This is a genomic window from Variovorax sp. GW460-12-1-14-LB1 (assembly GCF_059423605.1).
In genome coordinates this window covers 1-54,222 of the sequence record NZ_JBWKYF010000037.1, presented here as the reverse complement: position 1 = coordinate 54,222, position 54,222 = coordinate 1, and the positions used below count along the sequence as shown (strand labels likewise).

At 67.6% G+C, this 54,222-nt stretch carries 57 protein-coding genes (1 of these 57 only partly in view); 17 read left to right on the top strand and 40 right to left on the bottom strand.

All coding sequences use genetic code 11. The features are described 5' to 3' along the window. The 6 genes in view from rlmH to AC07Y4_RS19255 are tightly spaced (at most 43 nt apart) and all read right to left on the bottom strand, a layout consistent with a single transcriptional unit that may run on beyond the window. A protein-coding gene (gene rlmH / locus AC07Y4_RS19280; RefSeq protein ID WP_070060813.1) for a 23S rRNA (pseudouridine(1915)-N(3))-methyltransferase RlmH crosses the window boundary here: on the bottom strand, positions 1-99 show its 5' end (the start). The gene continues 369 nt to the left of window position 1, outside the view; only the first 99 of its 468 coding nucleotides appear in the window; its start codon is at positions 97-99; its stop codon lies off the left edge, out of view. Next, positions 96-791, bottom strand: coding sequence for a ribosome silencing factor (gene rsfS, locus AC07Y4_RS19275; RefSeq protein ID WP_062470113.1), 696 nt, complete (start codon positions 789-791; stop codon positions 96-98). The genes rlmH and rsfS overlap by 4 nt, the downstream gene beginning before the upstream one ends. Beyond that, entirely contained in the window at positions 791-1,423 is a 633-nt protein-coding gene (gene nadD, locus AC07Y4_RS19270) for a nicotinate (nicotinamide) nucleotide adenylyltransferase (RefSeq protein ID WP_487846860.1), read from the bottom strand. Before nadD ends, rsfS begins: the two co-directional genes overlap by 1 nt. After that, positions 1,420-2,340, bottom strand: coding sequence for an oxygen-dependent coproporphyrinogen oxidase (hemF, locus tag AC07Y4_RS19265; protein ID WP_487846859.1), 921 nt, complete (start codon positions 2,338-2,340; stop codon positions 1,420-1,422). Before hemF ends, nadD begins: the two co-directional genes overlap by 4 nt. Next, a complete protein-coding gene (gene purD / locus AC07Y4_RS19260) occupies positions 2,340-3,638 on the bottom strand; it encodes a phosphoribosylamine--glycine ligase (protein WP_487846858.1) in 1,299 nt (432 codons plus the stop codon). The genes hemF and purD overlap by 1 nt, the downstream gene beginning before the upstream one ends. A gap of 43 nt (positions 3,639-3,681) precedes the next feature. Beyond that, positions 3,682-4,407, bottom strand: coding sequence for a YebC/PmpR family DNA-binding transcriptional regulator (locus tag AC07Y4_RS19255; protein ID WP_487846857.1), 726 nt, complete (start codon positions 4,405-4,407; stop codon positions 3,682-3,684). A 118-nt stretch (positions 4,408-4,525) separates the two neighbouring features. Between AC07Y4_RS19255 and AC07Y4_RS19250 the strand changes: the two genes are divergently transcribed. From AC07Y4_RS19250 to AC07Y4_RS19235, 4 genes are read left to right on the top strand one after another with little or no spacing between them, the layout of a single operon-like run. Continuing rightward, the gene (locus tag AC07Y4_RS19250; RefSeq protein ID WP_062470103.1) at positions 4,526-5,317 is read left to right on the top strand and encodes a class I SAM-dependent methyltransferase; all 792 of its coding nucleotides are present in this window, start codon (positions 4,526-4,528) and stop codon (positions 5,315-5,317) included. Positions 5,318-5,319: 2 nt separating this feature from the next. Next, positions 5,320-6,360: a chorismate transformation FkbO/Hyg5 family protein gene (locus AC07Y4_RS19245; RefSeq protein ID WP_487847330.1), complete on the top strand. Its 1,041-nt coding sequence runs from the start codon at positions 5,320-5,322 to the stop codon at positions 6,358-6,360. A 36-nt stretch (positions 6,361-6,396) separates the two neighbouring features. Then, on the top strand, positions 6,397-7,194 hold the full coding sequence (locus AC07Y4_RS19240; protein ID WP_487846856.1) for a lysophospholipid acyltransferase family protein: 798 nt from the start codon (positions 6,397-6,399) through the stop codon (positions 7,192-7,194). Beyond that, the gene (locus tag AC07Y4_RS19235) at positions 7,158-7,937 is read left to right on the top strand and encodes a glycosyltransferase family 2 protein (RefSeq protein ID WP_099789530.1); all 780 of its coding nucleotides are present in this window, start codon (positions 7,158-7,160) and stop codon (positions 7,935-7,937) included. The genes AC07Y4_RS19240 and AC07Y4_RS19235 overlap by 37 nt, the downstream gene beginning before the upstream one ends. A 239-nt stretch (positions 7,938-8,176) precedes the next feature. Here the strand turns inward: AC07Y4_RS19235 and AC07Y4_RS19230 are convergent, their stop codons facing one another. From AC07Y4_RS19230 to AC07Y4_RS19180, 11 genes are all read right to left on the bottom strand, one after another. Continuing rightward, on the bottom strand, positions 8,177-9,565 hold the full coding sequence (locus tag AC07Y4_RS19230) for an efflux transporter outer membrane subunit (protein WP_487846855.1): 1,389 nt from the start codon (positions 9,563-9,565) through the stop codon (positions 8,177-8,179). Beyond that, on the bottom strand, positions 9,558-11,540 hold the full coding sequence (macB, locus tag AC07Y4_RS19225; protein WP_487846854.1) for a macrolide ABC transporter ATP-binding protein/permease MacB: 1,983 nt from the start codon (positions 11,538-11,540) through the stop codon (positions 9,558-9,560). The genes AC07Y4_RS19230 and macB overlap by 8 nt, the downstream gene beginning before the upstream one ends. Beyond that, complete coding sequence (macA, locus tag AC07Y4_RS19220; protein ID WP_487846853.1) at positions 11,537-12,697, bottom strand: macrolide transporter subunit MacA; 1,161 nt, start codon at positions 12,695-12,697, stop codon at positions 11,537-11,539. Before macA ends, macB begins: the two co-directional genes overlap by 4 nt. Positions 12,698-12,897: 200 nt before the next feature. Then, positions 12,898-13,401, bottom strand: coding sequence for a disulfide bond formation protein B (locus AC07Y4_RS19215; protein ID WP_062470083.1), 504 nt, complete (start codon positions 13,399-13,401; stop codon positions 12,898-12,900). Beyond that, complete coding sequence (locus AC07Y4_RS19210) at positions 13,398-14,495, bottom strand: sulfate/molybdate ABC transporter ATP-binding protein (RefSeq protein WP_062470081.1); 1,098 nt, start codon at positions 14,493-14,495, stop codon at positions 13,398-13,400. The genes AC07Y4_RS19215 and AC07Y4_RS19210 overlap by 4 nt, the downstream gene beginning before the upstream one ends. 20 nt (positions 14,496-14,515) lie before the next feature. Next, on the bottom strand, positions 14,516-15,418 hold the full coding sequence (cysW, locus tag AC07Y4_RS19205) for a sulfate ABC transporter permease subunit CysW (RefSeq protein WP_062470078.1): 903 nt from the start codon (positions 15,416-15,418) through the stop codon (positions 14,516-14,518). A gap of 1 nt (position 15,419) precedes the next feature. Further along, complete coding sequence (gene cysT, locus AC07Y4_RS19200) at positions 15,420-16,307, bottom strand: sulfate ABC transporter permease subunit CysT (protein WP_056580402.1); 888 nt, start codon at positions 16,305-16,307, stop codon at positions 15,420-15,422. Further along, positions 16,308-17,324 carry a sulfate ABC transporter substrate-binding protein gene (locus AC07Y4_RS19195; RefSeq protein WP_062470072.1) on the bottom strand — a complete coding sequence of 339 codons (1,017 nt, stop codon included), beginning with the start codon at positions 17,322-17,324 and terminating at the stop codon, positions 16,308-16,310. Beyond that, positions 17,321-17,896 carry an RBBP9/YdeN family alpha/beta hydrolase gene (locus AC07Y4_RS19190; RefSeq protein ID WP_056580397.1) on the bottom strand — a complete coding sequence of 192 codons (576 nt, stop codon included), beginning with the start codon at positions 17,894-17,896 and terminating at the stop codon, positions 17,321-17,323. The genes AC07Y4_RS19195 and AC07Y4_RS19190 overlap by 4 nt, the downstream gene beginning before the upstream one ends. Positions 17,897-17,918: 22 nt before the next feature. After that, positions 17,919-18,560: a peroxiredoxin gene (locus tag AC07Y4_RS19185; RefSeq protein WP_487846852.1), complete on the bottom strand. Its 642-nt coding sequence runs from the start codon at positions 18,558-18,560 to the stop codon at positions 17,919-17,921. Between the two features lie 148 nt (positions 18,561-18,708). After that, complete coding sequence (locus AC07Y4_RS19180) at positions 18,709-19,623, bottom strand: LysR family transcriptional regulator (RefSeq protein ID WP_495274919.1); 915 nt, start codon at positions 19,621-19,623, stop codon at positions 18,709-18,711. A gap of 135 nt (positions 19,624-19,758) precedes the next feature. Between AC07Y4_RS19180 and AC07Y4_RS19175 the strand changes: the two genes are divergently transcribed. Continuing rightward, complete coding sequence (locus AC07Y4_RS19175) at positions 19,759-20,406, top strand: FMN-dependent NADH-azoreductase (RefSeq protein ID WP_487846851.1); 648 nt, start codon at positions 19,759-19,761, stop codon at positions 20,404-20,406. A gap of 164 nt (positions 20,407-20,570) precedes the next feature. Here AC07Y4_RS19175 and AC07Y4_RS19170 read toward each other — a convergent pair whose 3' ends face one another. Further along, the gene (locus AC07Y4_RS19170) at positions 20,571-21,524 is read right to left on the bottom strand and encodes a GlxA family transcriptional regulator (RefSeq protein ID WP_095747618.1); all 954 of its coding nucleotides are present in this window, start codon (positions 21,522-21,524) and stop codon (positions 20,571-20,573) included. A gap of 222 nt (positions 21,525-21,746) precedes the next feature. Here AC07Y4_RS19170 and AC07Y4_RS19165 point away from each other — a divergent pair, with 222 nt between their 5' ends. Genes AC07Y4_RS19165 through AC07Y4_RS19155 form a run of 3 tightly spaced genes read left to right on the top strand, consistent with a single transcriptional unit; the run spans position 21,747 to position 23,666 of the window. Next, the gene (locus AC07Y4_RS19165; RefSeq protein WP_487846850.1) at positions 21,747-22,742 is read left to right on the top strand and encodes an SLAC1 anion channel family protein; all 996 of its coding nucleotides are present in this window, start codon (positions 21,747-21,749) and stop codon (positions 22,740-22,742) included. Further along, a complete protein-coding gene (locus AC07Y4_RS19160; protein ID WP_487846849.1) occupies positions 22,720-23,343 on the top strand; it encodes a DUF3501 family protein in 624 nt (207 codons plus the stop codon). The genes AC07Y4_RS19165 and AC07Y4_RS19160 overlap by 23 nt, the downstream gene beginning before the upstream one ends. Next, on the top strand, positions 23,328-23,666 hold the full coding sequence (locus AC07Y4_RS19155; protein ID WP_487846848.1) for a DMT family transporter: 339 nt from the start codon (positions 23,328-23,330) through the stop codon (positions 23,664-23,666). Before AC07Y4_RS19160 ends, AC07Y4_RS19155 begins: the two co-directional genes overlap by 16 nt. A gap of 122 nt (positions 23,667-23,788) precedes the next feature. Here the strand turns inward: AC07Y4_RS19155 and AC07Y4_RS19150 are convergent, their stop codons facing one another. The 4 genes from AC07Y4_RS19150 to AC07Y4_RS19135 are packed head-to-tail and all read right to left on the bottom strand — an operon-like array spanning position 23,789 to position 26,716. Next, positions 23,789-24,346, bottom strand: a complete 558-nt coding sequence (locus AC07Y4_RS19150; protein ID WP_062470062.1) for an NADPH-dependent FMN reductase — start codon at positions 24,344-24,346, stop codon at positions 23,789-23,791. 48 nt (positions 24,347-24,394) lie between these two features. Continuing rightward, positions 24,395-25,129: an amino acid ABC transporter permease gene (locus AC07Y4_RS19145; RefSeq protein ID WP_487846847.1), complete on the bottom strand. Its 735-nt coding sequence runs from the start codon at positions 25,127-25,129 to the stop codon at positions 24,395-24,397. Further along, entirely contained in the window at positions 25,126-25,842 is a 717-nt protein-coding gene (locus AC07Y4_RS19140; protein WP_307635729.1) for an amino acid ABC transporter permease, read from the bottom strand. The genes AC07Y4_RS19145 and AC07Y4_RS19140 overlap by 4 nt, the downstream gene beginning before the upstream one ends. A gap of 31 nt (positions 25,843-25,873) precedes the next feature. Further along, a complete protein-coding gene (locus AC07Y4_RS19135) occupies positions 25,874-26,716 on the bottom strand; it encodes a transporter substrate-binding domain-containing protein (RefSeq protein ID WP_487846846.1) in 843 nt (280 codons plus the stop codon). A 226-nt stretch (positions 26,717-26,942) separates the two neighbouring features. Here AC07Y4_RS19135 and AC07Y4_RS19130 point away from each other — a divergent pair, with 226 nt between their 5' ends. The 5 genes from AC07Y4_RS19130 (at position 26,943) to yjjJ (ending at position 32,276) form a co-directional block, all read left to right on the top strand. Then, positions 26,943-27,926: an aliphatic sulfonate ABC transporter substrate-binding protein gene (locus AC07Y4_RS19130; RefSeq protein ID WP_487846845.1), complete on the top strand. Its 984-nt coding sequence runs from the start codon at positions 26,943-26,945 to the stop codon at positions 27,924-27,926. Positions 27,927-27,945: 19 nt separating this feature from the next. Beyond that, entirely contained in the window at positions 27,946-29,172 is a 1,227-nt protein-coding gene (gene solA, locus AC07Y4_RS19125; protein WP_487846844.1) for an N-methyl-L-tryptophan oxidase, read from the top strand. Positions 29,173-29,237: 65 nt separating this feature from the next. After that, complete coding sequence (gene panE, locus AC07Y4_RS19120; protein WP_487846843.1) at positions 29,238-30,170, top strand: 2-dehydropantoate 2-reductase; 933 nt, start codon at positions 29,238-29,240, stop codon at positions 30,168-30,170. A gap of 14 nt (positions 30,171-30,184) precedes the next feature. Next, the gene (locus tag AC07Y4_RS19115; RefSeq protein WP_487846842.1) at positions 30,185-30,862 is read left to right on the top strand and encodes an aspartate/glutamate racemase family protein; all 678 of its coding nucleotides are present in this window, start codon (positions 30,185-30,187) and stop codon (positions 30,860-30,862) included. A gap of 85 nt (positions 30,863-30,947) precedes the next feature. Further along, positions 30,948-32,276, top strand: coding sequence for a type II toxin-antitoxin system HipA family toxin YjjJ (yjjJ, locus tag AC07Y4_RS19110; RefSeq protein WP_487846841.1), 1,329 nt, complete (start codon positions 30,948-30,950; stop codon positions 32,274-32,276). A 7-nt stretch (positions 32,277-32,283) separates the two neighbouring features. Here the strand turns inward: yjjJ and AC07Y4_RS19105 are convergent, their stop codons facing one another. Then, positions 32,284-33,645: an NAD(P)/FAD-dependent oxidoreductase gene (locus tag AC07Y4_RS19105; RefSeq protein WP_307635724.1), complete on the bottom strand. Its 1,362-nt coding sequence runs from the start codon at positions 33,643-33,645 to the stop codon at positions 32,284-32,286. A gap of 132 nt (positions 33,646-33,777) precedes the next feature. On the opposite strand from AC07Y4_RS19105, the gene AC07Y4_RS19100 reads away from it, so the two are divergent. Beyond that, positions 33,778-34,746 carry an alpha/beta hydrolase family protein gene (locus AC07Y4_RS19100; protein ID WP_487846840.1) on the top strand — a complete coding sequence of 323 codons (969 nt, stop codon included), beginning with the start codon at positions 33,778-33,780 and terminating at the stop codon, positions 34,744-34,746. A gap of 6 nt (positions 34,747-34,752) precedes the next feature. On the opposite strand, the gene AC07Y4_RS19095 is transcribed toward AC07Y4_RS19100, so the two are convergent. From AC07Y4_RS19095 to AC07Y4_RS19020, 16 genes are all read right to left on the bottom strand, one after another. After that, complete coding sequence (locus tag AC07Y4_RS19095; protein ID WP_495274922.1) at positions 34,753-36,588, bottom strand: family 2A encapsulin nanocompartment cargo protein cysteine desulfurase; 1,836 nt, start codon at positions 36,586-36,588, stop codon at positions 34,753-34,755. Positions 36,589-36,654: 66 nt separating this feature from the next. Next, positions 36,655-37,587 (bottom strand): family 2A encapsulin nanocompartment shell protein, encoded by a 933-nt coding sequence (locus AC07Y4_RS19090; protein ID WP_042579703.1) that lies wholly within the window; start codon positions 37,585-37,587, stop codon positions 36,655-36,657. A 64-nt stretch (positions 37,588-37,651) separates the two neighbouring features. Further along, on the bottom strand, positions 37,652-37,921 hold the full coding sequence (locus AC07Y4_RS19085) for a helix-turn-helix domain-containing protein (RefSeq protein WP_062470032.1): 270 nt from the start codon (positions 37,919-37,921) through the stop codon (positions 37,652-37,654). Then, positions 37,918-38,838 carry a serine O-acetyltransferase EpsC gene (gene epsC / locus AC07Y4_RS19080; RefSeq protein WP_062470029.1) on the bottom strand — a complete coding sequence of 307 codons (921 nt, stop codon included), beginning with the start codon at positions 38,836-38,838 and terminating at the stop codon, positions 37,918-37,920. Before epsC ends, AC07Y4_RS19085 begins: the two co-directional genes overlap by 4 nt. A 37-nt stretch (positions 38,839-38,875) precedes the next feature. Beyond that, positions 38,876-39,358, bottom strand: a complete 483-nt coding sequence (locus AC07Y4_RS19075) for a rhodanese-like domain-containing protein (RefSeq protein WP_487846839.1) — start codon at positions 39,356-39,358, stop codon at positions 38,876-38,878. A 466-nt stretch (positions 39,359-39,824) separates the two neighbouring features. Further along, entirely contained in the window at positions 39,825-40,040 is a 216-nt protein-coding gene (locus tag AC07Y4_RS19070; protein ID WP_007829250.1) for a TOBE domain-containing protein, read from the bottom strand. A gap of 52 nt (positions 40,041-40,092) precedes the next feature. After that, positions 40,093-40,689 carry a malonic semialdehyde reductase gene (locus tag AC07Y4_RS19065; protein WP_447744472.1) on the bottom strand — a complete coding sequence of 199 codons (597 nt, stop codon included), beginning with the start codon at positions 40,687-40,689 and terminating at the stop codon, positions 40,093-40,095. Between the two features lie 16 nt (positions 40,690-40,705). Then, positions 40,706-41,995, bottom strand: coding sequence for an O-acetylhomoserine aminocarboxypropyltransferase/cysteine synthase family protein (locus tag AC07Y4_RS19060; protein ID WP_495274918.1), 1,290 nt, complete (start codon positions 41,993-41,995; stop codon positions 40,706-40,708). A 36-nt stretch (positions 41,996-42,031) separates the two neighbouring features. Beyond that, positions 42,032-42,862: an ATP-binding cassette domain-containing protein gene (locus AC07Y4_RS19055; protein WP_095745458.1), complete on the bottom strand. Its 831-nt coding sequence runs from the start codon at positions 42,860-42,862 to the stop codon at positions 42,032-42,034. Positions 42,863-42,866: 4 nt separating this feature from the next. Continuing rightward, positions 42,867-43,826, bottom strand: coding sequence for an aliphatic sulfonate ABC transporter substrate-binding protein (locus tag AC07Y4_RS19050; protein WP_062470018.1), 960 nt, complete (start codon positions 43,824-43,826; stop codon positions 42,867-42,869). A gap of 11 nt (positions 43,827-43,837) precedes the next feature. Beyond that, on the bottom strand, positions 43,838-44,689 hold the full coding sequence (ssuC, locus tag AC07Y4_RS19045) for an aliphatic sulfonate ABC transporter permease SsuC (protein WP_487846838.1): 852 nt from the start codon (positions 44,687-44,689) through the stop codon (positions 43,838-43,840). Between the two features lie 8 nt (positions 44,690-44,697). Continuing rightward, entirely contained in the window at positions 44,698-45,867 is a 1,170-nt protein-coding gene (gene ssuD, locus AC07Y4_RS19040) for an FMNH2-dependent alkanesulfonate monooxygenase (RefSeq protein WP_487846837.1), read from the bottom strand. 149 nt (positions 45,868-46,016) lie between these two features. After that, positions 46,017-46,976, bottom strand: a complete 960-nt coding sequence (locus AC07Y4_RS19035) for a sulfonate ABC transporter substrate-binding protein (protein WP_095745461.1) — start codon at positions 46,974-46,976, stop codon at positions 46,017-46,019. Between the two features lie 23 nt (positions 46,977-46,999). Continuing rightward, a complete protein-coding gene (locus AC07Y4_RS19030; RefSeq protein ID WP_487846836.1) occupies positions 47,000-48,037 on the bottom strand; it encodes a sulfonate ABC transporter substrate-binding protein in 1,038 nt (345 codons plus the stop codon). A gap of 122 nt (positions 48,038-48,159) precedes the next feature. Further along, the gene (gene ssuE, locus AC07Y4_RS19025) at positions 48,160-48,744 is read right to left on the bottom strand and encodes an NADPH-dependent FMN reductase (RefSeq protein ID WP_070060842.1); all 585 of its coding nucleotides are present in this window, start codon (positions 48,742-48,744) and stop codon (positions 48,160-48,162) included. A gap of 99 nt (positions 48,745-48,843) precedes the next feature. Continuing rightward, positions 48,844-49,893, bottom strand: coding sequence for a sulfate ABC transporter substrate-binding protein (locus AC07Y4_RS19020; RefSeq protein WP_070060843.1), 1,050 nt, complete (start codon positions 49,891-49,893; stop codon positions 48,844-48,846). Between the two features lie 138 nt (positions 49,894-50,031). On the opposite strand from AC07Y4_RS19020, the gene AC07Y4_RS19015 reads away from it, so the two are divergent. From AC07Y4_RS19015 to AC07Y4_RS19005, 3 genes are read left to right on the top strand one after another with little or no spacing between them, the layout of a single operon-like run. After that, positions 50,032-50,307 carry an oxidative damage protection protein gene (locus AC07Y4_RS19015; protein WP_013541095.1) on the top strand — a complete coding sequence of 92 codons (276 nt, stop codon included), beginning with the start codon at positions 50,032-50,034 and terminating at the stop codon, positions 50,305-50,307. A gap of 7 nt (positions 50,308-50,314) precedes the next feature. Further along, positions 50,315-52,120 carry an FAD-dependent 5-carboxymethylaminomethyl-2-thiouridine(34) oxidoreductase MnmC1 gene (mnmC1, locus tag AC07Y4_RS19010; protein WP_487846835.1) on the top strand — a complete coding sequence of 602 codons (1,806 nt, stop codon included), beginning with the start codon at positions 50,315-50,317 and terminating at the stop codon, positions 52,118-52,120. A 60-nt stretch (positions 52,121-52,180) separates the two neighbouring features. Beyond that, the gene (locus AC07Y4_RS19005) at positions 52,181-53,092 is read left to right on the top strand and encodes a transglutaminase family protein (RefSeq protein ID WP_223301327.1); all 912 of its coding nucleotides are present in this window, start codon (positions 52,181-52,183) and stop codon (positions 53,090-53,092) included. 29 nt (positions 53,093-53,121) lie between these two features. Here the strand turns inward: AC07Y4_RS19005 and AC07Y4_RS19000 are convergent, their stop codons facing one another. Next, on the bottom strand, positions 53,122-54,204 hold the full coding sequence (locus AC07Y4_RS19000) for a glycerophosphodiester phosphodiesterase (protein WP_495274921.1): 1,083 nt from the start codon (positions 54,202-54,204) through the stop codon (positions 53,122-53,124). Between the last annotated feature and the right edge of the window lie 18 nt (positions 54,205-54,222).

The window sequence follows — 54,222 nt, the reverse complement described above, 5'->3', positions numbered from 1 at the left end:
GAGCTTGAGCTCGGGCGGGAAGCGCTTGGCGTAGTCGTCCCAGGCAGTCTGCGCCCAGTCGGGCATGCGCTGCCCGACGGCGACCACCAGCAGCTTCATGCGCGGCGGGCTGGCGCCTTCTTGGCCGGCGCCTTCTTCGCAGCGGTCTTCTTGGCGGCCGGCTTGCCGACGACCTTCACCGGCACGCGTGCGGTGCCCGTGGCGGACTTCTTCGCGGGCGCCTTCTTGGCGGCGGTCTTGCCCGCGGTCTTCGATGCAGCCTTCTTCGCCGGGGCCTTGGCGGCCTTGGCTTCCTGCTCGGCCGCGCGGATCGCGGTCTTGGCGGCACTCGAACGGCGCAGGCTCGGCGTCTTGGCGGCGGCCGTCTTCTTCTCTTCGGCGCCCTTGACGACGGACGAGGCGGTGGCCAGCGCGGGCTTGGTGGCGCCGAGCTTGGCGCGCACCGGCTTGTCGCCCCAGATCTCTTCGAGGTGGTAGTACTGGCGGATGGCGGGCTGCATGATGTGCGCCACGGCCGCGCCGCAGTCCACGATGATCCACTCGCCGTTTTCCTCGCCCTCGGTGCGCGGCTTGGCAAAGCCGGCTTCGCGCACGGCGTCGCGCACGCTCGATGCGAGCGCCTTGGTCTGGCGGTTGGAGGTGCCCGACGCCACGATCACGCGCTCGAACAGCGGCGAGAGGTGCTCCGTGTCGAATACCTGGATGTCCTGCGCCTTGACGTCTTCGAGACCATCGATGATGGCTCGCTGGAGTTTTTGGATGTCTTTTTTGGCGGCGGCTTCAGTGGTCATCAGGCAGAGCGGTAGAGGTGGTGTTGGTCAATATAGCGTGCAACCGTGGGCGGAACCAGCGAGGAAATGTCCACACCCGACGCCACACGCCGCCGGATATCGGTGGCGCTGGTGTCCATGGCGGCAGGCAGTTCAAGCGCCTCGAAACGCGCGCCAGCCGGGAGGCCGGGCAGCTGTTTCGGATCAAAACGAGTGACGTCACCCGTCGATAGTGCGCGATACGCTACAGAAACGATAGCAATGCCGAGTATATCCTGCCAGCAGTGCCAGGTCGGCAAGGCCGCCGCCTGGTCCGCGCCCATCACCAGCACGAGCTGTGCGCCGGGCTGCTCTTTCTGCAATTCATGCAGCGTGTCGAGCGTGTAGGTCGGGCCGTCGCGCAGCACTTCGCGGCTGTCGATGACGACCTTGCCTTGCAAGTTGCCGAAGGCCAGCCGCGCCATCGCCAGGCGATCTTCCTTCGGCGTGAGCGTGCGGCTCTTGTGCCAGGCCTGCCCCGTGGGAATGACGTGCAACTCCGTCAGATCGAGTTGTGCCAATGCAGCTTCGGCCAGGGCGACGTGCGCGTTGTGCGGCGGGTCGAAGGCCCCGCCGAAGACGCCGATGCGCAAAGCGGAACCGGTGGGGCTCACACCCAGTCCCGGCGCACGATGAAGTCGCTGTACAGCGCGGCTTCGGGGCTGCCCGCTTCGGGCTGTTGCCGGTAGGCCCAGCTCGCGAGCGGCGGCATCGACAGCAGGATCGATTCGGTGCGCCCGCCCGACTGCAGGCCGAAGTGCGTGCCGCGGTCCCACACGAGGTTGAACTCGACGTAGCGCCCGCGCCGGTACAGCTGGAACTCGCGCTCGCGCTCACCGTACGGCATGCTGCGGCGGCGCTCGACGATCGGCAGGTAGGCCTGCAGGAAGGCATCGCCGACCGAACGGATCAGCGCAAAGCCGTTCTCGATGCCGCCCTCGGCGAAGTCGTCGAAGAAGATGCCGCCGATGCCGCGCTGCTCGTTGCGGTGCTTCAAAAAGAAATACTCGTCGCACCAGGTCTTGAAGCGCGGGTACTTGTCGGCGCCGAAGGGGGCGAGCGCGTCGCGGCACACGGTGTGGAAGTGCACCGCGTCGTCTTCGAAGCCGTAGCACGGCGTGAGGTCCATGCCGCCGCCGAACCAGCACACGGGATCACCGCCGCCCGCGGGCTGCGCGGCCAGCATGCGCACGTTCATGTGGACGATCGGCACGTAGGGATTGCGCGGGTGGAACACCAGCGACACGCCCATGGCCTCGAACGGTGCGCCCGAGAGCTCGGGGCGGTTCTGCGTGGCCGAGGGCGGCAGCTTGGCGCCGCGCACCTGCGAGAAGCCGACGCCGGCGCGTTCGAACAGCGCACCGCCTTCGAGGATGCAGGTCAGGCCGTTGCCCTGCAGCGGCTCACCGGGCTCTTTCTGCCAGGCGTCGCGCACCGCACTGCCGCCATCCGCCGCCTCGACCGCCGAGATGATCGATTGCTGCAGTCCGCGCAGGTAGTCGCCGACCGCCTTCGGCTGGGTGGCTGGCATCAGGCGTGGGGCGTGTTGCGCGCGTTCACGGCGCGGTAGCCGATGTCCTTGCGGTACTGCACACCGTCGAACTGCACGCGCGCCGCGACCTCGTAGGCGCGCTGCTGCGCCTGCTTGACGCTGTCGGCCAGCACGGTCACGCAGAGGACGCGGCCGCCGCTGGTCTTGAGCTCACCGTTCTCCAGCGTGGTGCCCGCGTGGAACACCACGGCATCGGGCGCCTCGGCCGGGATGCCGCTGATGCGGTCGCCCTTGCGCGGCGACAGCGGGTAGCCGTGCGCGGCCATCACCACGCCCAGTGCCACGCGGCGGTCCCATTGCAGCTCGACCTGGTCGAGCGTGCCGTCGGTGGCGTGCCAGAACACCTCGAACAGGTCGGACTTCAGGCGCATCATGATCGGCTGCGTCTCGGGGTCGCCCATGCGGCAGTTGAATTCGAGCGTCTTGGGCTGGCCGGCCGCGTCGATCATGAGACCGGCATAGAGGAAGCCGGTGAACGGAATGCCGTCCTTTTCCATGCCGCGGATGGTCGGCAGGATGATCTCGCGCATCGCACGCGCATGCACCTCGGCCGTGACGACCGGTGCGGGCGAGTACGCGCCCATGCCGCCGGTGTTCGGGCCTTCGTCGCCATCGAGCAGGCGCTTGTGGTCCTGGCTGGTGGCCAGCGCGGCAACGTTCTTGCCGTCGCACATCACGATGAAGCTGGCTTCTTCGCCTTGCAGGAATTCTTCGATGACGACGCGTGCGCCGCCTTCGTTGTGCGACACGCCGAACTTGTTGTCGACCAGCATGAAGTCGACGGCCTCATGGGCTTCCTGCGCCGTCATGGCAACCACCACGCCCTTGCCGGCGGCCAGGCCGTCGGCCTTGACGACGATCGGTGCGCCCTTGGCGTCGATGTACGCATGAGCGGCAGCTGCGTCGGTGAAGGCCTCGTATTCGGCCGTCGGGATCTTGTGGCGCTTCATGAACGCCTTGGAGAACGCCTTGGAGCTTTCGAGCTGCGCAGCCGCCTGCGTCGGGCCAAAGATGCGCAGGCCGTGCGCGCGGAACTCGTCCACCACGCCGGCCGCCAGCGGCCCCTCGGGGCCGACCACAGTCAGCGCGATTTTCTCGGCCATCGCCCACTCGCGCAACGCGGCGGGTTCGGTGATGTCGATGCAGTCGTAGCGTTCGTCGCTCACGGTGCCGCCGTTGCCGGGCGCCACATAGACGCGGCTGACCCGGTTGCCCTGCGCCAGCCGCCACGCCAGTGCGTGCTCGCGGCCCCCTCCTCCAATCACCAGTACCTTCATTCGCGGGCTTTCGTTTGTCGCTGTGGATCCATCATTCATTCGTTCAGTCGGACAGTGCGGCGTTGTGATACACGTCCTGCACGTCGTCCAGGTCCTCGAGCACGTCGAGAAGCTTCTGCATCCTGGCGGCGTCTTCACCGGTCACGTCCACGGTGTTCTCGGCACGCATGGTGATTTCGGCGGCGTCGGGCTTCAGGCCCGCGGCTTCGAGTGCGTTTTTCACGGTCTCGAAGTCGCCGATGGCGGTGAGCACCTCGATGGCGCCGTCGTCGTCGGTGATCACGTCCTCGGCACCGGCCTCGAGGGCCACTTCCATGACCTTGTCCTCGCTGGTGCCGGGCGCGAAGATGATCTGGCCGCAGTGCTTGAACTGGAAGGCCACCGAGCCTTCGGTGCCCATGTTGCCGCCGTGCTTGGAGAAGGCGTGGCGCACTTCGGCCACGGTGCGCACGCGGTTGTCGGTCATGGTGTCGACGATGATCGCCGCGCCGCCGATGCCGTACCCTTCGTAACGAATTTCTTCGTAATTGACGCCTTCGAGGTTGCCCGTGGCCTTGTCGATGTTGCGCTTGACGGTGTCGATGGGCAGGTTGACCGCCTTGGCCTTTTCGACCGCCAGCCGCAGCCGGGGGTTGGCGCTGAGGTCTGCGCCGCCGGCGCGTGCCGCCACCGTGATTTCACGGATGGCGCGGGTCCAGAGCTTGCCCCGTTTCTCGTCCTGGCGGCCCTTGCGGTGCTGAATATTTGCCCACTTGCTATGTCCGGCCATGGCTTTCTCTCTCGCTGTCGTGTGTTTTCAAAGCAAGTGTGGAGTTTACTGTCCGGCGCACACAACGCTCCCCCGGCGCCCGGGATTTCGGCCCGGACCTTTTGGTGATAATTGTTCGATGACGCCATCGCCCATTGCCGGTACGGGAAATCCCGACGCCCTGCCGCCGCACGCCCCGCTGCCGCTGTACTACAACACCGAAGCGGAGCACCAGGCGTTCCTGCGGCGCATCTTCGACAGCACGGCCGCGGACTACGATCGCATCGAGGCCGTGCTGGCCTTCGGCACCGGCCCCTCGTACCGGCGCGATGCACTGAAGCAGGCCGGCCTCACGGCGGGCGCCCAGGTGCTCGACGTGGGCATCGGCACCGGGCTCGTCGCCCGCGAAGCCCTGAAGCTCATCGGCTCCACCGGCAAGCTCACCGGCGTCGACCCCAGCGTGGGCATGATGGGCCAGGTCCGGCTGCCCGGCGTCGAATTGATTCAAGGCGTCGCCGAGGCCCTGCCCCGGCCCGACGCCAGCTGCGATTTCGTGAGCATGGGTTACGCCATGCGCCACATCAGCGACGTGGCCGCCGCCTTTTCCGAGTTCCATCGCGTGCTGCGCCCCGGCGGGCGCGTGGTGGTGCTCGAGATCACCAAGCCCGAGGGCCGCATCGCCACCGCACTGCTCAAGGGCTACATGCGCGCCGTGGTGCCGCTGATCGCCCGCGTGGTCGGCCGCCGCAGCGACACCTCGGAGCTGTGGCGCTATTACTGGGACACGATCGAGGCCTGCATCCCGCCCGAGCGCGTCATGCAGGCCCTGGGCGCCGCCGGCTTCAGCGACGTGCGCCGGCATGCGAGCCTCGGGGTCTTCTCGGCCTACACCGGCCGCAAACCCGAATCCACCGCCGACGAGGTTCGTTGAACGTGCGCCCCCAGGACGACCGCCTTCATTCCCCCCTGCGCGTGGAGCGCCTCTCGCTGCCGGACAGCCTTGCGCTGGCCACGCACAGCCATGCGCCCTTCGCCGCGCTCGGTTACGGCACGCCGCACGGTGTCGCCTGGATGCCCACGGTCAACGCGCGCGTGCTGTCGCCGCAAGGCGCGATGGCCGATGTGTGGCACGCAGGTGACGGCACCCAGGTCCGGTCGGGCACCACCGGCATCGCGCGCTGGCGCACCGACGGGCACTGGCTGCTCGGCGCCATCGACCTCGATGAAGCCGTCGAAGGCCAGGGACTGACCGAGCTCGCGCAGCGCGCCTACCGCGACCTGTTCCGTACGCTCGAGCAGGCCGGCACGCCGCACCTGCAGCGCATCTGGAACTACCTGCCGCGCATCAACGCCGACGGCGGCGGTCTCGAGCGGTATCGTCAGTTCAATCTCGGCCGGCAAGAGGCTTTCTTCGAAGCCGGCCGCGCCGCCTTCGAGGGCGCCCCGGCCGCCTGCGCGCTGGGCATCCGCCAGGGCGCACTGTCGATCCGTTTTCTCGCGGGACGCGCCGCACCGCTGCCGGTCGAGAACCCGCGGCAGGTGTCGGCCTACCGCTATCCCGAAACCTACGGCCCGCGCTCGCCGACCTTCTCGCGCGCCGCGCTGGCGGACATCGGCGACGGCCAGGTCGCACTCTTCATCTCGGGCACGGCGAGCATCGTCGGGCACGAGACGGTGCACCACGGCGACGTGCGTGAGCAGGCCCGCGAAACGCTGCGCAACCTCGAGGCCGTGATCGCCTCCGCCCATGCGCAGACCACGGCGCGCTTCTCGCTCGATGCGCTCGACTGCGTGGTGTACGTGCGGCATCCGTCGGACACCGACGCCGTTCGCGAGGTGATCGAAGCCGCGCTCGGCGACCAGTCGCCGATGGCCCGCCATGCGGTGTACCTGGAAGCCGACATCTGCCGCAGCGATCTGCTGGTCGAGATCGAGGCCCACACGGTCGCCGCCGGCCGGCTGCAGGCCGCCTGAGCGGCCCGCCGTTCGCCTGCCCGACCGACACCACCCATGAACGTGCTGCGTCTTCTCACGTCGATCCCGCTCGCGCTGATGCTCTATGCGCTGCTGCTGTTCCTCGGCCTGATCTCGCTGGTCTGGAACTTCGTCGCCATGCTGCTGTATCCGGTGATGCCGGCCACGCCGGCGCGCGCGCTGGGCCGCATGACCATCGCCTTTGCCTACCGGATGTTCTGGTGGCTTGCCTCGGTCACCGGCATGATGCGCATCGACGCCTCGTGCCTGGACCCGATGCGCAACGAACCCGGCGTGATCTTCGTGGCCAACCACCCGACCATGCTTGACGCGCTGCTGCTGGTGGCGCGGCTGCCGCGCAGCGCCTGCATCATGAAGGCCGAGCTGATGGGCAACATCTTCCTTGGCGCCGGCGCCCGGCTGGCGCGCTACATCAGCAACAAGTCGGCCCGCACGATGGTGCGCCTGGCGGTCAACGACCTGCGCCAGGGCGGCCAGCTCGTGATCTTCCCGGAAGGCACGCGCACGGTGACGCCACCGCTGAACCCCTTCCGCCCCGGCACCACGCTGATCGCCAAGCTGGCGCAGGCGCCGATCCAGACCGTGTTCATCGACACCGACTCGCCCTACCTCGGCAAGGGCTGGCCGCTGTGGCGCGTGCCGCCGCTGCCCATCGTCTTCACGCTGCGGCTGGGCAAGCGCTTTGCGCCGACGCAGGACAGCGATGCGTTGCAGGTCGAGCTGGAACACTATTTCCGTCAACACATGGAGCAGCGCGCCACCGACGCGTCCCCCGAATGCCAGCAGACGCCTCGCGCACCCACCTTGTCCTGATTCCCAGCTACAACACGGGCGAGCGCCTGTTCTCGACGGTCGCGGCCGCGCGGGCCCAATGGAACCCGGTGTGGGTGGTGATCGATGGCAGCGACGACGGCACGGGCGAGCGGCTGCAGCAGATGGCTGCTGGCGATCCGGGGCTGCGCGTGTGGGTGCTGCCGCAGAACCAGGGCAAGGGCTCGGCGGTGCTGCACGGCTTGCGGGCCGCGAAAGAAGCGGGCTTCACGCACGCGCTCACGATGGATTCCGACGGGCAGCATCCGGCGGACCTGATCCCCTCTTTCATGAACGCCTCGCTGGCACGGCCCGAGACGATGGTGCTGGGCCGGCCGGTGTTCGACGCCAGCGCGCCGCTGCTGCGGGTGCGCGGGCGGCGGGTGTCGAACGGCTGGACGCAGCTCGAAACTCTGTTCGCGGGCGTGGGCGATTCGCTCTACGGCTTTCGCGTGTACCCGGTGGTCGACCTGATCGCGGTGATGGCGCGGCAACCGTGGATGCGGCGCTTCGACTTCGATACCGAGGCGGTCGTGCGACTGGCCTGGCGCGGGGTCAAGCCGGTGAACATCGATGCGCCTGTGAAGTACCTGACGGCGGAGGAAGGCGGGGTGTCGCACTTTCGCTATGGGCGGGACAACGTCTTGCTGACTTGGATGCACACGCGGTTGATGGTGGAGTTTGTCTTGCGGCTGCCTGGGTTGCTCTTTCGCAAATTGCGGGGGGCGCCGCCGTTTCAGGCCTAGCCTCTTTTTGAGGGGCGCCCGGCAGGCGGTACGGCGCGGTCGGCCCCACTGTGCCGGCCGCTTCGCGGCTGCCCTGCGGTGCTCGCGTTTCGCGGGGTCTCGCAGAACTCGCTGCGCTCAAACAGCTGCGAGCCCTGATCCGCGAAACGCTGCGCGCCTCGGCGGCACAGAGGGGCCGCCCACACCGCACCGCCTGCCGGGCACCTGCCGTGACGTGAAAGCTCCTTGTTTTCCTCCCGCTACTCGACGATCGTGCCTCCGCCCAGCGCCTTGTAGAGCGCCATCGTCGCGTTGAGCTGGTTCAGACGGTTCTGCGCGAGCGACACCTCCACGGCGCGTCGCTTGTCCTTGGCGTCGAGCACCGGCTGCAGCGCGGTAGCGCCGGCGCGGTAACGCACTTCCGACAAGGCCTCGGCGCGTTGCGCCTGTTGCAGCGCCAGGGCCAGCTTCACGCTTTCGTCTTGCAACTGCGTTCGTGACGACAGCGTGTTCTCGACCTCGGACAGCGCGGTGTACAGCGACTGGCGGAAACCGACGACCGCTTCTTCGTACCGCGTCTGCGATACGGCGACGGTCAGCCGCGCGGTGTTCCATTGCAGGAAAGGCAGCACCAAGCCGGCGCCCAGCGTGGCGATCGGGTTCTTCAGTACCTCGCCCAATGCATTGCTCCCCGCGCCCAGCGAACCCGTGAGGCTCAGCACCGGATAGAAACTGGTGCGCGTGGCATCGACGTTCGCCAGCGAGGACCGCAAGCGCTGCTCCGCGGCGCGCAGGTCGGGCCGGCGGCCCAGCAGGCTGGCGGGCAGTCCGGCATCGATCACGGGCAAGGCGGTGTCCGGCAGTTGTGAGGGCTCTTCCCTCGGGGTATCGGGCGGCATGTCGAACAGGATGGCCAGCGCGTTGCGCGCTTCGACGCGCTGTTGCAGCAGCTGCGTGTGGGCCGCCTCCTGGCTCGCGAGGTTCTGGCCGGCCTGCGCGACATCGAGGCCGGATACGGCACCTGCCGCGTACTTGGCGCGCACCAGCGCCTGGATGCGCCGTGCATCGGCCATGCCGGCTTCGCTCAGCGCGATGCGGTGGTTCAGGTAGCCGGTCTGCCAATACAGCCCGGCCGTGGTGCCCACCAGCGCCAGCGCCGTAGCCTCGCGGTCTGACTGGGTGGCCTGCAGCTCCCAGTCGGCAGCGCTGCGCAACGCCGACAGGCGACCCCACAGATCGATTTCGTAGCTCAGGTTCAGCGAGGAACTCGCACTCGATGCGCCCACGTCGCCTCGCTTCACGTCGAAGCTGCGGTTGGTGCCGAGTTGCCCCGTCACGCCCGGCGTGAGGTTCGTGTTCGCCAGGCCGGCCTGCAGCTGCGCCCGCTGCACGCGGATGCCGGCGGCGGCCAGGTTGTTGTTGGTGCGCAAGGCGCTGTCGATGAGGGTGTCGAGCCGCGCGTCCTGGAAGGCGGTCCACCAGCGGGCCTGCGGCACGGCCGCTGCGTTCTGCGGCAGGGGCTGTTGCTGCTGCCAGGCCTGCGGCACGCCGAGCGGTCGGTGTTCGCGCCGCTCCGGCGCGAACAACGTGCAGCCGCCGAGCGCCAGCGCGATGGCGAGTCCCGCCAGGGTCGGTCGGGCGCTACTCACGCGCCAGTGCCTCGATGGGGTCGAGCCGCGCGGCGTTGCGCGCCGGCAGGTACCCGAACAGCACGCCGATGAGCGACGCGCACAAAAAGGCCGACACCACGGCCCCCAGCGAAAAGATCATTTGCCATTGCTTCACGAACAGCGAGAACACAAAGCTGATGCCGTACGACAGCAGCACGCCGATGAAACCGCCGACCAGGCACACGAGCACGGCCTCGGTCAGGAACTGCTGCAGCACGTCGCTCTGGCGCGCGCCCACGGCCATGCGGATGCCGATCTCGCGGGTGCGCTCGGTCACCGACACCAGCATGATGTTCATCACGCCGATGCCGCCCACCACGAGCGAGATCACCGCGATCAGCGACAGCAGCAGCGTGAGCGACTGGCTCGTGCGCTCGGCCGTCTTCACGATGCTGTCCATGTTGAAGGTGAAGAAGTCCTTGCCGCCGTGGCGCAGCGTGAGCAGCCGCACGATGCTCTCTTCGGCCGCCTTGGTGGGCTGGTCGTCGCGGATGCGCACCGTGATGCTGTCGAAGTGCTGCTGGCCGAAGAGGCGGCTCGCGCCGGTGCTGTAGGGCAGCCAGATGTTGAGCGACTTGTTCTCGCCGAACATGCTCTTCTTTTCCTGCGCCACGCCGATCACGGTGCACGGCAGGCTGCCCACCAGGATGATCTTGCCGACCGGATCGGTGCCGTCGGGAAAGAGCTTGCGCCGCGTGTTCTGGTCGATCACCACCACCTGCGACTGGTGCCGCACGTCGTTGGCGTCGAAGTCCGTGCCGCTGGCCATCTGGATGTCGCGCACGCTGAAGAAGTTGTCGCTGACGCCGTTCACGTTGCCGTTGACGTCGGCGCTGCGGTAGCGCAGGCGCAGGCTGCGCATGGTGGTCGGCGTGACGCTGTGCACGAAGGGCTGCGCGGCGATGGCCTGCAGGTCGGCCGGCAACAGCGTGCGGATGCTCGCGGCCTTGTCGTCGCCGAAGTCGTGGCCCGGGTAGATGTCGAGCGTATTGGTGCCGATGGCCTTGATGTCGGCCAGCACGAAGCGCTTGGCGCCCTCCCCGATGGCCACGATCGACACCACCGAGGTGATGCCGATGATGATGCCCAGCATGGTCAGCGCCGTGCGCATGCGGTGCGCCATCATCGAGCGCCAGGCCATGCGGAAGGCTTCGGAGAAACGCGCCCAGCCGGTGCTGAAGCGAGCGATGCCCAGTGTGGGGCGCGTCATGGCGGGCGGCGCGGGGGTGTCGTCGCCGACCGCCTGCGCGGGTGCAGCCACGGTCGGCACGTTCGGCCGGTCGCCGACGATCACGCCGTCGGCGATCTCGATGATGCGTTCGGTGCAGCGCGCCACCTGCATGTCGTGCGTCACGATGATGATCGTGTGCCCCTGCGCATGCAGCTCGCGCAGGATGCCGATGACCTCCTGGCCGCTCTTGCTGTCGAGCGCGCCGGTGGGCTCGTCGGCCAGGATGACCTGGCCGCCGTTCATCAGTGCGCGCGCAATGCTCACGCGCTGCTGCTGGCCGCCCGAAAGCTGGCTCGGCCGGTGCTCGGTGCGGTCTTCCAGGCCCAGGCGCGCGAGCAGTTGCCGCGCCCGCGCGTCGCGCGCCGCGCCCTCGGTGCCGGCATAGACGGCGGGCACCTCGACGTTGCCGGTGGCCGTCAGGTGCTGCATGAGGTGGTAGCGCTGGAAGATGAAGCCGAAGTGCTCGCGCCGCAGCGCGGCGAGCGCGTCGCTGTCGAGCGTGCCGACGTCCTGGCCCGACACGGTGTAGGTGCCGGTGCTCGGCCGGTCGAGGCAGCCGAGGATGTTCATGAGCGTCGACTTGCCCGAGCCCGAGGCGCCGACGATGGCCAGCATTTCGCCATGGCCGATGTCCAGGTCGACATCTTTCAGCACCTGGACCTCCTGCTCGCCCGAGGGAAAGCTGCGGCCGATGCCGCGCAGGGTCAGCAGCGGCTGCGTCACTGGCGCGGCCTCCGGTTGCCGCTGTCATTGCCGTCGGTCTTCTCCAGCGCCGAGGCGTCGCCGGTGATGACGTTGTCGCCCTCCTTCAGGCCTTCGAGCACCTGCGCCTGGAAGTTGTTGCTGATGCCCACGCGCACCTGCCGCTTTTCCACGCGCTGGTCGGGCAGGAGCACGCGCACTTCGTGGCGGCCATCCTTGTCGCGCGTGCCGAGCGCGGTGAGCGGCACGGTCAGCGCCTGCTTGGCCTCGCCCAGCAGGATGGCGACCTGCGCCGTCATGTCGACGCGCAGCGTGCGCTCGGGGTTGGGCACGTCGAACAGCGCGTTGAAGAACACGGCGTTGTTGATCTTCTCGGGCGAGGGCTGCACCGCGCGCAGCATGCCGTGGTAGCGCGTGTCGGGGTCGCCCAGGATGGTGAAGTACACCGGCTGGCCGGCCTTCACGCGCACCACGTCGGCCTCGGACACCTGGGCCTTCACGGTCATGGTCGACAGGTCGGCCAGCTTCATCAGCGTGGGCACCTGGAACGAGGCCACCACGGTCTGGCCTTCGAGCGTGCTGATCGACACCACGTCGCCGTCGATGGGCGCGACGATGCGGGTGTACGACAGGTTGGTCTGCGCCGAGGCCAGGGCCAGCTTCTGCTGGCGGATCTGCGCGTCGAGCGAGACGGCGTCGGCGCGCAGCGCGCGCAGCTCGGTGTCGGCGCTTTCCAGGTCCTGGCGCGCGGCGGCGTCCTGCGCCAGCATCTCGCGCTGGCGCGCCCAGGTGAGCTCGGCCTGCTTCACGCGCACTTCCTTGGCGAGCTTCTGGGCCTGCAGGTTCTCCAGCTTGGCCTGCTCCTGTGCGAGCGTGTTCTGCGAGATGACGGGGTCGATCTCGGCCAGCCAGTCGCCCTTCTTCACCGTCTGGCCGAGCACCACCTTCAGCGACTTGAGCTGGCCGGACACCTGCGCGCCCACCTCGACCTGCTTGAGAGCCTGCAGCACGCCGGTGGCGAGCACCGCGTTCTCCAGGTCGCTGCGCTGCACGGTGGCGGTCAGGTAGTCGCTTTTCTTCGACGGGCTCAGCCAGAAGAAGGCCGCGATGGCCAGCACGACGAGCAAGGCCAGGCCGACAAGGAGCTTGCGCGATCGTCGCGAAGGAGTGGTGGGCATGCAGTGAAGAAGTGGGATGAAACGGGCGGCGAGGCCCGGGAAGGGATGCGGTTCATCCTAGCCCCGGTTGCTGAAGGCCTGCTAAAGCATGCGTTTTGGCGGGCTTTTTGCACGGGCCTGCGGCCCCGCCAATGAAAACGGCGTGGCCCGCTGCCCTCGAAGGACAGCAGGCCACGCCGCATGAACTACTGAAAAAGAACTCAGCGCGCGGTGCGCCGGCGCAAGAGCAAGGTGAGCAGCAACAGCGCCAGCACTGTGAACGCGATGAACGACCAGTTCGCCAGCGTCAGGCCGAACAGCGACCAGTCGATCTTGGAACAGTCGCCGCCGCCGCGGAAGATCATCGGCAGCGCGCGCTTGAGCGGGAAGGTCTCGATCATCCCGTACAGGTCACGTCCGCACGAGACGACTTCGGGCGGATACCACTGCAGCCAGCTCTGCTGCGCCGCCGTGTAGGCACCGCCCACCGCCGCCGCCAGCGCCAGCACCCCGCCCGTCACCTGCAGGCCGCGGCTGTTGAACAGCGCCGCCAGGCCGGTGAACAGCGCCACCAGCATCAGCGCATAGCGCTGCACGATGCACATCGGGCAGGGTTCGAGCCCGACCACGTGCTGCAGATACAGCCCGAAGGCCAGCATGAGGACACAGGCCAGGCAGATCAGCCCGAGCGCGCGGCGCGGCGCGCCGAAGTACCAATGGATCAAGGAGATACCCAATCTTCTTCTACGAACACCCTGGCCTTGCGGGGGTTGGCGACGACGGTGTCGCCTTCCTTCAAGCCCAGGTCGCGGAACTGTTGCGCAGGGAGTTGCGCTTCGATGATGGTTCCGGAGCCCGGATTATCTGGATTCGTTTCGGTGGGCTCAAGTTCCAGCCGCGCGATCGGTCCGACCACGATCGCACGCGACAGCGTGGCGACGATGCCCGTGGCACCCGACACGTAGCGTGTCACATCCAGGTCATGCGGACGCACGTAGGCCAGCGCCTTGGCGTCGCGCGCGCTGCTGTGCTCGGGCGAGTCGATCCGCATGCCGTCCAGTTGCACGGCACCGTTGTCGGCCCGGCCGTGGAACAGGTTCACGTCGCCCAGGAAGCCATAGACGAACGGGCTCGCGGGCTTGTCCCACACGTCCTGCGGCGAGCCGACCTGCTCGATGCGGCCCTTGTTGATGACCACCACGCGGTCGGCCACTTCGAGTGCTTCTTCCTGGTCGTGCGTGACGAAGATCGAGGTGACGTGCAGCTCGTCGTGCAGCCGGCGCAGCCAGCGGCGCAGCTCCTTGCGCACCTTGGCGTCGAGCGCGCCGAAGGGTTCGTCCAGCAGCAGCACCTTGGGCTCCACCGCCAGCGCGCGGGCCAGCGCGATGCGCTGGCGCTGGCCGCCGGACAGCTGCGACGGGTAGCGGTCGGCCAGCCAGTCGAGCTGCACCAGCTTGAGCAGGTCGGTCACCTTGGCCTTGATCTGCGCGTCGCTCGGGCGCTCCTTGCGCGGCTTCACGCGCAGGCCGAAGGCGACGTTCTCGAACACGGTCATGTGGCGGAACAGCGCGTAGTGCTGGAACACGAAGCCGACCTGGCGCTCGCGCACGTGCACGTCGGTCGTGTCTTCGCCCGAAAAATGGATGCTGCCGGTGTCGGCCGTTTCCAGGCCCGCGATGATGCGCAGCAGCGTGGTCTTGCCGCAGCCCGAGGGGCCGAGCAGCGCGACCAGTTCGCCCGACTCGACGTCGAGGTTCACGTTGTTCAGCGCGCGGAAGTCGCCGAACTGCTTGCTGATGTTGCGGATTTCGATGCTCATGGTCTTGTTCTCTCGTCTTCTCAGGCCGCCGAAGGCTCGGGGGGACGCTCGGGCGGCAGCTCGGCGATGGCTTTCATTTCGCGCTCATGGCGCCACTCGATGACCGACTTGATCACCAGGGTGACCAGCGCCAGGATCGCCAGCAGCGAGGCCACCGCGAAGGCGGCCACCGACTGGTATTCGTTGTAGAGCACTTCGACGTGCAGCGGCATCGTGTTGGTCTGGCCGCGGATGTGGCCCGACACCACCGACACCGCACCGAACTCGCCCATGGCGCGTGCGTTGCACAGGATCACGCCGTACAGCAGACCCCACTTGATGTTGGGCAAGGTCACGCGCCGGAAGGTCTGCCAGCCGGTCGCGCCGAGCACGATGGCGGCCTGTTCCTCGTCGGTGCCCTGCGCCTGCATCAGCGGAATGAGTTCGCGCGCGATGAAGGGAAAGGTCACGAACACGGTGGCCAGCACGATGCCGGGCACGGCGAAGATGATCTTGATGTCGTGCTCCGCCAGCCACGGGCCGAACCAGCCCTGCGCGCCGAACACCAGCACGTAGATCAGGCCCGCCACCACCGGCGACACCGCGAACGGCAGGTCGATCAGCGTCGTGAGAAAGGCCTTGCCGCGGAACTCGAACTTGGCGATGGCCCACGCTGCGGCCACGCCGAAGACGAGGTTCATCGGCACCGCGATGGCGGCGGTGATCAGCGTGAGGCGGATGGCGCTCCACGCATCGGGTTCCTTCAGCGCCTCGAGGTAGGCATTGAGGCCCTTGCGCAGCGCCTCGACCGCCACGGCCGCCAGCGGCAGCACGAGGAACAGGAACATGAACGCCAGGGCGATGCCGATCAGCGTCCAGCGGACCCAGGCCGACTCGGTGGTGCCGGCCTGTGCGCGGCGGATGATTTTCGAAGGTGCGCTCATGTCAGGCTCCTGCGCGCTTGCGTTGCCATGCCTGGAGGCCGTTGATGACCAGCAGCAGGATGAACGACAGCACGAGCATCACCAGCGCGACCGCGGTGGCGCCCGTGTAGTCGTACTGCTCCAGCTTGCCGATGATGATGAGCGGCGTGATCTCGGAAATCATCGGCATGTTGCCGGCGATGAAGATCACGGAGCCGTACTCGCCGATGGCACGTGCGAAGGCCATGGCAAAGCCCGTGAGCAAGGCCGGTGCAATCGCCGGAAAGATCACCTTGGTGAAGGTCTGCAGGCGCGTGGCGCCGAGCGAGGTCGCGGCTTCTTCCAGTTCTTTCTCGGTGTCTTCGAGCACCGGCTGCACCGTGCGCACCACGAAGGGCAGCCCGATGAAGATCAGCGCGATCACGATGCCCGCCGGCGTGAACGCCAGCTTGATGCCGTGCGGCTCGAGCAGTTGCCCGATCCAGCCGTTGCCCGCGAGCAGCGCCGTGAGCGAGATGCCGGCCACGGCCGTGGGCAGCGCGAACGGCAGGTCGACCAGCGCATCGACGATGCGCTTGCCCGGGAACTTGTAGCGCACCAGCACCCAGGCCACCAGCAGGCCGAACACCGCGTTCACCATCGCGGCGATCAGCGAGGCGCCGAAGGTCAGGCGGTACGAGGCCATCACGCGCGGCGCGGTCACCGACACCCAGAAGTGCTCCCAGGTCATCGTGAAGGTCTTGAAGACCAGCGCCGACAGCGGGATCAGCACGATCAGGCACAGATAGAAGACCGTGAAGCCGAGCGTGATGTGGAAACCGGGCAGCACGCGCTTGGCGCCCCCTGCCCGGTTGGCACGTGAAAAAGGCGCTCCCGCTGCCGGGAGCGCCGAAGAAGCAGCGCCGCTCATTTACTTCGCGCCGGGCGTGTAGAGCTTGTCGAACTGGCCGCCGTCATTGAAGTGCACCTTCTGCGCTTCGCTCAGGCTGCCGAACAGTTCCTGCACCGTGAACAGCTGCAGCGGCTTGAAGGTCGAGGCGTACTTCTTGAGCACGGTCTGCGAACGCGGGCGCAGCGCGTGCTTGGCGGCGATTTCCTGCGCTTCTTCGGAGTACAGCCAGTCGAGGTAGGCCTTGGCCAGCTCGCCCGTGCCCTTCTTCTTGACGGTGCGCTCGACGATGGCGACCGGGTTCTCGGCCACGATGGAGATCGACGGGTACACCGAGTCGACCTTGCCGGTGCCGAATTCGCGGTCGATCGAGACCACTTCGGATTCGAAGGTGATCAGCGCATCGCCGATGTTGCGTTGCAGGAAGGCGGTGGTCGCGTCGCGGCCGCCGCGTGCCAGCACCGGCACGTTCTTGAACAGCTTGCCGACGAACTCGGCGGCCTGGGCGTCGGTGCCACCCTTCTTCTTGATGTAGCCCCAGGCGGCCAGGTAGGCGTAGCGGCCGTTGCCGCCGGTCTTGGGGTTGACGATCACGACCTGCACGCCCGGCTTGACCAGGTCGTCCCAGTCCTTGATGCCCTTGGGGTTGCCGTTGCGCACCAGCAGCAGCATGGTCGAGGTGGTGGGCGATGCGTTCTCGGGGAACTTCTTGTTCCAATCCTTGGCGACCACGCCGGCGTTGGCCAGGAAGTCGATGTCGGTCGAGGTGTTCATGGTCACCACGTCGGCATCGAGGCCGTCGGCCACGGCACGCGCCTGGGCGCTGGAGCCGCCGTGCGACTGGTCGATCTTGACGTCCTTGCCCGTGGCCTTCTTGTAGTTCGCCACGAAGGCCGCGTTGTAGTCCTTGTAGAACTCGCGGGCCACGTCGTACGAGGCGTTCAGCAGCCCCGTGCCTTGTGCGAAGGCGGTGCTGCCGGCGAGTGCGGAGGACGCCAGCGCGAGCACGGCGACGAAGGTCTTGATTCTGGAAGTCATGTGGTTGCCAGGTTTTCTGAAAATTCACGTCCCGCCGACCAGGCGGCGGGTTCGTCGGTCAACGATTGCAGCAGGGCCAGGCCGAGCGGCCAGTCTCCGTGCCCCGAATCGATGTTGATGTGCCCCGCATTCTGCATGCGCACGAACTCGCTGCCCCAGGCGCGCGAATAGGCGCCCGCCAGGCGGATCGGGCAATAGGGATCGTTGCTGCTCGCCACCACGATGCTGCGGTACGGCAGCGCCGCGTAGGGCACGGGGGCGAAGTCGGACAGCACCGCGCGGCGCTCGGGGTCGGCCGGCGCCACCAGCAGCGCGCCCTGGATGCGGGCGGCGGCCTCGGGCGGCAGGTGCGCCGTGGCGATGCAGCCCAGGCTGTGCGCCGCGATGACCACGGGGCCTTCGCTTTCGAGCACCAGCTTGGCCAGCGCGGGCACCCAGGCATCGCGCTTGGGCGAGGCCCAGTCGTCCTGCGCCACCCGCGCCGCGCCCGGAATGCGTTCTTCCCACAGGCTCTGCCAATGGCCGGGCCCGGAGTCGCGCCAACCGGGCACGATGACGACACGAGTCTGCATGACGGCGCGGTCCTGCGGCTTCTTACTTGTTGGGCTGCGGCGTGATGCGCAGGTAAGGCTTGACGGCCTTGAAGCCCTTGGGGAAGCGCTCGGCCAGCTCGGCCGGGTCCTGGATGCTCGGCACGATGACGACGTCGTCGCCGTCCTTCCAGTTCACGGGCGTGGCGACCTTGTGGCTGTCGGTGAGCTGCAGCGAGTCGATCACGCGCAGGATCTCGTCGAAGTTGCGGCCGGTCGACGCCGGGTAGGTGATGGTGGTGCGGATGACCTTCTTGGGGTCGATGATGTAGACGCTGCGCACCGTGGCCGTGGTCGAGGCGTTCGGGTGGATCAGGTCGTACAGGTCGGCCACCTTGCGGTCGGCGTCCGCAATGATCGGGAAGTTGACGGTGGTGTTCTGCGTCTCGTTGATGTCCGAGATCCACTCCTTGTGCTTGGTGGCCGGGTCGACGCTCAGCGCGATGGGCTTCACGCCGCGCTTGGCGAACTCGCCCGACAGCGCCGCCGTCTTGCCGAGTTCGGTGGTGCACACGGGCGTGAAATCGGCCGGATGCGAGAAGAACACGATCCACGAATCGCCGGCCCACTGGTAGAAGTCGATCGGGCCTTCGCTGGAGTCCTGGGTGAAATTGGGGGCGGTGTCGCCGAGTCGCAGGGTTGCCATGGTCGCTCCAAGGAGGGGGTGAAGCCTTGGATTGTGCGAACCGCTGCTTCAATGGCAAACGAATATCTGTTTGTTTGGATATGACGTTTTTCGCATATAGAACCGGCAGAGGCCCACTATGACGCTATCTTTTAGATAGCAATCTGCCTCAGAACATCCGCATCTGCTCGCTTTGCAGGTGCTCGGACAGGAAGTCGATCAGCCGCCGCACCGCCGGCACCAGCGCCCGCCGCGCCGGAAACACCATGTGCGCCACCACCGGCGACGGCCCCCAGCCGGGCAGCACCCGCACCAGCCGGCCCGCCTCGATGTCGGCACTGCACATGTAGTCGGGCAGCAGGGTCACGCCGACCCCGCCCAGCGCGCCGAACTGCAGCGTCGCGAGGTCGTCCGCCACGTAGCGCGGCATGTGCACATGCACGTGGCTGCGCCCTTCCGGGCCTTCGAGTCGCCACTCCGAGCGCCCTTCCCCGTTGACCGACATGGCCGCCGTCGGCAGCTTCACGAGGTCGGCGGGCGTGTCGACCGGGCCCTGACTGGCCAGCAGCGCCGGGCTCGCGACCAGCACGCCGCGGCTGTGGCCGAAGGTCTTGGCCACCAGCACCGTGCTGTCCTCGATGGTCGGGCGCACGCGCAGCGCGATGTCGATGCCCTCCTCGATCAGGTCCACCGGCCGGTTGATGACGCGCATATCCACGCGCACCGCCGGGTGGCGCGCCATGAACACCGGCATCAGTTGCGCCAGCCCGCTGTGCGAGATGGTGACCGGGCAGGTCAGCCGCACCAGCCCGCTCGGCTCGGTCTGCACCTGCGCCACCGCCTCGGCCGCCGCCTGGGCCGCGTCGCGCATCGCCGAGGCATGCCGCAGGTAGATCTCGCCGGCCGGCGTGAGCGACAGGCGGCGCGTGCTGCGCTGCATCAGCTGCACGCCCAGCCGCTCCTCGAGCTCGGCCACGCGGCGCGACAGGCGCGATTTGGGGATGCCCAGCGCCCGGCTGGCAGCGGCAAAGCCGCCCCGCTCGGCCACCTCGGCGAAGAACACCATGTCGTTGAGGTCTTGCATGGCTTCATTGTCCTGCAAACAGAACGATCTGATCAAATTTTGGCTACTTATCAGCCACTCACATCAAAAATAGAATTCTCCCAACGCCGGCCACTTCTCAGCGCCGACACCTTGCACAGAAAGTGATTGATTGACATGAAGCTGCTCCACATCGACTCCAGCATCCTCGCCGCCGGCTCCACCTCGCGCCAGCTGACCGCCGAAACCGTCGCCGCATGGCGCGCCGCCCACCCCGACACCCAAGTCGAGTACCTCGACCTCGCCGTGGACGCGCCCTCCCACTTCGGCGTCGACGCCCTCGGCATCAAGACCGGCGTGCAGGCCCAGCCGACCGAAGCGCAGCTGCGCGAGAACGCCCTGTCGGAAAAGCTGGTGAGCCAGTTCCTGGCCGCCGACGTCGTGGTGCTCGGCGCCCCGCTGTACAACTTCACCATCCCGACCCAGCTCAAGGCCTGGATCGACCGCCTCGCGCAAGCCGGCCGCACCTTCAAGTACACCGAGAAGGGCCCCGTCGGCCTGGCCGGTGGCAAGACCGTGATCGTGGCATCGAGCCGCGGCGGCATCTACTCGACCTCGGAAGGCGGCCAGGCGGCCGAGCACCAGGAGAGCTACCTGAAGGTGATCTTCGGCTTCTTCGGCATCACCGACGTGCGCTTCGTGCGCGCCGAAGGCATCGCGATGGGTGACGCGCCCAAGGCCGCCGCCCTGGCCGCCGCCCGCGCCGACATCCTCGTGGCCACGACCGAAGCTGCGAACCAGACGACCGTCGCGCAAGCCGCCTGAAGCTTCCGCGGCCGGAACGGACTTGTCTGGCTGATGCAAAAGCCAACAGAACCAGTCGCTTAAGAAGCTGGATGTCATTGCCGCTTGGTTGAGCCCACGCAGCGTAGAGCTGTCTGGGCCAATCGAGCGTTCACTGTGCGCTACCTTCTGCAGACCCAAGAGCTTCAGCTGGAGAATCTTTTGCGGTAGTCCGCAGGTCCGACCCCGAGCCGCCGGTGAAACGCCCGGCGAAGACCGTCCCCATTGGCATAGCCTACTTCGTCGGCCAAACCCTTCAACGAAACGTTTGACTCCTCGATGCGCCTGCGCGCTGCGTCGATTCGAACGCTCTCGACATAGTCTGCAGGCGTCATGCCAGCCTCAAGTCGAAAAATCCGCGCAAAGTTCCGCTCACTCATCTTTGCTTGCAGGGCGAGCGCAGGCACGCTGAGGTCGGCCCGGAGGTTGCCCAGGACAAAGTCTTGAATCTCACGAATTGCGGAACGCTCGGCGGTCTGGGCCGCGAGATGCGCACTGAACTGGGACTGGCCCCCGGGGCGCTTCAGAAACATCACCATCTCGCGAGCCACGCGAAGTGCCAGATCGCGCCCATGATCTTCCTCGACCAGAGCGAGCGCGAGATCCATTCCGGCAGATACGCCCGCCGATGTGTAGAGATTCCCATCTCTCACGAATATTGCGTCAGCGTCGACGTCTGTAGTTGGATAGTCCGCGGCAAGTCGGTCTGCTGCATTCCAGTGCGTGGCCACCTTCTTTCCGCTCAGAAGACCGGCTGCTGCCAACACAAAGGCACCGCTGCAAACCGACCCGATGCGTCGCACCCTCCCACATTGCTGCCGAAGCCACGTCTTGAGCGCTTCGTTGCCCGTCACGCTGTGCACATCTGGACTTCCCGCAACCAGCAACGTGTCGATCGCACCTCGATGGCTGGCAATCGTGGCATCGATCATCAGACGCAGCCCGCTGCTGCTCTTGAGTGCCCCTTCATCTGGGGCGATGACCTGCACGCGGTACGCGCGCGGATCTCCCAGCTGCCTCGAAGCCTCGGCAAAGATGTCAGCCGGGCCGACAACATCAAGCAGCTGAACACGTGGGAAAGCAAGGATGGCTATACGCATCGGGGTGGCTCCGTCATGCACGCCATGGGCGCGCCGTGCCGGAAGTTTGGCGGGATCTCACGGGATTGGCAATTCAAGCCACGGGGTTTGACCATGCTGTAACGAGGTCGGCTGTATCTGCTTGAACATTGGCAGAAAAGAACGGAGGACTGCAGCCCGCGCCCTCGCCTGTTGGCGGAAACTTTCGCACATGGCACTTTCCGCCAACATACGGAGCAACAAATGACCGCCGATCTCCTCTCTGCCGAACAGCAGCCCCGCCCTGCAGTAACTGGTTCCATCCGAAATCTTCCTGTCAACCTTTTCGGAGCTGTCATGGGCCTCTCAGGCCTTGCACTGGGTTGGCGCCTGGCCACCCAGTCTCTTGGCTTTGGCGTGCAAGTCGCGGATGCCCTGAGCATCTTTTCCAGCCTCGTTTTTCTGGCCATCACGGTCGCGTATCTTTTCAAGCTGGTGAAGCATCCCGGCGCTGTCCTGGCCGAGTTCCGCCACCCCATCGCTGGCAACTTCTTCGGAACAATCACCATCTCGCTGTTGCTGCAGTCGGCCGTACTGGGCCACTACTTCGGGCAGGTGGGACTGGTGTTGTGGATCGTTGGCACCGTCACGACACTCCTGGTGAGCTACGTCGTCGTTTCCCGGCTGCTATCCGGCGGGGGTGACCCCTCGCACGCCGTGCCTGCCTGGTTGATTCCCGGTGTTGCCGCGCTGGACATTGCCGTGACCTTCGCCTACACCGATCTACCGGGCTCCGCCGAGACTTTGCGTGTCGCTGCCGGCATTGGCACGGCCCTCGCCTTGGTGATGTTCACGATGATCGTTGTGAGACTCGTGCAGCGAGAGCCGCTCGCTGCGGCCATGACGCCTTCTCTGATGATTCTCGTGGCCCCGTTTGAGGTTGGCTTCCTCGCCTACACCAATCTCACAGGCGAAGTCGACGCCTTCGCCGCAATGCTCTTTTACTTCGGTCTCTTCCTGTTCCTGGTTCTGGCGCCCAAAGTGTTTCGGCCGGGCATTGCGTTCGGTCCCGCTTGGTGGGCGATCAGTTTCCCCCTCGCCGCGCTCGTCAACGCTGCACTCAAATATGCGTCCGTGCAGTCATCACAGCCCCTGACGTGGCTTGCGTGGGGCTTGCTGATCCTGCTCACTGCGGCTCTGTCGCTACTGACTGTGCGGACCTTCCGTATCGTCTTCAATGGCAAACTCCTTGCGAACTGAAGTGACCGAAACTCAGCGCTCACCAAGAGGGTCGCAGCCCCTGTCACGAAGGCAGTTTGAGCAGGCACGCGGTACGCACAGCCAACGGCTTCTTGATCTCCGAGCCGCTCACAGCTTGCCGACAAGGCCGCCATACACCGTCAGTTTCGAAACCAAGGAGTCGCTTTGGCTGCAGGGTCAGGAAGCCTTGCATGCACAAGGACTCCGAGGAGAAGCGATTGGGAATGAAATCAGCAACTACGTTGCGATGGCTCCTGCACGCAACGAACTGATGGCGCGCATCACATTCGATCCCACGACCGGTCAACAAGAAGTTTCCTCAGCGTCTCGACGTGCCCAAGAAGCCGATGCCGAGCAGGCAACGGATCTGGTTTTCTGTGGGCATGCGGTAAGAGGCCAACTCAGTAAGCGCGCGTTTGGGCACGGCACAGCATCTGAGCTCGTCTTGTATGTCGGATTTCACTTGACGGACCAACAGGCCGCTCACTTCTGCCTCTTCAGCAGCAAGGTGTCCTTTCACGTTGGTCGCTCAAAGCACCGTGTTGCTTCTGTGCCCTTGATCTTGCGCATGCGACTCGCAGCCGAATGGGCCCAATCATGAATGCGGCGACCGCATGGTTAGCGCTTTTCGCTGCTGGGGGACTCGAAATCCTATTTGCCGTCGGGCTGAAATCGGCCACAAGATTCGACCGCCCTTGGGTGTTGGCAGGCACGATCGCTTCGCTTCTCGGCAGCCTGTCACTGCTCACCTTCTCGCTGAGGCATTTGCCAGTCGGTTCTGCCTACGCCGTGTGGACAGGCATCGGTGCGGTCGGAACAGCGATTGTGGGCATGGTTCTCTTGGGAGAGTCGGCTTCGGCACTCCGGCTACTTTGCATTGGGCTGATTGTCATGGGCGTAGTCGGGCTTAAATCGCTCCACTAGCGGTCCCGAAGAAACCCCTCGTCGTGAGGGGCGAGGAATCTTGTGCAACAGCTAGATAGCTCCGACACCGGAACGAAAAAGCCGCCCTTGGGGCGGCTTTTTCATGAGCGATTGCCTTGCGTTCAGGCTGCCGAATGGGCCTTGACCCAGGCCACGTACTTGTCCATCCAGCCCTGCAGGAACTTCTGCGTGCCTTCGTTGCCGATGTGGCCCTTGTCGTCGAACAGGCCTTCCTTGGCCTGCAGGAACACCTCGGGGCCGCCCATCGTGGGCGCGTCGAGATACGCCAGGATGTTGCGCAGGTGCTGCTGCGCCAGCGCGGTGCCGATGGCGCCCACCGAAATGCCGAGCACGCCGGTCGGCTTGCCGGCCCACACGCTCTGGCCATAGGGGCGCGAGGCGTGGTCGATGGCGTTCTTCAGCACGCCGGGGATCGAGCGGTTGTATTCGGGCGTGACGAACAGCACGCCCTGCGCGGCGGCCACTTCGCTCTTGAGGCGCTTCACCTGCGCGGCCTGGTTGCCGTCGTCGTCCTGGTTGTACAGCGGCAGGTCGTCGATGCGCAGGGTCTCGAACGTGAAGTCCGACGGCGCGAGATGCGCCAGCGCCAGCGCCAGCTTGTGGTTGAACGAATCCTTGCGCAGGCTGCCGACGATGACGGCGATCCGGGTCTGTGCCATGGGTGGAACTCCTTGAAATGGAAAAGGCTGTCGGAATGACCGGGACGATTATGCGAAGCGCTCAAGACCTTTTCCAGAAAAGTTCATGACAACCGGCGCACCCGCCTGCGCGCGGCGCACGACCCCGTGGGCCAGTCGGTCCAGCCCGGTGCACAGCAGCCAGTAGATCGCGCCCACCAGCACGAAGATCTCCGCCGGATAGACCATGGTGCGTGCATTCACCTGCGAGGCCACGAACGACAACTCGCCCACGCCCACCACGTAGGCCAGCGAGCTGTCCTTCACGAGCGTGACCCACTGGTTGACGAACGACGGCAGCATCATCCGCAGCGCCTGCGGCAGCACGACGTGGCGCAGCGTGCCCCAGCGCGTGAGCCCGAGCGACAGCCCCGCCGCCCACTGCCCCGCCCCGATGCCGCGGACGCCCGCATGCACCGCGTGCGCCAGGTAGGCGCCGCCCACCAGCGACAGCGCGCACATCACCGACAGCACGCCCGGCACGCTCACGCCCAGCGCGAACGGCAGCAGGAAGTAGGTCCAGAAGATCAGCATCAGCACCGGGATCGCGCGCAGGAAGGCCAGCCCCAGCGTCAGCACGCGCTTGAGCGGCCCTCGCGCCATGGCCAGCCCGATGCCCCACGCCAGTCCCAGCAACGCCGACGCGATGCCCGAGCCGGCACTGAGCAGCACCGTGAGCGCCGCACCGCCCAGCTCGCCCTGCGGAAAGGCGCCCCACAGCAGGTACGGCAGGCTGTCCCACAGCATGTGCAGCGCGTCGCTCATGCTGCCGCCCTCCCCGGCACCGCCGACTGCCGACGCGCAGCCCACGCTGCCAGCAGCTCGATCGCGCCGATGGTCACGATGTAGAGCAGCGTCGCCACGCCGAAGGCCTGGAAGGTCTTGAAGGTTTCCGCCTCGACCTGGCGCGAGGCGTACGACAGCTCGACCAGCCCCACGGCCATCGCGAGCGAGGTGTTCTTGACGATGTTCATGTACTGACCCAGCAGCGGCGGCAACGCGATGCGCAGCGCCTGCGGCAGCACCACTTGCGCCAGCACCTGCGCGCGCGTGAAGCCCAGCGCCTGCGCCGCCAGCGTCTGCCCCACGGGCACGCCGCGGATGCCCGAGCGGATGTCCTCGCCCACGTAGGCGGCCGCATACAGCGTGAGCCCGAGCAGCGCCGACAGAAGTTCGAAGGAAATGAAACGCCCCGCCAACAGCCCTTCGCGCAGCGCCTCGGGCAGCAGGCTGGGCGCGCCGAAGTACCAGAAGAAGAGCTGCACCAGCAGCGGCGTGTTGCGAAACAGCGAGACGTACGCACCGCTCGCGCGCAGCCACGCGGGCCGGCTCGACGAGCGCCCCGCCGCCACGACCACACCCAGCAGCGTGGCGCCCGCCGCCACCAGCAGCGAGGCGCCCACGGTCACGAGCCAGCCGTCGAGCAGCCAGCCGAGGTAATGGGGCGCGAGCAGGTGCTCGCGCAGGAAATCGCTCAAGGCCGCATCGATCCGGTCGTTGCGCGCCCCATCAGTTGGCGGCCACGCGCTGGTCGCCGATCTTCAGCAGGCGTGGCAGCGGTGCCTTGCTGTTGGGGCCGAACCAGGTGTCGTAGATCGCCACAGCGCGGCCGTTCTTCTCGCTGTCGACCAGCCAGGCGTTGAGCGTCTCGAGCAGGCGCGTCTCGCCCTTGGCCACAGCCGCACCGAGGTATTCCTTCGACACCGTGATCGCCGGAATCTCGTACTTCTCCTTGTCGGGAATCGCGTTCCACTGCGCCGTGAGCTTCACGCCGTCGTTGGTGATGGCCTGCACGTTGCCGTTGCGCAGCGCGGCCAGCGCAAAGGGCGAATCGTCGTAGAGCACGACCTTGGCGTCGGGGTAGTTCTTGCGCAGGTTCGACTCCATGGTCGTGCCCTTCTCGGTGCCGATGCGGATGTCCTTGATCTGCGCAGCCTCCTTCAGCACGCCCTTCTTCGCCAGGAACTGCTGGCCGACCAGGAAGTACGGCGTGGTGAAGTCCACGGCCTTGGCGCGCTCGTCGGTGATGGTGAAGCTGGCGAACACCACGTCGGCCTTGCCCGAGGTGAGCAGCGGGATGCGGTTGGCCGGGTTGGTCGGCACCAGTTCGATCTTCACGCCCAGGCTTTTCGCGAACTCGGTCGCCAGGTCGATGTCGTGGCCGACCTGCTTCTTGCTGGCCGGGTCGATGTAGCCGAACGGCGGGTTGCCGTCGAACGCGGCCACGCGCAGCACGCCGGCCTTGCGGATGTCGTCGAGCTTGTCGGCCCAGGCGATGTTGCCCAGGGTGGTGAGAGCGCCGATTGCCAGGGCCAGGCTGGAAACGGTGAAAGAGTGGATGTTGCGGGTCATGCCTGCGCTTCGCTGGAAGTGGAAAAAGAGAGCGCGACTCTAGGCAGCGCTGCGTGCAGCGCCAACGAAGCAATTTCCGCTTGCATATGCAGCGATGAGTTGCGCATGAACAAATGACAAAAGCTTCGTGGCGCGAGACAGCGTCGATCCCTAGAGTGGCCAGCCTCTGCCTTCCGACTGACTGCTTTTTTCTTCTTCGGCCGCGCGATGCGGCCCCGCTCTTCCCATGCACTTCCCACGCTCTTCCTCGCCCGCCGTCTCCCGGCGCCTTCTGCTTCGCGCCGGCGTCGGCGCCGCCGCCGTGGCCGCCTCGGCCCCGCTGTTCGCCCAGACGCGCGCCCGCACGCTGCGCATCGGCTACCAGAAGTTCAACACGCTCAACATCCTCAAGGGCACGGGCCTGCTCGAGAAGGCGCTCGCACCGGCCGGCGTGAACGTCGAGTGGCGCGAGTTCCTCGGCGGCAGCCAGCTGTCGGAAGCACTCGCGGCCGGCGCCATCGACTTCGGCCATGCCTCCGACGGCATCGGCGTGTTCCAGCAGGCCAGCGGCAAGGGCCTGGCCTACCTCGCGGCCGAAAGCCCCTACCCCGGCGGCGTCGGCTTTTTGGTGCCGCGCGACTCGCCGATCCGCAGCGTGCGTGACCTCAAGAGCAAGAAGGTCGTCACCGGCCGCGGCTACAACACGCAGTACGTGCTGATCCGCGCACTCGAGGCGGCCGGCCTGCGCTACGAAGACATCGAGCCGGTCTACATCGTCACGGCCTCCGACACCGTGGCCGCCTACCAGTCGGGCAGCGTCGCGGCCATCGGCCTGTGGGACCCGTTCCTGGCCGGCGCGCAGGTGGCGACCGAGTCGCGCCTGCTGTTCGACGGTACCGGCCTGAGCGGCAACCGCACCTACCACTTCGCCCAGCCCGCCTTCGCGCGCGCCAACGCCGACACGCTGCGCACCGTGTTCGCCGAACTGCGCAAGGCCAACGACTGGGCGCAGGCCCACCCCGGCGACGTGGTGGCCACGCTCGCGCCGCAGCTCAAGGTCGAGCCCAAGGTGCTGGCGCTGGCGACCGAACGACGGCACTATGGCGTCGTGGCGCTCACGCCCGCCATCGCCCGCGAACAGCAGGGCCTGGCCGACGTGTTCGCGCAGCTGAAGCTCATTCCCCAGCCCATCGCGGTGAAGGATGCGTTTCTCGACCTGAACCTTGTGTGACGACGAAACCTCTCGCCCCGTGACCCGTTCCCCTACTCATTACGACGCGATCGTCATCGGCCTGGGCGCCCTCGGCGCGGCCACCCTCTACCAGCTCTCGCAACGCGGTGCGCGCGTGCTCGGCATCGACCAGTTCGCGCCGCCGCACGACCGCGGCTCCTCGCACGGCGACTCGCGCATCACGCGGCTGGCCGTCGGCGAAGGCGACGAGTACGTGCCGCTGGTGCACCGCTCGCACGCCATCTGGCGCGAGCTCGAGGCGCGCACCGGCCGCCCGCTGATGACCACCACCGGCGGCCTCATCCTCGCGCCGCGCGACCGCGTGGCCGCGCACCACGGCAAGTCCGACTTCGTGCGCCGCACCATCGCCTGCGCCGAGCGCTTCGACATCGCGCACGAGGTGCTCGACGCGGCCGGCATCCGCGCGCGCTACCCGCAGTTCCACCTGCAGGGCGACGAGATCGGCTACCTCGAGCGCGACGCCGGCTTCGTGCGCCCCGAAGACGCCATCGCCGCCCAGCTCGCCGTGGCCCGCGCCGACGGCGCACAGACCCGCACCGGCGAGCGCGTGCTGGGCGTCGAGCCCGTGGGCAACGGCGACACCGTGCGCGTGCGCACCGAAACCGCGAGCTTCACCGCCGACCAGGTGGTGGTCGCGGCCGGCGCCTGGCTGCCCGCATTCCTCGGCCGGCAGGCGCGCACCGACTGGCAGGCCCACTTCTCGGTGCACCGCCAGGTGATGCACTGGTTCGATACCGGCCCCGCCGCCGCGGCCGACTTCGCGCCCGGGCGTTTTCCCATCTTCATCTGGATGTTCGGCGACGCGCAGGAAGACTACATGTACGGTTTTCCGGCCTCCGATGCGTCGCAGCCCGCGCTGAAGGTCGCCACCGAGCAGTACGTCGACGCCACCACGCCCGACGCGCTTGTCCGCGAGGTGAGCGCCGAAGAAACCGCCGCCATGTACCGCCACCGCGTGGCCGGGCGCTTTCCGCAGATCGCGGGGCACGCGCTCAAGGCCCGCGCCTGCATGTACACCGTCACGCCCGACCGCCGCTTCGTGATCGACGCGCTCGACGGCCTGCCGAATGTGCTGATCGTCTCGGCCTGCTCCGGCCACGGCTTCAAGCACTCGGCCGGGCTGGGCGACGCCATCGCCGACCGCGTGCTGGGGCGCGAGAGCGCGCACAACCTCGACCTGCGGCCCTTTGGCCGCGAGCGACTGACGACCTCGCAACACCCCTGAGGCGCCCGCGCGCGATCCGGGGCATCATCGCTTCCGATCTTCAGTTTCTTCGGAGGCAGCGCGCGATGCGATTCCTGATGGTGGGTGCGGGAGCACTCGGTGGCTACTTCGGCGCACGCCTGCTCGCGGCAGGCCGCGATGTGACCTTTCTACTGCGTCCCGGCCGCGCGGCCCAGCTGGCCACGACCGGGCTCATCGTGCGCAGCCCCTTCGGCGACCTCGACCTGCCCACGCCGAAGCACGTGCTGGCCGAGCAGATCGGCGGCCCGTACGACGTGGTCGTGGTCGGCTGCAAGGCCTACGACCTCGACGCCACCATGGATTCGTTCGCGCCCGCCGTCGGACCCGACACCGTCATCCTCCCGCTGCTCAACGGCCTGGGCCACATCGACCGGCTGGTCGCGCGCTTCGGCGAGGCGCGCGTGCTCGGCGGCCTGTGCATGATCTCCGCCACGCTCGACGACGAGGGCCGCGTGCAGCACCTGAACGACATGCACAGCCTGAGCTACGGCGAACGCGCCGGCGGGCGCTCGCCGCGCATCGACGCCATCGCGGCCCAGTTCGCCGGCGCGAACTTCACTGCCACCGCGAGCGAGACCATCGCGCAGGACATGTGGGAGAAGTGGGTCTTCATCGCCTCGGCCGCGGGCCTCACGAGCCTCATGCACGCCTCCATCGGCGACATCGTGGCGGCCGGCGGCGAAGACGTGGCGCTTGCGATCTTCGACGAGTGCTGCGCCATCGCCGCCCACAACGGCTTTGCCCCGCGGCCCGGCGCCCTCACGCGCGGCCGCGCGGTGGTCACGACCGCCGGCTCGCCCATGACCGCCTCGATGTACAAGGACATGGCCCGCGGCGCACGCGTCGAGGCCGACCACATCCTGGGCGACCTGCTTGCCCGCGCACCGCGCAGCGCCTCGGCCAAACCGTCGGTGCTGCGCACGGCCTACGTGCACCTGAAGGCCTACGAGTTCCGGCGCGCCCGCGAGGCCGGTTGAACGGCAGCAAGCTCATGGCCGACACGCTCGCCTTCCTCCATACCGCGCAGGTGCATGTGCAGACCTTCGGCAGCCTGGCCCGCGAGATCGCGCCCGAGCTGCGCGTGCAGCACCTGGTGATGGAAGAGCTGCTCGCCGATGCGCGCACCCTGGGCGTCGACCACGCCGGCCTGGTGGCACGCGTCCACGAAGCCATGCGCGACGCCGCCTCGGACGGTGCCTCCGTCGTCGTGTGCACCTGCTCGACCATCGGCGGCATCGCCGAGAAGACCGCCACCGGCGGCGCCTTTGCGGCCCTGCGCATCGACCGCGCCATGGCCGACCGCGCCGTGCGCAACGGCCCGCGCGTGCTGATCGTCGGCGCCGTCGAAAGCACCATCGACCCGACCCTGTCGCTCGTGCTTTCAGCCGCGCGGCAAGCCGGCGTCGGCATCCGTGCCAGCACGCTGCTGGTCGAGGATGCCTGGGTGCATTTCCAGTCCGGCGACATCGCCCGCTACGTGACCACGCTGGCCGAATCGATCCGCGCCGCAGCCGACGGCACCGACGTGATCGTGCTGGCGCAGGCGTCGATGGCGCCGGTGACGAGGTTGCTGGCGGACCTTGAAGTCGATGTGCTCAGCAGCCCGCAGTTGGGGGTGACGCATGCGGTGGCCACGCTGCGGGCCCGTCATGCGGCGTTGAATCCATAGAAAAGTATCTATTCAAATAGGAATTCATTTCTCTTTGATTCCTCAATGGCGAGTGGGATAATTTATCTATTCACATAGATATGCAATGCCACCGTCCACTCCGCCGTCCCTGAGCGCCGCGGCCCTCGCCTTCATCCGTTCGCAAGGCGCCGCCACGAGCGCCGAGCTGCAGGCGCGGCTGGGCATCAGCCAGGCCACCGCCTCGCGCACGCTGGCACCGCTCGTTCGCAGCGCGCAGATCCTGAAGGTGGGCGCTGCGCGCTCGCAGATGTACGTGGCACCCCGGCACGTCGAGCGTGTGGGCAGCGAAGTGCCGGTTGTCGAGATCGATGCCGCCGGCCAGGCCTCGCCGTTCGGACGCATCGTGCCGCTGCAGGGCGGGCGTTGCTGGATGGACGAGCAGCAAGGCCGCAGTGCGCTGCATGACGGCCTGCCGTGGTTCCTTGCCGACATGCGTCCCCAGGGCTTCATCGGCCGCGCCTTCGCGCAGGGGCATCCCGAACTCGGGCTACCGCCCAACCCCGAGCACTGGAACGACGACGACGTGCTGCAGGCGCTCGCGCTGTGCGGCGAAGACCTGCCCGGCAACCTCGTGGTGGGTGCCGAATCCTTCCAGCGCTTTCATGCGTTGGGCGCACGCGCCGCTCGCACTGTCTCCGTGAGCGACTACCCCGCCATGGCGGAGCGCGCGATGCAGGGCACCCTGCCCGGCTCTTCGGCCGGCGGCGAACAGCCGAAGTTCTGCACGATGCGCGATGGCCGGCAGGTCATCGTCAAGTTCTCGCTCGCAGGCACGTCGGCCCTGGACCGGCGCTCGCGCGACCTCCTCGTCAGCGAGCACCTGGCACTGAGCACCCTGGCGCAAGCGGGCGTCGCCGCGGCCACCACGCGCGTCTTCATCGAAGGCGGGCGCGTGTTCCTGGAGGTCGAACGCTTCGACCGTTCGGCCCGAGGCCGCGTCGGCATGGTGTCGCTGATGGCGTACGACGCGCAGCACGTCGGCAGAATCGACAACTGGGCCGCCACGGCCAACCGGATGGCCTCGCGCGGCCTGCTGCGCGCCGATGATGCTCAGCGCCTGCGCTTTCTCGAAGCCTTTGGCCGCCTCATCGGCAACACCGACCGGCACTACGGCAACATCTCGCTGCTCCTCGAAGGGAACGCGTGGCGTCTGGCGCCCGCCTACGACGTGCTGCCCACGCTGTATGCACCGACCAGCGGCGAACTGCCGGCGCGCGACCTGGCGGCCACCGGACTGCTGCCGACCGTGGACACCCTGCAGGAATGGCCGCACGCCCGGCACCTGGCCGGCGTGTACTGGGACACCGTGGCAGCCGACGACCGCCTCTCAGCGGCCTTTCGCACGCTGGCGCGGCAGAACCGGCGGCTCATCGCCGAACTGCCCGGCGCCTAACCCGCGCCTAGTCCGACTTCAGGATCGTCTCCCCCTTCAACGCCCCCATGTCGCGGATGTTGAAGCGGTGGCGCTTCCAGCCCGCCCAGGTGCGGCGGAAGTTGGCGAGGGAGATGCCGTAGTACAGCACCTTGAACATGCGCAGCGCGCCCCACATCGGCGTGCCCTTGTAGATGTCGCCGGCCAGCAGCGACATCAGCGCCTCCTTCACCCGGAACGGGTTGCCGGGGTACATGAACATGTCGCGGATGGTCGGGTTGGTCACGCGGTAGATGAACCACGAGTACTCGCGCGGGCCCTTGCGCATCATGGCCTCGAAGCCTTCGCGGGCGCGGGCCAGCTCGGCCGGCTGGTCGAGCGCGGTGGCCACCAGCTCGGCGCCGTCGAAGGCGCTGTGCATCGCCAGGTACACGCCCGAGGAGAACATCGGGTCGATGAAGGTGAAGGCGTCGCCCAGCAGCAGGTAGTTGTCGCCGGTGGCGTGCGTGCTCGAGTACGAGAAGTTGCCCGTGGCGTGCACGGCGTCGTCGACCAGCGTAGCGTTCTTCAGGCGGTCGGCCAGCACCGGGCACAGCGCGATGGTGTCGTAGAAGAATTCCTTCAGCGACTTCTCGCGCGTCTTCAGGTAGTAGGGCCAGCACACCGCGCCCACGCTGGTCGTGCCGTCGGCCAGCGGAATGAACCAGAACCAGCCGTGCGGAAACCAGCAGATGCTGATGTTGCCTTCCTTCTTGCCCTCGAGCCGCTCGGCATTCGTGAAGTGGCCGAACAGCGCGGTGCTGTTGTGGTCGGGGTTCTTCTGCTTGCAGCGGAATTTGTTGGCCAGCAGCGTGTCGCGGCCCGTGGCGTCGATCACGAAGCGCGCGCGCCAGCTGCGCTTGGCGCCATCGTCCATCACGGCCTGCACGGTGGCGCCGTCGGCGTCGAAGGCCACGTCGCGCACCTTGCAGCCTTCGAAGGCCTGGGCACCGCGCGTGGCGGCGTTGCGAAACAGCAGCTCGTCGAGCTCGGAGCGGCGCACCTGCCAGGCGGAGTCGAGCGACTTGTCCCAGCCTTCGGCGAACTCCACGTAGCTGCGGTGCTCGTGCTCGGGCGAGACGAACTCGATGCCGAACTTCGGCATGCCGATCTTCTCGACCTGGTCGCGCACGCCGAGCCTGTCGAACAGCTCGACGTTCGCGGGCAGCAGCGATTCGCCGATGTGAAAACGCGGGTGGTGCTCTTTCTCGACCAGCACCACCCTGCGCCCCTGCTGCGCCAGCAGCGCCGCGACGGTCGAGCCCGCGGGGCCGCCGCCGATCACGAACACATCGCAGGAATCGCTGACAGAAGAAGGAGCACCGGAAGAAGAAACCTGAGGCTGGGACATGCGAAGACAAGCAGCGTGATGGACAGCGACAGAGCATAGCGCGCCCGCATCGCACGACGCAAAACGGGCTGGCGGCGCGGGGCCGGAGGCGGCACACTGGCGGCCCGTTCAGCCCCCTACCCCTTGCGCACCATGACCCTGCACCGCCTTGCCCTGCTCGCTGCCCTCTGCGTGTCTGCCGCATGGAGCCATGCCGCGGGCTTCAGCTTCATCGAAGTGCCGGCCGACAAGGACGGGCCGGCCTTGCGCGGTGCCGTGTGGACGCCTTGCGAGGCGGCACCCGGCGAGATCGCGTTCGGCCTGATCGCCATTTCGGCCACCAAGGACTGCCCCGTCGCCGGCACGGGCCTGCCGCTGGTGCTGATGTCGCACGGCTCGGGCGGCTCGTTCCTCGGCCACCACGACACGGCGGCGGCGCTGGCCGACGCGGGCTTCGTGGTCGCCGCCATCAACCATCCGAACGACAACTTCCAGGACATGGAACGCCGGGGCCATCTCTCGACATTTGCCGCGCGGCCCGTCGACATGCGGCGGCTGGCGGATCACATGCTCAAGACGTGGCCCGGGCACACGAAGCTCGCCGCCGATCAGGTCGGCTTCTTCGGCTTCTCCCGCGGCGGCTACACCGGCCTCGTGGCGACGGGCGCAGTGCCCGACTTCAAGCTGGGCCTGCGCTTTTGCACGCCGGCGTCGAAGATTCCGTTCTGCGGCCAGATCCAGCGCCAGGAACTGCCTGCGCCGCCGGTGCGCGATGCGCGCATCAAGGCAGCGGTGATCGTCGACCCGTTGAGTTTTTTCGATGCCGAGGGGCTTAAGCAGGTCACGGTGCCCATCCAGCTCTGGGCTTCCGCGCGCGGCGGCGACGGGGTGACGCTGGACGACGTCGAAGCGGTTCGCCGCAACCTGCCTTCCGCGCCGGACTGGTACGTGCCCGCGAACACTGCGCACTTCGCCTTCCTGGCGCCCTGCGCGCCGGCCATGGCCAAGGCCTTGCCGGAGATCTGCAGCGATGCCGGCGGCTTCGACCGCGTCGCCTTCCACGCCGACTTCAATGCCAAGGTGCTCGCCTTCTTCAGGCAGCACCTGGCATCGAAGCCCTGAGCCGACTCAGCGCGTGCGCCGCTGGCCGGCGAGCCGCCGCACCACCGTCACCAGCCGGTCGATCTCGTCGAAGGTGTTGTAGAACGCCAGCGACGGCCGCACCGTGGTCTCGACGCCGAAGCGCCGCAGGATCGGCTGCGCGCAGTGGTGTCCCGTGCGCACCGCGATGCCCTCGTCGTTGAGCGCGTGGCCCACCTCTTCGGTGGTGTAGCCGTCGAGCACGAAGGACATCACGCTGGCCTTGTCGGCCGCCGTGCCGATCAGCCGCACGCCGGGAATCGCGCCCAGTTGGGCCATGCCGTACACCAGCAGGTCGTGCTCGTAGCGCGCGATGTTCTCGATGCCGACCTTGTTCACGTAGTCGATGGCCGCGCCCAGGCCCACGGCATCGGCGATGTTGCCGGTGCCGGCCTCGAACTTGTTCGGGATCGGCTGGAACACGGTCTTCTCGAAGGTCACGTCGGCAATCATGTTGCCGCCGCCCTGCCACGGGGGCATGTCTTCGAGCACTTCGCGCTTGCCCCAGACCACGCCGATGCCGGTCGGGCCGAACACCTTGTGGCCGGAGAACACGAAGAAGTCGGCGCCGAGGTCCTGCACATCGACCCGCATGTGCGAGACCGACTGCGCGCCATCGACCAGCGCCTTCGCGCCCGCGCGGTGCGCCAGCTCGACGATCTCCTTCACCGGCACCACGGTGCCCAGTGCGTTCGAGACCTGCGTGACGGCGACGATCTTCGTGCGGTCCTTGAGCAGCTTGCGGTATTCGTCGAGCAGCACCTGGCCCGAGTCGTCCACCGGGATCACGCGCAGCTTCGCGCCCTTGGCGGCGGCGAGCTGCTGCCACGGCACGATGTTGGCGTGGTGCTCGAGGTTCGACACGATGATCTCGTCGCCCTCGCCCACGTGCTGGCCGCCCCAGCTCTTGGCCACGAGGTTGATGGCCTCGGTGGTGCCGCGCACGAAGATCACCTCGTCGACTTCCGGCGCATTGATGAACTTGCGGACGCGCTCGCGTGCGCCCTCGTACGCATCGGTCGCACGCGCAGCGAGTTCATGCGCCGCACGATGGATGTTCGAGTTCTCGTGCTCGTAGAAGTACGCGATGCGGTCGATGACCGATTGCGGCTTGTGCGTGGTGGCCGCGTTGTCGAACCACACGAGCTGCTTGCCGTTCACCCGCTCCTGCAGGATCGGGAAGTCGCGGCGCACGGCGTGCACATCGAACGGCGGATGCTGGCCGCTGCCGGCCAGCGGCACTGCATCGGGGCCACGTGGATCGGGCTTGGCCGGTGTGACAAAGCCGTTGGGCAGACGCACTGCATCGACGAAGTAGAACTGCGCGTCGCGTCCGGCCGGTGCCGAAGGCGGGCTCGGCGGCAACGCAGGCTGCACCGTCGGCGCGGCAAGACCCGCGAACGGATCGTGGATCGCGAAACCGTCACTGGCGCTGGCCATCGGATGCCCGTAGCTGTTGTTCAGGAAGTAGAACGGCGATGCGGAGGCCGCCTGCGGCGACGCGGGCGCCCCCACCTGCTGCGGCACGCCTTGCACCACGCCGCCCGAGCGCGGCTCGAAAGCCGGCGCCACCGACAGCACCGTGTCCGGCACGCCGTTGCCCGCCAACGCATGCGGCAACAAGGCCGGCGCGCGGTTCGCGAGCGACGGCAGCTGCGTCGGCGATGCCGGCAGCACATTGGCGCCCGGAATCTGCCCCTGCGGGATCGGCGTGCCCGGCACGCTCGGCCCGAAGCCGGCGGGGCTCACCAGCGGCGAGCCCGGCGGTGCGACGTTGGCGGGAAACTGCGCGCCCGGCGGCGCGGAGAACATGGCGCTGGCCATGCGCGCGAGAACGGCCGGATCGAACGGCGCCTCGCCCGGGAACGTGGGTGTGCTGCTCACCGCGGCTTACTTGTAGGTGTCGGGATAGTCGTGGTACTTGCCGATCTCGACGTCGTCGAGCACGGCGAGCGCGTCGGTGGTCAGCACCGCGAGCGAGCAGTACAGCGAGATCAGGTACGACGCGATCGCGTGGTTGTTGATGCCCATGAAGCGCACCGACAGCCCCGGGCTCTGCTCGCCCGACAGGCCCGGCTGGAACAGCCCCACCACGCCCTGGCGCTTGTCGCCCACGCGCAGCAGCAGGATCTTGCTCTTGCCGTCGGCCACCGGCACCTTGTTCGACGGAATCAGCGGAATGCCGCGCCAGGTGATGAACTGCGAACCGAACAGGCTCACCGTGGGCGGCGGCGTGCCGCGGCGCGTGGCTTCACGACCGAAGGCGGCAATGGCCAGCGGATGCGTGAGGAAGAACGCGGGCTCCTTCCACACCTTGGTCAGCAGCTCGTCCAGGTCGTCGGGCGTGGGCGCGCCGGTCAGCGGGAAGATGCGCTGCTCTTCGCTCACCTGGGCCAGCAGGCCGTAGTCGGGGTTGTTGATGAGCTCGCTCTCCTGGTTCTCCTTGATCGTCTCGATCGTGAGGCGCAGCTGCTCCTTGATCTGGTCGTGCGGGCTGCTGTACAGGTCGGAGATGCGGGTGTGCACGTCGAGCACGGTGCTCACGGCATTGAGGTAGTGCTCGCGCGGGTTCTCTTCGTAGTCGACGAAGGTGCGCGGCAGCTGGTTCTCTTCTTCGCGCGAGGTGCAGGTGACCTTGATCGACTCGGGGTTCTTGACCTTGTTGACGCGGTAGATGCCCGCTTCCACCGGCACCCACTGCAGCAGGTGCGTCAGCCAGCGCGGGCTGATGGTCTCGAGTTGGGGAACGGTCTTGGTGGCGTTGGCTAGCTGGCGGGCGGCGTTGTCGCCAAGGGCGGTGGTACCACCGACTGTTGCACTCATGGATCAAGGCTCCGTGGGTTGAGGAAAAAGTGATCGCCAGTGTCTGGCGACCACGGGTTTCCCCTCAACAGGCTATAGCCGCCAAGTTGATCCGCCGTGCAAGGCGCGACTGCTCCAGTTGCTCGCAACGCGCGAGCAGGTTGACGATGTTGATGCCCAGCGCGGTGGCCAGCTTCTGCGCCGTGACGATCGACGGGATCACGCGCCCGCGCTCGATCTCGCCCACGTACGAGCGGTTCAGATCGGAACGCTCGGCCAGCTCTTCCTGCGACCAGCCCTGCCCTTCGCGCAGCTGGCGCACGGTGACGCCGAAGTCTTCGACGAAGGCTTTCATACGCTGCCCGCCTTCGGTGCGCTGTTGTTCTGCAGGCTGGCCTGCGTGACGCTGGCACCGGGCTTCACGTCGTCGGTGATCCACACGTTGCCGCCGATGACCGCGCCCTTGCCGAGCGTTACGCGGCCCAGGATGGTGGCGCCGGCATAGATGACCACGTCGTCCTCCACCACCGGGTGGCGCGGCAGGCCCTTCTGCAGGTTGCCTTCGGCGTCGGTGGGGAAGCGCTTGGCGCCGAGCGTGACGGCCTGGTACAGCCGCACGCGCTTGCCGATGACGGCCGTCTCGCCGATCACGACGCCGGTGCCGTGGTCCATGAAGAAGCCCGCATCGATCGTCGCGCCCGGGTGGATGTCGATGCCGGTCTGCGCATGCGCCAGCTCGGCCACGATGCGCGCGAGCAGCGGCAGGCCGAGCTCGTAGAGCCGGTGCGCGAGGCGGTGATGGATCATCGCGAGCACGCCCGGATAGCACAGTAGAACCTCGTCGACGCTGCGCGCGGCAGGGTCGCCCTGGTAGGCCGCGAGCACGTCGCTGTCGAGCAGCCGACGCAGGCCCGGCAGCGCGTTCGCGAACTGGCGCACGGCTTCGGTGGCCGCTGCGTCGATCTCGCTCGCGGGGCGCGGCGCCAGCCGTGCGTTGAAATTCAGCTCGAGCCGCGCCTGCACCAGCAGCGCCTGCAAGGCGGCGTCAAGCGTGTGGCCCACGTAGAAATCCTCGCTCTCGTGGCGCAGGTCCGGTGGGCCCAGCCGCATCGGAAAGAGCGCGCCCTTGAGCGATTCGACGATCTGCGCCAGCGCATCGCGCGACGGAAACTCGCGCGCACCGGGCTCGCGCGAACGGCGCTGCGAATCGCGCCACTCGTCGCGCACCTCGTGCAGGGCGCGCACGATGTCACTCACTTCGAATTGAGCCATGTGTGTTTTCCTCCCGTGTGTTTCTATCGGTGTGGGTTCAGTCCTGCACCCACGGCAGGCCATGGAAACGCCAGCCGTCGGACCCGCCGCGATGCTGCCGCGCATCGATCTCGCCCTCGAAGCCTTCGAGCACGTTGAACACCTGCGTGAAGCCGGCCTTGGCCGCGGCTTCGGCCGCCAATGCGGAGCGCTTGCCGCTGCGGCACAGCAGCAGCACCACGGCTTCCTTGCCGCCGTCCTTGGCCAGCTTGGCTTCGAGCTCGCGCACGAAGCGCGGGTTGCGGGTGAGCGCGGTGCCTGTGGCCCAGGCCACGTGCAGGCTGTCGGGCACGTGGCCGACGAACTTGCGTTCTTCGCCGGAGCGCACGTCCACGAGCAGGGCGTGGCCGTCCTGCACCAGCTGCCAGGCCACGGGGGGCGTCACGCCGCCGGCGTAGGGCCAGTTCTTTTCGATGGCTTGAGCGCGCGCCTGTTCGAGGGCGGGCGGCAAGGCGATGACGTCTTCAACTTCCACGGACATGCGGTTCGGCTCCTGTTGTACGTTGGTCATTCCATCTTCCTTGATGGCGATAACCACCACTGTAGGAGTGCGAAGGCCAAGGTCAAACGACTCAAAAGTCGATTCTTAACAACCTTGTGATCTATGGGGTGCTGGGCGTGGGTGCTTCAGGGCAACGCTCCCGCCGACGGGGTACCTTGCTCCGCGAATGTCCCCCGCCCTTCGGGCTCCTCCTTGATTTCGCTGCGCAAGGCACCCCATCGACGTGAGCGTCATGCGCAGCGGTCGTTGATCGGCGAGCACAACGACAGCGCCCGGTGTGCTCAGGACACTGGGTGCTTCCCGCAGCGAAATCAAGGAGGAGCCGAAGGCGGGGGACATTCGCGGAGGGAAGTACCCGGTGGCCTGGGCACGCGCCCTGAACCACCAGACGTGAAAAACCCCGGCACCAAAACAGCACCGGGGAATCGCAAAGCCCGAGGGTCCGTCAGAGCTTGGCGATCGAAACTTCGGTCGACTTCACGAGTGCGACCACGTCGGAGCCCACCTTCAGCTGCAGCTCGTCGACCGAGCGCGTGGTGATGACGGAGGTGACGATGCCCCAGGCGGTTTCGACATCGACTTCGGAGACGACGTCGCCGCGGATGATCTCGCGGACCTTGCCCTTGAACTGGTTGCGGACGTTGATGGCTTGGATGGACATGGTGATTTCTCTTTCAGGGTTGACAGGGGTTGTGAGTGAAAACGGCCGACGCTCAGACGATCTCGGCCACGTCGTCGAACGCCAGCCGGGGCCCGCGCTCAAAGGTGCCGGCGTGGTCGGCCACACCGAGGTTGACGAGGAAGTTCGCGCGATAGCGGCCGTCGGGGAAGAAGGCCTTGTCGACCAGGTCGGCGTTGAAGCCCGACTGCGGCCCCGCGTCGAGCCCGAGCGAACGCGCCGCCAGGATCAGGTAGGCGCCCTGCAGGCTGCTGTTGCGAAAGGCCGTGGCCTGCGCGGCTTCGGCGCTCTTCTCGAAGAAGGGCTTGGCGTCGTAGGCCGGGAACTGCGTGGGCAGGTGCTCGTAGAAGCGCGTGTCGTGCGCCACGATCACCGTCACGCCGGCCTGCAGCGTCTGCGCGGTGTTGCCCGCCGACACCGCCGGCTTGAGCTTCGCCTTGGCCTCTTCGCTGCGCACGAACACGTAGCGGGCTGGCTGGGCGTTGTAAGCGGTCGGGCCCCACTTCACGAGGTCATAGAGCTGGTGGATCAGCGCGTCGGTCACGGGCACCGGCTTGAAGGCGTGCACGGTGCGCGCCTTGCGAAACAGCTGGTCCAGCGCGGCGTCAGGAATGGCTTGCAATGTGGTCATTTCTTGGAACGCTGTGTCAGTTCGATGCGGCGGCCAGGGCCTGGTCGAGGTCGGCGATCAGGTCGTCGATGTGCTCGATGCCCACCGACAGGCGCACCGTGTCTTCCGTGACGCCGGCCCTTGCCAGCTCTTCGGGCGACAGCTGCCGGTGCGTGGTCGATGCAGGGTGCGTGGCCAGGGAGCGCACATCGCCGATGTTCACCAAGCGCGTGAAGAGCTTCAGCGCATCGAGGAACTTCGCCCCGCCCTCGCGGCCCGCGCCGATGCCGAAGGTCAGCACGCCACTGGACTTGCCGCCGAAGTACTTCTTCGCCAACGGGTAGTCGGCATGGTCTTCGAGCGCGGCGTAGTTCACCCAGTTGACGGCCTTGCTCTGCTTCAGGTGCTGCGCCACCGCCAGCGCATTGCTGCTGATGCGGTCCATGCGCAGCGCCAGCGTCTCGATGCCCTGCAGGATCAGGAAAGCGTTGAACGGCGAGATGGCCGCGCCCGTGTTGCGCAGCGGCACCACGCGCGCACGGCCGATGTAGGCGGCCGGGCCGAGTGCCTCGGTGTAGACCACGCCGTGGTAGCTCACGTCGGGCTCGTTCAGGCGCTTGAAGCGCTCCTTGTGCTCGGCCCACGGGAACTTGCCCGAATCGACGATGGCGCCACCGATGCTGGTGCCGTGGCCGCCCAGGTACTTGGTGAGCGAATGCACCACGATGTCGGCGCCGTGCTCGATGGGCCGGCTCAGGTACGGCGAGGGCACGGTGTTGTCGACGATGAGCGGCACGCCATGGCGGTGCGCAATTTCGGCGATGGCCGCGATGTCGGTCACGTTGCCCGCCGGGTTGCCCAGCGACTCGACGAACACCGCCTTGGTGCGCTCGTCGAACAGCTCCTCGAAACTGCTCGGGTCGCGGTGGTCCGCGAAGCGCGTGGTGATGCCGAACTGCGGCAGTGTGTGAGCGAACAGGTTGTAGGTGCCGCCGTACAGCGCCGTGCTGCTGATGATGTTGTCACCGGCCTCCGCGATGGTCTGGATCGCGTAGGTCACGGCCGCCTGGCCCGAGGCCAGCGCCAGCGCCGCGATGCCGCCTTCGAGCGCGGCCACGCGCTGTTCCAGCACGTCCTGCGTCGGGTTGTTGATGCGGGTGTAGATGTTGCCCGGCACCTTCAGGTCGAACAGGTCCGCGCCGTGCTGCGCGCTGTCGAAGGCATAGGCCACGGTCTGGTAGATCGGTGGCGCGACCGCGCGGGTGGTCGGTTCGGGCGAATAGCCGGCGTGGACCGACAGGGTTTCGAATTTCCAGTTCTGCGACATGCGACTGCCTTTCAAAGGGGGAATGGATGAAACGACTCAGATCGCCCAGCGCAGGGCGTGGGCCTGGGGCGTGAGCCAGCTGGCATCGGTGCTTTCCACATCGGTCTCTTCGGACTTCTGCAGCACCCGGTCGAGGATTCGTTTTTCGATCGCGGCAAAGGCCGGGTCGCCCTGCGAGCGCGGACGCGCCAGCGCGATGTTCTCGTCAAGCGCGATGCGGCCGTCCTCGATGAGGATCACGCGGTCGGCCAGCGCCACGGCTTCCTGCACGTCGTGCGTCACCAGCAGCGCGGTGAAGCGGTGGCGCTGCCACAGGTTCTCGATGAGGCGGTGCATCTCGATGCGCGTGAGCGCGTCGAGCGCGCCCAGCGGCTCGTCGAGCAGCAGCAGGCGCGGGTGGTGCACCAGCGCACGCGCCAGGGCCACGCGCTGGCGCTGCCCGCCCGACAGGCGCGCCGGCCATTCGTTCTCGCGGTCGGCCAGGCCGACCTGCGCCAGCACTTCCTTGCCGCGCGCCTTGGCGTCGTTCGGCAGGCCCAGCGTCACGTTGTCGAGCACGCGGCGCCAGGGCAACAGGCGCGCCTCCTGGAACATGATGCGCGTGTCGTCGTGCAGGCCGCTCACGGCCTTGCCGTCGGTGTACAGGCCACCAGAGGTGGCTTCTTCGAGGCCCGCGATGAGCCGCAGCAGCGTGCTCTTGCCGCAGCCGCTGCGCCCCACGATGGCGATGAACTGGCCCGGCTCGATGGTCAGCTGCGTGTTGCGCAGCACCTCGCGCGCGCCATAGCGCTTGTGCAGGCCGCGCGCCTCGAGGCGCACGCCACCGGCGATGGCTTGGGGTTGGATGTCTTTGAGAACGGCACTCATGAATTCAGGCCCCGGGGTTGAACAGCGCCACGTTCAGCGCATCGATTTTTCTGGGCAGCAGCTTCTCGGCGAAGAAGGCATCGGCGATGCGCTGCTGTTCGGCCAGCCCGCCGGCCACCACCGGCCGCACGGCGTAGCTGCGGCGGCTGTTGGCCTGCTCGATGGTCGGGGCGTCGAGCCCCCACACGGGTGCGAGCAAGGCCGCGGCTTCCTTCGGGTGCTGCTTGACCCACTTACCGGTCTTCTCGAGTTCGGCGTAGACCACGCGCAGCACGTCGGGCCGCGCCTTCGCGAACTTGGTGCTTGCCAGGTAGTAGCGCTGGTACGACGCGATGCCCGCGCCGTCGGCCAGGATGCGCACCTTCGACTGGCGCTGGGCGGCGGCCAGGAACGGGTCCCACACGACCCAGGCGTCGATGGCGCCCTTCTCGAAGGCGGCGCGGCCGTCGGCGGGCGTGAGGTACGCAGGCTCGATGTCCTTGAACGACAGGCCGGCCTTCTCGAGCGCGGCGATCAGCAGGTAGTGCGCGCCGGCCGCCTTTGCAAAGCCGACCTTCCTGCCCTTGAGATCGGCCACGGTCTTGAGCGGCGACTCGTCGCGCACGACGATGGCCTGCGCGGCGGGCGACGGCGCTTCCTGCGCCAGGAAGGTCAGGTCCGCACCGGCCGCTTGTGCGAACACGGGCACGGTGTCGGCCACGTCGGCGCTGATGTCCAGGTTGTCGAGGTTCAGCGCCTCCAGCAGCGGCAGGCCGCTGGTGAACTCGTGCCAGCTCAGGGTGACGTTGAGCGGTGCGAGCTGCTTCTCCAGCGTGCCCTGCACCTTCAGCAGTGCGATCAGCGTGGACGACTTCTGGTAGCCGAAGCGCACCGTGGCGGGCCGTTGTTGCTGTGCCAGCACGGCACCGGCGCTGAGCGCACCCAGCGTCGCAATGGCGGTACGGCGATTGATGATTTGGTTCATGTGCCCTGCCCTCACTTCGCCGGCTTCTTCTGGTAGCCCGGGTGCCAGCGCAGCCACCACTGCTCCAGGCCGCGTGCGAACAGGTCGGCCAGCTTGCCGAGCAGCGCGTACAGCAGGATGCCCACGAGCACGATGTCGGTCTGCAGGAACTCGCGGGCGTTCATCGTGAGGTAGCCGATGCCGGCCTGCGCCGAGATGGTCTCGGCCACGATGAGGATCACCCACATCAGGCCCAGCGAGAAACGCAGCCCCACGAGGATCGACGACAGCGCGCCCGGCAGGATCACCTCACGGTACAGCTGCCAGCGCGACAGGCCGTAGGTGCGGCCCATCTCGATGAGCTGCGGATCGACGTTGCGAATGCCGTGGAAGGTGTTCAGGTAGATCGGGAAGAACACCGACACCGAGATCAAAAAGAGCTTGGCCGATTCGTCGATGCCGAACCACAGGATCACCAGCGGAATGAGCGCCAGCGCCGGGATGTTGCGCACCATCTGGATGGTGGAGTCGAGCAGCGTCTCGAAGAACTTCACCGAGCCGGTGAGCAGGCCCAGCGCGAGCCCCGCACCGCCGCCGATGGCGAGCCCCGCGAGCGCACGGCCCGCACTCACCTTCACATGCGTCCAGAGCTCGCCGGACACGGTGAGCGACCACGCGGCCTTGACCACGTCCAGCGGCGCCGGCAGCACGCGCGTCGAGAGCCAGCCCAGCGACGAGGCGATCTGCCAGACGACGATCAGCCCCACGGGCACCAGCCACGGAATGAGCCGCTTCGCGACGTTGAGGCCGAAGCCTCGCAATGCGTCCCCTGCGGTGTTCGATGCCGGCGCCACCGCCGGCAGTTCCTGTACTTGTTCGGTCATGCGTGTCCTCAGCTTTGCGAGACGAGTCGGGAGGGCGCGTCGAGGTTGGCAACGACCTCGCCGAAGGGGCCGCTCAGCGTGCCGCCCGCGAGTTGCGTCTTCGCCTTGCGCGAGAGCAAGGGGAACACCAGCTCGGCGAAGCGGTAGGCCTCTTCGAGGTGCGGGTAGCCCGAGAAGATGAACTTGTCGATGCCCAGCGCCGCGTATTCCTCGATGCGCGCCGCCACGGTCTTGGCGTCGCCGACCAGCGCCGTGCCCGCGCCGCCGCGCACCAGGCCCACGCCCGCCCACAGGTTGGGCGCAATCTCCAGGTCGGCGCGCCCACGCTTGGCGCCGCCGGCGTGCAGCGCGGCCATGCGGCGCTGGCCTTCGGAATCCATGCGCGCAAAGGCGGCCTGGGCGCGCGCGACGGTCTCGTCATCAACGCGGCTGATGAGTTCTTCGGCGGCCTTCCAGGCGGCGTCTTCGGTCTCGCGCACGATCACGTGCAGGCGGATGCCGAACTGCACGCTGCGGCCCTGGCGCTCGGCGCGGGCGCGCACGTCGGCGATCTTCTTGGACACTTCCGCGGGCGGCTCGCCCCAGGTCAGGTAGGCATCGACCTGCTCGGCCGCGAGGTCATGCGCCGCCGCAGAAGAGCCGCCGAACCACACGGGCGGATAGGGCTTCTGTACCGGCGGAAACAGCAGCCGCGCGCCCTTCACGCTCAGGTGCTTGCCTTCGTAGTCGTAGGTGCCGGTCTCGTGGCTGCGCGCGATGATCTCGCGCCAGATGCGGATGAACTCGGCCGATTGCTCGTAGCGCGCCGCGTGGTCGAGGTACACGCCGTCGCCTTCCAGCTCGGCCTGGTCGCCGCCGGTGACGAGGTTCACGAGCAGGCGCCCGCCCGAGAGCCGGTCGAAGGTCGCGGCCATGCGTGCGGCCAGGCTGGGCTGGTGCAGGCCCGGGCGCACCGCCACCAGGAACTTGAGCTTCTTCGTCGCGCCAATGAGGCTGGACGCGATCACCCACGGGTCTTCGCAGGAGCGGCCGGTGGGAATCAGCACGCCTTCGTAGCCGAGGTGGTCGGCCGCGCCGGCGATCTGCTGCAGGTACGGCAGGTCGACGGCGCGCGCGCCTTCGCTCGTGCCGAGGTAACGGCTGTCGCCGTGCGTGGGGAGGAACCAGAAGATCTGCATCGGAAACTCTCGATCGTTCGTTGGCTTGCCCGTTCAGACGGCAAGCAGGAAAGGAAGGCGGCGCGCCGCGGACACGACACCCCAGGCGCGCGCCGTGATGGCCAGCACCTGGCCGGCGCGTTCGTGCAGCGCAGTCGACACGGCGGCCATCACGCGATCCCCGCGCCGGCGGCTTCGAGCACGTTGATCTTTTTGGGAATCAGCTTGAGCGCGAAGAAGGTGTCGGCGATCTGCTGCTGCTCGGCCAGGATGGCCTTGGTGATCGGGCCCGTGCCGTAGGCCGTGCGGCCTTGCGACAGGTCGGCCACGGCCTTGGGCAAGCCCCAGATGGCCGACAGTTCGGTCGCCAGTTCGTTGCGGTGGGCGGCGCCCCACTGGTCGATCTTGTTGACCTCTTCGATCGCAACGGCCAGCACGTCGGCGTTCTTCGCCACGTAGTCGAGCGACGAGAAGTAGTAGGCGCGGTTGCCGACCACGCCCACGGCGTCGGCCAGGATGCGCGCGTCGAGCGACTGCTGCGCGGCGGCCAGGAACGGGTCCCAGATCACCCAGGCGTCGACCGAGCCTTTTTCGAAGGCGGCGCGCGCATCGGCCGGCGGCAGGTAGACCAGGTTCAGGTCGCTGTACGCCAGGCCGTGCTTCTCGAACAGCTTGACGATGAAGTAGTGGACGTTCGAACCCTTGTTGAGCGCGATCTTCTTGCCCTTGAGGTCGGCCACGGTCTGGATGGCCGAGCCCTTGGGCACCAGCACCGCCTCGGTCTTCGGGCGCGGCACCGTGGCGCCCACGTAGGCCAGCGGCGCGCCGGCGGCCTGCGCGAAGATGGGCGGCGCTTCGCCCACGTCGCCGAAGTCGATCGAGCCGACGTTCAGCGCCTCGAGCTGCACCGGGCCGGCCGTGAACTCGGTCCACTTCACGGTGGCACCCAGCGGCGCGAGCCGCTTCTCGAGCGTGCCGCGGGCCTTGAGCACGCTCAGGTAGCCCTTCTGGTGGCCGATGCGCAACTGGCGCGCGGGGCTCTGCGCCAGGGCGGCGAACGACGACGGCAGCGCGAGGGCGGCGGCTGCGCCCTGCAGCAGGCGTCGGCGGGGAATGGCAATGCGGGTCATGGAATGGGGTCCTTCAAATCTGTTCAGGGCTGGGCCGTGACGACCGCGTCGCTGACCTTGATGGGCTTGGGAATGAGCTTCAGCGCGTAGAAGGTGTCGGCGATCTGCTGCTGGTCGGCCGCGACGGCGGCGGTGATCGGCTTCACGTTGAACTCGTAGCGGCGCAGCGCCAGCTCGACCACGTCCACCGGCAGGCCCTGCAGCGGCGCGATCAGCTCGGCGGCCTGGCGCAGGTTCTTCTTGAGCCAGATGCCCTGCTCCACCGAATCGGCGAACAGCGCGTCGATCACCTGCGGGTGCTTCTTCACGAAGCCGCGCTCGCCCAGGTAGTACTGGTAGTTGTTGACCACGTCCGGTGCGCCATCGGCCAGCACGCGGGCGCCGGTGGCTTTCTCGGCGGCGGCCTGGAACGGGTCCCAGATCACCCAGGCGTCGACGTTCTTGCTCTCGAAAGCGGCGCGGCCATCGGCGGGTGCGAGGTACACGGGCTGGATGTCGGACAGCTTCAGGCCGTTCTTCTCGAGCTGCTTCACGAGCAGGTAGTGCACGTTGCTGCCCTTGTTGAGCGCGACCTTCTTGCCCTTGAGGTCGGCCACGGACTTGATGGGCGAATCCTTGGTGACGAGGATGGCCTCGGCGCGCGGTGCGGCCGGGTCGTAGCCGAAGTAGACGAACTTGGCGCCGGCAGCCTGCGCGAAGATGGGCGGTGCCTCGCCGACATAGCCCACGTCGACCGCACCCACGTTCAGCCCTTCGAGCAGCTGCGGGCCGGCCGGGAACTCGACCCACTTCACGCCGAAGCCCAGCGGCGAGAGCTTCTTCTCGAGCGTGCCCTGCGCCTTCTGCAGCACGAACAGGCTGGCCGACTTCTGGTAGCCGATGCGCAGCTCGCCCCTGGCCTTCGTCTGCGTCTGGGCGTGCGCCGAGGCGGCGGAGATGAAGCTCACGATGAGCGCGATGGCGGTGACGACGATGGCGCTGATGGCCAGGTCGCGCAGCGCCTGCCAGAAAGAGCGCGGCGCGACTTCGAACACGGAGTCTTCGGGAGCGACGGGGTTCATGCGGAATTCCTTGGTGCAAAAACGTGAGGCAAAGCGATCCTCCGGCCGCGCGCAGGCGGCTTCGAAAAACGGGGAACGGAAAGAGGTCTGGCCGGGGCCGGGTTCAGCAGCGAACCCGGTCGTCAAACGCTACATCGCACACGGGAGAAAGGAACCGGCTCGAAGCCATGGGTCGCCGGCAGCTTCAGGCCTTCGGTCGCGAGCACCTCGACGGCCTCGTTCAGGCGCTCCGCCAGGTCGTGGTGCACCTGGTAGGCGTTCTCGGGCGTCAGCGCGATCTGCGAATCGCTCGCGTAGACACCCGGCAGGATGTGGCGCGCCGACAGCGACTGCAGCACGGGGCGCAGTGCGTAGTCGAGTGCGAGCATGTGGTGCGGGCTGCCGCCGGTGGCCAGCGGCAGCACCGTCTTGCCCTTGAGCGCATTCTGCGAGAGCAGGTCGAGAAAGACCTTCAGCACGCCGCTGTAGGCCGCCTTGTAGACCGGCGTGGCCACCACGATCACGCGGGCCGCCGCCACCTGGGCAATGGCACGCTCGATGGCCGGATGCGCCCATTCGGCCAGCAGCAGCGCCTGCGCCGGCAGGTCGCGGATCGCGAGCCGCTCGATGCGCGCATGGCGTTGGGCCAGCCGCTCGCCCACCGCGTCGAGCAAGGCGGTGGAGCGGGACGGGGCCGAGGGGCTGCCAGCAATCAGGAGAACGGACACGAGAAACTTTCGTTGGGCTTCAGGAGAAATTCAGGGCGAAGCGATCCCCGGCGCCCTCCCACGGGGTGCCACCAGCGATCGATTCCGGAACAGCTGCGCTTACTTCTGCTTGGGCGCGTAGATCTGGTCGAAGGAGCCGCCGTCGGCGAAGTGCTCCTTGTCGGCCTTCGCCCAGCCACCGAAGGCCTGGTCGATGGTCACCAGCGTCAGCTTGGGGAACTGCTTGTCGTACTTGGCTTTGGCCTTGTCCGAGGTCGGGCGGTAGAAGTTGCGGCCAGCGATGTCCTGGCCTTCGTCCGAGTACAGGTACTTCAGGTACTCCTCGGCCACGGCGCGCGTGCCCTTCTTGTCGACCACCTTGTCGACCACCGCCACGCTGGGCTCGGCCAGGATGGAGATCGACGGCACGACGATCTCGAACTTCTCGGGGCCGAATTCCTTCAGCGCCAGGAAGGCTTCGTTTTCCCAGGCCAGCAGCACGTCGCCCACGCCGCGCTGCACGAAGGTGATGGTCGAGCCGCGCGCGCCGGTGTCGAGCACGGGCACGTTCTTGTACAGGTTGCCGACGAATTCCTTGGCCTTGGCGTCACCGCCGTACTTGCGCTTGGCAAATTCCCAGGCGGCCAGGTAGTTCCAGCGGGCGCCGCCCGAGGTCTTGGGGTTGGGCGTGATCACCTGCACGCCGGGCTTGACCAGGTCGTCCCAGTCCTTCAGGCCCTTGGGGTTGCCCTTCTTCACCAGGAACACGATGGTCGAGGTGTAGGGGGCGGAGTTGTGCGGCAGGCGCTTTTGCCAGTCGGCCTTGACGAGGCCGCCGTGCGTGGCCAGGGCGTCGATGTCGCCGCCCAGCGCCAGCGTGGCCACGTCGGAATCGATGCCGTCGATGATCGAGCGCGCCTGCTTGCCCGAGCCGCCGTGCGACTGCTTGACGCTCACGTCCTGGCCGGTCTTGGCCTTCCAGTACTTGGCGAAGGCCTGGTTGTAGTCCACGTACAACTCGCGGGTCGGGTCGTACGACACGTTCAGCAGCGTCACGGGGCCCTTGGCACCCGCCGCGCCCTGCGAAAACGACGGCAATGCCGACAGGGCCAAGGCACCGGCCACGCCGGCACCCAGGGAAAGCTTGATAAAGTCGCGGCGAAGGCTCATGGTGTCTTGCTCTTAAAAAGGCATATCAATGAAGCCACGTATTCTGAATACGACATATAGGAACTGGAACGACCAAGTTTTCAGTTCTTAATAGCCAAATCAACTAAGCAACCGCTTTCCCCCACAAGAGGCAATCAAATGGCACGCATGGTTCAGTGCATCAAGCTCGGCAAAGAGGCCGAAGGACTCGACTTTCCGCCGTACCCCGGCGACCTGGGCAAGCGCCTGTGGGAAAACGTCAGCAAGGAAGCCTGGGCCGCCTGGCTCAAGCAACAAACCATGCTGGTCAATGAAAACCGGCTGAACCTGGCCGACCTGCGCGCCCGCCAGTACCTGGCCCGCCAGATGGAAAAGCACTTCTTCGGCGAAGGCGCCGACGTGGCGCAAGGCTACGTTCCCCCTCCTGCAGCCTGAGTCCGGCGTGGCCGCCGATGGCACCCCGCTCGGCGCGCGCTCCGGCGACACCCCTCCCCTCGACAACGACACACCGGCGCTTTCGCGCCGTGTGTTTTTGGACGGCTGCGGCCTGCCCGCCGCCTGGTCCGGGCGTCCGCAATGGCGGATTCTCGAAACCGGCTTCGGGCCGGGCCTTCATTTCCTGACAGCCTGGCAGGCCTGGCGCGCCGACCCGCACCGGCCGCGCCTGCTGCACTACGTCGCGGTCGACGCCCATCCGGTGCCGGCCGGCGATCTGCTGCGCGCGGCTGAAGCCGACCCGGCCCTGGCGCCGCTCGCCGAGGAACTGGCCCGCCAATGGAGCGGGCTGCTGCCGGGCTTTCACCGGCTGGCCTTCGACGACGGCTGCGTACTGCTCACGCTGTGCATCGGCGAGCTGCAGCCGATGCTGCGCGCGCAACGCTTCGAGGCCGACAGCCTCTTCCTCGACGGTTTCGGCTCGGCGATGGCCTCGCCCGACACGCTCAAGGCGGTGTCGCGCTTTGCCCGTCAGGGTACCGGCCTCGCAGCCCGCTCCGACGACGACGGGGTGCGTCATGCGCTGATGCAGAACGGATTCCAACTCGACCCGGGCCCCGGCCTGCGTGGCACGTTCGCGCCCGCCTGGACGGTGCGGCGCCGCCAGCCGGTGCGCGAAGGCGTCGACGCGCCCGGCCATTGCGCAGTGATCGGCGCCGGGCTCGCGGGTGCTGCGATCGCCGCCAGCCTCGCGCGGCGCGGCTGGCGAGTCACGGTGCTCGACGCGGCCGACACGCCGGCCTCGGGCGCGTCAGGCCTGCCGGTCGGGTTGCTTGCGCCGCATGTGTCGTCCGACGACGCCTTGCTGTCGCGGCTCACGCGCGCCGGCATCCGCGCCACCTGGACCGAACTGGCGCAGCGGCTCGACCCCGGCCGCGACTGGGGCGCTCACGGCTCGCTTGAACGGCGCCCCGACGGCGACGTGCGCGTGCCGCCCGGCTGGAGCACGGACGGGCCGAACGAATCCTGGCCCGCACAGCCCGACCGGCTCGCGGCAGCCGGCCTGCCGCCCGACACACCGGCGCTCTGGCATGCGCGCGCGGCCTGGGTGCGGCCGCACCGCCTGATCGCCGCGTGGCTGAGCCAACCGGGCGTCGAATTCCGCGGCAACAGCCATGTGTCGCGCCTCGCACGCACGGACAGCAACTGGCAGCTGCTCGACGACACCGGCGCCCTGCTCTCCGAAGCCGACCGCGTCGTCGTGGCCGCGGGCTTCGCATCCCGCCACTTCGCGCCCGACCTGCCGCTGCAACCCGTGCGCGGCCAAGTCGCCTGGGGCCGCGCGGACCCCGCCGCCCTGCCCGTCACCCCCATCAACGGCGACGGCCACCTGATCGCCGGCGTGCCCGACGGCCAGGCACCGCAGCCGCTGTGGCTGATCGGCGCCACCTTCGACCGCGACAGCACCGACCTCACCCCCACCGACGCAGACCGCCTCGCCAACCGCGAACGGCTCGCCCGCCTGCATCCCGGCGCCGCCACCGCGCTGGCGCCCGCCTTCGAACGCGGAGACACGCACGCCTGGGTCGGCGTGCGCTGCGCCTCGGGCGACCGCCGGCCGCTCGTCGGCCCGCTGGCCCCGGGCGCCGACGAGGGCCTGTGGGCCTGCACCGCGCTGGGCTCGCGCGGCCTGAGCTTTGCCACGCTGTGCGCCGAGCTGCTGGCGGCGCAGTGGCATGGCGAACCGCTGCCCTTGCCCGCGACGCTTGCCAAGGCGCTGGGCACGCAGCGGCTCTGGCCCGGATCGGACTGATTCGGCGCGTTCTGGCTTTCCCGTCACCCGAGGTCACGCGCGCACCGCACAATGCGCGCCATGGCCATCCAGTACGACATCACCCACACCACCGTCTACCGCTACAACAAGCCGGTGACCTTCGGCTTGCACCGCGTGATGTTCCGTCCGCGCGACAGCCACGACCTGCGGGTGCTCGCCACCGACCTGCAGGTGAGCCCGCAGGCCCTCACGCGGCTGATCCAGGACCCGTACTCGAACTCCGTCGCGCTGGTGCAGCCGCTGGGCGAAGCGACCGAGCTGCGCATCGTGTGCTCCTTCACCATCGAGCACGTGCCGCCGTCGCAGCGCGACCTGCTCACGCTCGACCCGTCGGCCGAGTTCCTGCCCTTTGCCTATTCGGTGCAGGAGCGCCTGGACCTGGAGCACTACCTGCGCCCGCACCACAACGACGACGCCAACGGCACGCTGATCCGCTGGGCGCACCAGTTCCTGCACACCGACCAGCCCAACAGCACGCGCGACGTGCTCACGCGCATGAACGCGCACATCGGCCAGAGCTTCGAATACAAGGCGCGCGACGAGGAAGGCACGCAGACGCCGCTGGAGACGCTGGCGCTGGGCAGCGGCAGCTGCCGCGACTACGCCCTGCTGATGATGGAAGCCACGCGCCGTCTCGGCATCGCGACGCGTTTTGTCTCGGGCTATCTCTACGACGCGTCGCTCGACAACGACGCCACCGGGCAGGCGCCCGGCGAATCGGTCACCGGCGCCGGCAGCACGCACGCGTGGCTGCAGGCCTACCTGCCGGGCGCGGGCTGGCTGGCTTTCGACCCCACCAACAACCTCATGGGCAGCGGCCAGCTGATCCGCGTGGGCGTGGCGCGCGACCCCGCGCTGGCGGCGCCCATCTCGGGCAGCTGGTACGGCGACGCCGAGGCCTACGAAGGCCTCGAGGCCACGGTGGTGGTGAAGCGGCGCAAGGGCGGCTGAGCACCCCGCTCTCTTCCCGTTCGACTTTCTTACTTCGGCTGCGCCGCGCGGTACGCCTTCACCGCCGGCACGGCCGTGGCCGCGCTGTCGGCAAAGAAGCCGTCGATGCCCGCATCGAGGAACGCCTTGATCTCGCCGGCGGTGTCGCCGTACACGGTCGGGTCGGTCTTCGGCGCCTTCTTCAGGCTGTCGGGCAGGAAGTTGTTCTCGGGCCGCACCGTGAAGATGTGGACCAGCAGCTTCTTGTCGTGCGCGTCCTTCACGAGCGTGGTCGGCGCGCCGAGCTTGCCGTCGACCACCGGGATCACGCGCGCCTTGGCCGGGCCGATGCCGTTCGCATAGGTCGCGATCTCGGCCAGGCCTTCGGGCTTCACGAGGTCGGCATACGTGCGCTTGTCGTTCAGCGCCACCAAGTCATACGGCGCGCCCTGCCCGTCGATGAGCTGGACGATCTTCACCGTGCTCTTCAGGCGGATGTCCTTGAGGTTGCCGGTTTCGAAGGACTGCACGAACACCGGCGCGTCGGCCTTGTCGAGGTCGTACTTGTGCAGCGTGTCGAGCAGCTTCTTCTCGAGCGGCAGGCCGATCGAACGGAAGTAGGTCGGGTGCTTGGTCTCGGGGTAGATGCCGATCACGCGGCCCTTGATGACCGACTGCGCCTTGGCGAGCTGGATCACTTCGTCGAGCGTGGGCACCTGGAACTCGTTGTCGAAGGACCGGTTGGCCGGGCGCAGCGCGGGGATGCGTTCGCGCGCCCTCAGCTCCTTGAGTTCGGCCAGCGTGAAGTCTTCGGTGAACCAGCCGATGACCTGGCGGCCGTCGATGACCTTGGTGGCCTTGCGGTCGGCGAACTTCGGCACTTCGGCCACGTTCGTCGTGGCTTCGAGCACCTCACCGGCCGCATTGACGATGGCGATGGCGTTCTCGTGGCGCGCGACCAGCTCGCCGTCCTTGGTGGGCACGAGGTCGGGCTCGATGAAGTCGGCGCCGTCGTCGATGGCCTGCTGATACGAGGCCAGCGTGTGCTCGGGCCGCAGCGCGGGCGCGCCGCGGTGACCTTCATCGAGCCCGACCTCGTGCCCACCAAGGACGGCGAGCTGGTCGCGCGCCACGAGAACGCCATCGCCATC

What these genes read in the sequence shown, in the direction of transcription:
- panE (WP_487846843.1), top strand. Translation starts at nt 29,238, where the DNA reads ATGCGATTCCTGATGGTGGGTGCGGGAGCACTCGGTGGCTACTTCGGC.
- AC07Y4_RS19155 (WP_487846848.1), top strand. Translation starts at nt 23,328, where the DNA reads ATGGGCCCAATCATGAATGCGGCGACCGCATGGTTAGCGCTTTTCGCT.
- AC07Y4_RS19240 (WP_487846856.1), top strand. Translation starts at nt 6,397, where the DNA reads ATGAACGTGCTGCGTCTTCTCACGTCGATCCCGCTCGCGCTGATGCTC.
- AC07Y4_RS19035 (WP_095745461.1), bottom strand. Translation starts at nt 46,976, where the DNA reads ATGACCCGCATTGCCATTCCCCGCCGACGCCTGCTGCAGGGCGCAGCC.
- AC07Y4_RS19135 (WP_487846846.1), bottom strand. Translation starts at nt 26,716, where the DNA reads ATGACCCGCAACATCCACTCTTTCACCGTTTCCAGCCTGGCCCTGGCA.
- AC07Y4_RS19165 (WP_487846850.1), top strand. Translation starts at nt 21,747, where the DNA reads ATGACCGCCGATCTCCTCTCTGCCGAACAGCAGCCCCGCCCTGCAGTA.
- AC07Y4_RS19005 (WP_223301327.1), top strand. Translation starts at nt 52,181, where the DNA reads ATGGCCATCCAGTACGACATCACCCACACCACCGTCTACCGCTACAAC.
- AC07Y4_RS19030 (WP_487846836.1), bottom strand. Translation starts at nt 48,037, where the DNA reads ATGAACCCCGTCGCTCCCGAAGACTCCGTGTTCGAAGTCGCGCCGCGC.
- AC07Y4_RS19150 (WP_062470062.1), bottom strand. Translation starts at nt 24,346, where the DNA reads ATGGCACAGACCCGGATCGCCGTCATCGTCGGCAGCCTGCGCAAGGAT.
- AC07Y4_RS19115 (WP_487846842.1), top strand. Translation starts at nt 30,185, where the DNA reads ATGGCCGACACGCTCGCCTTCCTCCATACCGCGCAGGTGCATGTGCAG.
- AC07Y4_RS19255 (WP_487846857.1), bottom strand. Translation starts at nt 4,407, where the DNA reads ATGGCCGGACATAGCAAGTGGGCAAATATTCAGCACCGCAAGGGCCGC.
- AC07Y4_RS19015 (WP_013541095.1), top strand. Translation starts at nt 50,032, where the DNA reads ATGGCACGCATGGTTCAGTGCATCAAGCTCGGCAAAGAGGCCGAAGGA.
- AC07Y4_RS19145 (WP_487846847.1), bottom strand. Translation starts at nt 25,129, where the DNA reads ATGAGCGACGCGCTGCACATGCTGTGGGACAGCCTGCCGTACCTGCTG.
- AC07Y4_RS19050 (WP_062470018.1), bottom strand. Translation starts at nt 43,826, where the DNA reads ATGAACCAAATCATCAATCGCCGTACCGCCATTGCGACGCTGGGTGCG.
- ssuC (WP_487846838.1), bottom strand. Translation starts at nt 44,689, where the DNA reads ATGACCGAACAAGTACAGGAACTGCCGGCGGTGGCGCCGGCATCGAAC.
- AC07Y4_RS19105 (WP_307635724.1), bottom strand. Translation starts at nt 33,645, where the DNA reads ATGTCCCAGCCTCAGGTTTCTTCTTCCGGTGCTCCTTCTTCTGTCAGC.
- AC07Y4_RS19055 (WP_095745458.1), bottom strand. Translation starts at nt 42,862, where the DNA reads ATGAGTGCCGTTCTCAAAGACATCCAACCCCAAGCCATCGCCGGTGGC.
- AC07Y4_RS19095 (WP_495274922.1), bottom strand. Translation starts at nt 36,588, where the DNA reads ATGGCCAGCGCCATGTTCTCCGCGCCGCCGGGCGCGCAGTTTCCCGCC.
- AC07Y4_RS19060 (WP_495274918.1), bottom strand. Translation starts at nt 41,995, where the DNA reads ATGTCGCAGAACTGGAAATTCGAAACCCTGTCGGTCCACGCCGGCTAT.
- cysW (WP_062470078.1), bottom strand. Translation starts at nt 15,418, where the DNA reads ATGAGCGCACCTTCGAAAATCATCCGCCGCGCACAGGCCGGCACCACC.
- purD (WP_487846858.1), bottom strand. Translation starts at nt 3,638, where the DNA reads ATGAAGGTACTGGTGATTGGAGGAGGGGGCCGCGAGCACGCACTGGCG.
- ssuD (WP_487846837.1), bottom strand. Translation starts at nt 45,867, where the DNA reads ATGCAGATCTTCTGGTTCCTCCCCACGCACGGCGACAGCCGTTACCTC.
- yjjJ (WP_487846841.1), top strand. Translation starts at nt 30,948, where the DNA reads ATGCCACCGTCCACTCCGCCGTCCCTGAGCGCCGCGGCCCTCGCCTTC.
- AC07Y4_RS19085 (WP_062470032.1), bottom strand. Translation starts at nt 37,921, where the DNA reads ATGAAAGCCTTCGTCGAAGACTTCGGCGTCACCGTGCGCCAGCTGCGC.
- AC07Y4_RS19090 (WP_042579703.1), bottom strand. Translation starts at nt 37,587, where the DNA reads ATGAGTGCAACAGTCGGTGGTACCACCGCCCTTGGCGACAACGCCGCC.
- AC07Y4_RS19070 (WP_007829250.1), bottom strand. Translation starts at nt 40,040, where the DNA reads ATGTCCATCCAAGCCATCAACGTCCGCAACCAGTTCAAGGGCAAGGTC.
- AC07Y4_RS19180 (WP_495274919.1), bottom strand. Translation starts at nt 19,623, where the DNA reads ATGCAAGACCTCAACGACATGGTGTTCTTCGCCGAGGTGGCCGAGCGG.
- AC07Y4_RS19020 (WP_070060843.1), bottom strand. Translation starts at nt 49,893, where the DNA reads ATGAGCCTTCGCCGCGACTTTATCAAGCTTTCCCTGGGTGCCGGCGTG.
- AC07Y4_RS19100 (WP_487846840.1), top strand. Translation starts at nt 33,778, where the DNA reads ATGACCCTGCACCGCCTTGCCCTGCTCGCTGCCCTCTGCGTGTCTGCC.
- AC07Y4_RS19130 (WP_487846845.1), top strand. Translation starts at nt 26,943, where the DNA reads ATGCACTTCCCACGCTCTTCCTCGCCCGCCGTCTCCCGGCGCCTTCTG.
- AC07Y4_RS19235 (WP_099789530.1), top strand. Translation starts at nt 7,158, where the DNA reads ATGCCAGCAGACGCCTCGCGCACCCACCTTGTCCTGATTCCCAGCTAC.
- AC07Y4_RS19175 (WP_487846851.1), top strand. Translation starts at nt 19,759, where the DNA reads ATGAAGCTGCTCCACATCGACTCCAGCATCCTCGCCGCCGGCTCCACC.
- AC07Y4_RS19195 (WP_062470072.1), bottom strand. Translation starts at nt 17,324, where the DNA reads ATGACTTCCAGAATCAAGACCTTCGTCGCCGTGCTCGCGCTGGCGTCC.
- macA (WP_487846853.1), bottom strand. Translation starts at nt 12,697, where the DNA reads ATGCCCACCACTCCTTCGCGACGATCGCGCAAGCTCCTTGTCGGCCTG.
- AC07Y4_RS19065 (WP_447744472.1), bottom strand. Translation starts at nt 40,689, where the DNA reads ATGACCACATTGCAAGCCATTCCTGACGCCGCGCTGGACCAGCTGTTT.
- AC07Y4_RS19210 (WP_062470081.1), bottom strand. Translation starts at nt 14,495, where the DNA reads ATGAGCATCGAAATCCGCAACATCAGCAAGCAGTTCGGCGACTTCCGC.
- AC07Y4_RS19190 (WP_056580397.1), bottom strand. Translation starts at nt 17,896, where the DNA reads ATGCAGACTCGTGTCGTCATCGTGCCCGGTTGGCGCGACTCCGGGCCC.
- rsfS (WP_062470113.1), bottom strand. Translation starts at nt 791, where the DNA reads ATGACCACTGAAGCCGCCGCCAAAAAAGACATCCAAAAACTCCAGCGA.
- AC07Y4_RS19075 (WP_487846839.1), bottom strand. Translation starts at nt 39,358, where the DNA reads ATGTCCGTGGAAGTTGAAGACGTCATCGCCTTGCCGCCCGCCCTCGAA.
- AC07Y4_RS19185 (WP_487846852.1), bottom strand. Translation starts at nt 18,560, where the DNA reads ATGGCAACCCTGCGACTCGGCGACACCGCCCCCAATTTCACCCAGGAC.
- AC07Y4_RS19160 (WP_487846849.1), top strand. Translation starts at nt 22,720, where the DNA reads ATGGCAAACTCCTTGCGAACTGAAGTGACCGAAACTCAGCGCTCACCA.
- AC07Y4_RS19170 (WP_095747618.1), bottom strand. Translation starts at nt 21,524, where the DNA reads ATGCGTATAGCCATCCTTGCTTTCCCACGTGTTCAGCTGCTTGATGTT.
- AC07Y4_RS19250 (WP_062470103.1), top strand. Translation starts at nt 4,526, where the DNA reads ATGACGCCATCGCCCATTGCCGGTACGGGAAATCCCGACGCCCTGCCG.
- hemF (WP_487846859.1), bottom strand. Translation starts at nt 2,340, where the DNA reads ATGCCAGCCACCCAGCCGAAGGCGGTCGGCGACTACCTGCGCGGACTG.
- epsC (WP_062470029.1), bottom strand. Translation starts at nt 38,838, where the DNA reads ATGGCTCAATTCGAAGTGAGTGACATCGTGCGCGCCCTGCACGAGGTG.
- cysT (WP_056580402.1), bottom strand. Translation starts at nt 16,307, where the DNA reads ATGAGCGGCGCTGCTTCTTCGGCGCTCCCGGCAGCGGGAGCGCCTTTT.